Annotated in this window: 48 protein-coding genes, 1 tRNA gene and 1 pseudogene (2 of these 50 running past the window's edge); 30 read left to right on the forward strand and 20 right to left on the reverse strand. The window is 34.7% G+C overall.

Annotated features, from left to right (window positions below; all coding sequences use genetic code 11):
- The 7 genes from SCB73_RS19870 to SCB73_RS19900 form a co-directional block, all read left to right on the forward strand.
- Nucleotides 1-980, forward strand: partial view of a TolC family protein gene (locus tag SCB73_RS19870; protein WP_320567922.1) — the 3' portion only. 439 nt of this gene lie to the left of the window's left edge; only the last 980 of its 1,419 coding nucleotides appear in the window; the start codon falls outside the window, past its left edge; the stop codon is at nt 978-980.
- A gap of 384 nt (nt 981-1,364) precedes the next feature.
- Entirely contained in the window at nt 1,365-1,970 is a 606-nt protein-coding gene (locus SCB73_RS19875) for a Crp/Fnr family transcriptional regulator (RefSeq protein WP_320567923.1), read from the forward strand.
- Between the two features lie 71 nt (nt 1,971-2,041).
- Nucleotides 2,042-2,782 carry a GNAT family N-acetyltransferase gene (locus SCB73_RS19880; RefSeq protein ID WP_320567924.1) on the forward strand — a complete coding sequence of 247 codons (741 nt, stop codon included), beginning with the start codon at nt 2,042-2,044 and terminating at the stop codon, nt 2,780-2,782.
- Between the two features lie 281 nt (nt 2,783-3,063).
- Nucleotides 3,064-3,444, forward strand: coding sequence for a DoxX family protein (locus SCB73_RS19885; RefSeq protein WP_320567925.1), 381 nt, complete (start codon nt 3,064-3,066; stop codon nt 3,442-3,444).
- 300 nt (nt 3,445-3,744) lie between these two features.
- Nucleotides 3,745-4,119 carry a VOC family protein gene (locus SCB73_RS19890; RefSeq protein WP_320567926.1) on the forward strand — a complete coding sequence of 125 codons (375 nt, stop codon included), beginning with the start codon at nt 3,745-3,747 and terminating at the stop codon, nt 4,117-4,119.
- 21 nt (nt 4,120-4,140) lie between these two features.
- Entirely contained in the window at nt 4,141-4,650 is a 510-nt protein-coding gene (locus SCB73_RS19895) for a DinB family protein (protein WP_320567927.1), read from the forward strand.
- A 34-nt stretch (nt 4,651-4,684) separates the two neighbouring features.
- Complete coding sequence (locus tag SCB73_RS19900; RefSeq protein WP_320567928.1) at nt 4,685-5,152, forward strand: DUF1440 domain-containing protein; 468 nt, start codon at nt 4,685-4,687, stop codon at nt 5,150-5,152.
- 77 nt (nt 5,153-5,229) lie between these two features.
- Here the strand turns inward: SCB73_RS19900 and SCB73_RS19905 are convergent, their stop codons facing one another.
- The gene (locus SCB73_RS19905; RefSeq protein ID WP_320567929.1) at nt 5,230-5,397 is read right to left on the reverse strand and encodes a DUF1328 domain-containing protein; all 168 of its coding nucleotides are present in this window, start codon (nt 5,395-5,397) and stop codon (nt 5,230-5,232) included.
- 254 nt (nt 5,398-5,651) lie between these two features.
- On the opposite strand from SCB73_RS19905, the gene SCB73_RS19910 reads away from it, so the two are divergent.
- The 10 genes from SCB73_RS19910 (at nt 5,652) to SCB73_RS19955 (ending at nt 18,567) form a co-directional block, all read left to right on the forward strand.
- Entirely contained in the window at nt 5,652-6,731 is a 1,080-nt protein-coding gene (locus tag SCB73_RS19910) for a glycoside hydrolase family 130 protein (protein WP_320567930.1), read from the forward strand.
- Entirely contained in the window at nt 6,712-8,982 is a 2,271-nt protein-coding gene (locus SCB73_RS19915; protein WP_320567931.1) for a glycosyltransferase, read from the forward strand. Before SCB73_RS19910 ends, SCB73_RS19915 begins: the two co-directional genes overlap by 20 nt.
- A gap of 263 nt (nt 8,983-9,245) precedes the next feature.
- A complete protein-coding gene (locus tag SCB73_RS19920) occupies nt 9,246-10,004 on the forward strand; it encodes an MlaE family ABC transporter permease (protein ID WP_320567932.1) in 759 nt (252 codons plus the stop codon).
- A gap of 1 nt (nt 10,005) precedes the next feature.
- Nucleotides 10,006-10,785, forward strand: coding sequence for an ABC transporter ATP-binding protein (locus SCB73_RS19925; RefSeq protein WP_320567933.1), 780 nt, complete (start codon nt 10,006-10,008; stop codon nt 10,783-10,785).
- Between the two features lie 22 nt (nt 10,786-10,807).
- Nucleotides 10,808-11,632: an MlaD family protein gene (locus SCB73_RS19930; RefSeq protein WP_320567934.1), complete on the forward strand. Its 825-nt coding sequence runs from the start codon at nt 10,808-10,810 to the stop codon at nt 11,630-11,632.
- A gap of 12 nt (nt 11,633-11,644) precedes the next feature.
- Entirely contained in the window at nt 11,645-14,494 is a 2,850-nt protein-coding gene (locus SCB73_RS19935) for an AsmA-like C-terminal region-containing protein (RefSeq protein WP_320567935.1), read from the forward strand.
- Nucleotides 14,472-15,023: a low affinity iron permease family protein gene (locus SCB73_RS19940; RefSeq protein ID WP_320567936.1), complete on the forward strand. Its 552-nt coding sequence runs from the start codon at nt 14,472-14,474 to the stop codon at nt 15,021-15,023. The genes SCB73_RS19935 and SCB73_RS19940 overlap by 23 nt, the downstream gene beginning before the upstream one ends.
- On the forward strand, nt 15,020-16,219 hold the full coding sequence (locus SCB73_RS19945) for an NAD(P)/FAD-dependent oxidoreductase (protein ID WP_320567937.1): 1,200 nt from the start codon (nt 15,020-15,022) through the stop codon (nt 16,217-16,219). Before SCB73_RS19940 ends, SCB73_RS19945 begins: the two co-directional genes overlap by 4 nt.
- A gap of 160 nt (nt 16,220-16,379) precedes the next feature.
- Nucleotides 16,380-17,210: an ATP cone domain-containing protein gene (locus tag SCB73_RS19950; protein WP_320567938.1), complete on the forward strand. Its 831-nt coding sequence runs from the start codon at nt 16,380-16,382 to the stop codon at nt 17,208-17,210.
- A gap of 1 nt (nt 17,211) precedes the next feature.
- A complete protein-coding gene (locus SCB73_RS19955) occupies nt 17,212-18,567 on the forward strand; it encodes an MBL fold metallo-hydrolase (RefSeq protein ID WP_320567939.1) in 1,356 nt (451 codons plus the stop codon).
- Here SCB73_RS19955 and SCB73_RS19960 read toward each other — a convergent pair.
- Complete coding sequence (locus SCB73_RS19960) at nt 18,564-21,062, reverse strand: cation-translocating P-type ATPase (RefSeq protein ID WP_320567940.1); 2,499 nt, start codon at nt 21,060-21,062, stop codon at nt 18,564-18,566. The two genes, SCB73_RS19955 and SCB73_RS19960, sit on opposite strands and share 4 nt — an antisense overlap.
- A 479-nt stretch (nt 21,063-21,541) precedes the next feature.
- Here SCB73_RS19960 and SCB73_RS19965 point away from each other — a divergent pair, with 479 nt between their 5' ends.
- The gene (locus SCB73_RS19965) at nt 21,542-22,375 is read left to right on the forward strand and encodes a universal stress protein (RefSeq protein WP_320567941.1); all 834 of its coding nucleotides are present in this window, start codon (nt 21,542-21,544) and stop codon (nt 22,373-22,375) included.
- A 158-nt stretch (nt 22,376-22,533) separates the two neighbouring features.
- Here SCB73_RS19965 and SCB73_RS19970 read toward each other — a convergent pair whose 3' ends face one another.
- The gene (locus tag SCB73_RS19970; protein ID WP_320567942.1) at nt 22,534-23,559 is read right to left on the reverse strand and encodes a helix-turn-helix domain-containing protein; all 1,026 of its coding nucleotides are present in this window, start codon (nt 23,557-23,559) and stop codon (nt 22,534-22,536) included.
- Between the two features lie 195 nt (nt 23,560-23,754).
- Here SCB73_RS19970 and SCB73_RS19975 point away from each other — a divergent pair, with 195 nt between their 5' ends.
- The 3 genes from SCB73_RS19975 to SCB73_RS19985 all read left to right on the forward strand — a co-directional run bounded on the left by SCB73_RS19975 (nt 23,755) and on the right by SCB73_RS19985 (nt 26,250).
- Nucleotides 23,755-24,249: a DNA-deoxyinosine glycosylase gene (locus SCB73_RS19975; protein WP_320567943.1), complete on the forward strand. Its 495-nt coding sequence runs from the start codon at nt 23,755-23,757 to the stop codon at nt 24,247-24,249.
- Nucleotides 24,250-24,505: 256 nt separating this feature from the next.
- The gene (locus SCB73_RS19980; protein ID WP_320567944.1) at nt 24,506-24,940 is read left to right on the forward strand and encodes a DUF6526 family protein; all 435 of its coding nucleotides are present in this window, start codon (nt 24,506-24,508) and stop codon (nt 24,938-24,940) included.
- A gap of 398 nt (nt 24,941-25,338) precedes the next feature.
- Nucleotides 25,339-26,250, forward strand: coding sequence for a hypothetical protein (locus SCB73_RS19985; protein ID WP_320567945.1), 912 nt, complete (start codon nt 25,339-25,341; stop codon nt 26,248-26,250).
- A gap of 272 nt (nt 26,251-26,522) precedes the next feature.
- Here SCB73_RS19985 and SCB73_RS19990 read toward each other — a convergent pair whose 3' ends face one another.
- From SCB73_RS19990 to SCB73_RS20015, 6 genes are all read right to left on the reverse strand, one after another.
- Nucleotides 26,523-28,541, reverse strand: a complete 2,019-nt coding sequence (locus tag SCB73_RS19990) for a glycoside hydrolase family 97 protein (RefSeq protein WP_320567946.1) — start codon at nt 28,539-28,541, stop codon at nt 26,523-26,525.
- Nucleotides 28,542-28,567: 26 nt separating this feature from the next.
- A complete protein-coding gene (locus tag SCB73_RS19995) occupies nt 28,568-29,815 on the reverse strand; it encodes a glycoside hydrolase family 99 protein (RefSeq protein ID WP_320567947.1) in 1,248 nt (415 codons plus the stop codon).
- Between the two features lie 184 nt (nt 29,816-29,999).
- Entirely contained in the window at nt 30,000-31,502 is a 1,503-nt protein-coding gene (locus SCB73_RS20000) for a RagB/SusD family nutrient uptake outer membrane protein (RefSeq protein WP_320567948.1), read from the reverse strand.
- A 25-nt stretch (nt 31,503-31,527) separates the two neighbouring features.
- Nucleotides 31,528-34,545, reverse strand: coding sequence for a SusC/RagA family TonB-linked outer membrane protein (locus SCB73_RS20005; protein ID WP_320567949.1), 3,018 nt, complete (start codon nt 34,543-34,545; stop codon nt 31,528-31,530).
- A 120-nt stretch (nt 34,546-34,665) separates the two neighbouring features.
- Nucleotides 34,666-35,748, reverse strand: coding sequence for a hypothetical protein (locus SCB73_RS20010; RefSeq protein WP_320567950.1), 1,083 nt, complete (start codon nt 35,746-35,748; stop codon nt 34,666-34,668).
- A gap of 8 nt (nt 35,749-35,756) precedes the next feature.
- Nucleotides 35,757-36,278 carry a DUF5004 domain-containing protein gene (locus SCB73_RS20015; protein WP_320567951.1) on the reverse strand — a complete coding sequence of 174 codons (522 nt, stop codon included), beginning with the start codon at nt 36,276-36,278 and terminating at the stop codon, nt 35,757-35,759.
- 483 nt (nt 36,279-36,761) lie between these two features.
- On the opposite strand from SCB73_RS20015, the gene SCB73_RS20020 reads away from it, so the two are divergent.
- Nucleotides 36,762-38,360, forward strand: a complete 1,599-nt coding sequence (locus SCB73_RS20020; protein ID WP_320567952.1) for a DUF6377 domain-containing protein — start codon at nt 36,762-36,764, stop codon at nt 38,358-38,360.
- A 111-nt stretch (nt 38,361-38,471) separates the two neighbouring features.
- Here SCB73_RS20020 and SCB73_RS20025 read toward each other — a convergent pair whose 3' ends face one another.
- From SCB73_RS20025 to SCB73_RS20035, 3 genes are all read right to left on the reverse strand, one after another.
- The gene (locus SCB73_RS20025) at nt 38,472-39,695 is read right to left on the reverse strand and encodes a sterol desaturase family protein (RefSeq protein WP_320567953.1); all 1,224 of its coding nucleotides are present in this window, start codon (nt 39,693-39,695) and stop codon (nt 38,472-38,474) included.
- 141 nt (nt 39,696-39,836) lie between these two features.
- Nucleotides 39,837-41,123, reverse strand: a complete 1,287-nt coding sequence (locus tag SCB73_RS20030; protein WP_320567954.1) for a Glu/Leu/Phe/Val family dehydrogenase — start codon at nt 41,121-41,123, stop codon at nt 39,837-39,839.
- A 442-nt stretch (nt 41,124-41,565) separates the two neighbouring features.
- Nucleotides 41,566-42,282, reverse strand: coding sequence for a DMT family transporter (locus SCB73_RS20035; protein ID WP_320567955.1), 717 nt, complete (start codon nt 42,280-42,282; stop codon nt 41,566-41,568).
- Between the two features lie 3,245 nt (nt 42,283-45,527).
- Here SCB73_RS20035 and SCB73_RS20040 point away from each other — a divergent pair.
- The 3 genes from SCB73_RS20040 to SCB73_RS20050 all read left to right on the forward strand — a co-directional run bounded on the left by SCB73_RS20040 (nt 45,528) and on the right by SCB73_RS20050 (nt 48,360).
- Nucleotides 45,528-46,148: a hypothetical protein gene (locus SCB73_RS20040; RefSeq protein ID WP_320567956.1), complete on the forward strand. Its 621-nt coding sequence runs from the start codon at nt 45,528-45,530 to the stop codon at nt 46,146-46,148.
- Nucleotides 46,149-46,166: 18 nt separating this feature from the next.
- Nucleotides 46,167-46,298: a hypothetical protein gene (locus tag SCB73_RS20045; protein ID WP_320567957.1), complete on the forward strand. Its 132-nt coding sequence runs from the start codon at nt 46,167-46,169 to the stop codon at nt 46,296-46,298.
- A 304-nt stretch (nt 46,299-46,602) separates the two neighbouring features.
- The gene (locus SCB73_RS20050; protein ID WP_320567958.1) at nt 46,603-48,360 is read left to right on the forward strand and encodes a tetratricopeptide repeat protein; all 1,758 of its coding nucleotides are present in this window, start codon (nt 46,603-46,605) and stop codon (nt 48,358-48,360) included.
- 72 nt (nt 48,361-48,432) lie between these two features.
- Here the strand turns inward: SCB73_RS20050 and SCB73_RS20055 are convergent, their stop codons facing one another.
- The 6 genes from SCB73_RS20055 to SCB73_RS20080 form a co-directional block, all read right to left on the reverse strand.
- Nucleotides 48,433-49,896 (reverse strand): AAA family ATPase, encoded by a 1,464-nt coding sequence (locus tag SCB73_RS20055; protein WP_320567959.1) that lies wholly within the window; start codon nt 49,894-49,896, stop codon nt 48,433-48,435.
- 200 nt (nt 49,897-50,096) lie between these two features.
- Nucleotides 50,097-51,215 carry a vWA domain-containing protein gene (locus SCB73_RS20060; RefSeq protein ID WP_320567960.1) on the reverse strand — a complete coding sequence of 373 codons (1,119 nt, stop codon included), beginning with the start codon at nt 51,213-51,215 and terminating at the stop codon, nt 50,097-50,099.
- Between the two features lie 106 nt (nt 51,216-51,321).
- The gene (locus tag SCB73_RS20065; protein WP_320570106.1) at nt 51,322-51,702 is read right to left on the reverse strand and encodes a YchJ family protein; all 381 of its coding nucleotides are present in this window, start codon (nt 51,700-51,702) and stop codon (nt 51,322-51,324) included.
- Nucleotides 51,689-51,925 (reverse strand): hypothetical protein, encoded by a 237-nt coding sequence (locus SCB73_RS20070; RefSeq protein ID WP_132988954.1) that lies wholly within the window; start codon nt 51,923-51,925, stop codon nt 51,689-51,691. Before SCB73_RS20070 ends, SCB73_RS20065 begins: the two co-directional genes overlap by 14 nt.
- A 104-nt stretch (nt 51,926-52,029) precedes the next feature.
- Entirely contained in the window at nt 52,030-52,170 is a 141-nt protein-coding gene (locus tag SCB73_RS20075) for a hypothetical protein (protein WP_186296650.1), read from the reverse strand.
- The gene (locus SCB73_RS20080) at nt 52,157-52,711 is read right to left on the reverse strand and encodes a hypothetical protein (protein ID WP_320567961.1); all 555 of its coding nucleotides are present in this window, start codon (nt 52,709-52,711) and stop codon (nt 52,157-52,159) included. Before SCB73_RS20080 ends, SCB73_RS20075 begins: the two co-directional genes overlap by 14 nt.
- An 84-nt stretch (nt 52,712-52,795) precedes the next feature.
- Between SCB73_RS20080 and SCB73_RS20085 the strand changes: the two genes are divergently transcribed.
- The 5 genes and pseudogenes from SCB73_RS20085 to SCB73_RS20105 all read left to right on the forward strand — a co-directional run bounded on the left by SCB73_RS20085 (nt 52,796) and on the right by SCB73_RS20105 (nt 56,128).
- Nucleotides 52,796-53,041 (forward strand): hypothetical protein, encoded by a 246-nt coding sequence (locus SCB73_RS20085; protein ID WP_320567962.1) that lies wholly within the window; start codon nt 52,796-52,798, stop codon nt 53,039-53,041.
- Nucleotides 53,042-53,799: 758 nt separating this feature from the next.
- Complete coding sequence (locus tag SCB73_RS20090; protein ID WP_111366992.1) at nt 53,800-54,240, forward strand: KTSC domain-containing protein; 441 nt, start codon at nt 53,800-53,802, stop codon at nt 54,238-54,240.
- 261 nt (nt 54,241-54,501) lie between these two features.
- Nucleotides 54,502-55,263: a DUF4369 domain-containing protein gene (locus SCB73_RS20095; RefSeq protein ID WP_320567963.1), complete on the forward strand. Its 762-nt coding sequence runs from the start codon at nt 54,502-54,504 to the stop codon at nt 55,261-55,263.
- 18 nt (nt 55,264-55,281) lie between these two features.
- A pseudogene (locus SCB73_RS20100) lies at nt 55,282-55,668 on the forward strand (peroxiredoxin family protein); the annotation flags it as partial.
- A 379-nt stretch (nt 55,669-56,047) separates the two neighbouring features.
- Nucleotides 56,048-56,128: transfer RNA gene (locus SCB73_RS20105), tRNA-Tyr, on the forward strand.
- A 402-nt stretch (nt 56,129-56,530) separates the two neighbouring features.
- Here SCB73_RS20105 and SCB73_RS20110 read toward each other — a convergent pair.
- Nucleotides 56,531-57,196 carry an IS6 family transposase gene (locus tag SCB73_RS20110; protein ID WP_320567964.1) on the reverse strand — a complete coding sequence of 222 codons (666 nt, stop codon included), beginning with the start codon at nt 57,194-57,196 and terminating at the stop codon, nt 56,531-56,533.
- A 111-nt stretch (nt 57,197-57,307) separates the two neighbouring features.
- Nucleotides 57,308-57,671 carry the final stretch of an SDR family oxidoreductase gene (locus SCB73_RS20115; RefSeq protein WP_320567965.1) on the reverse strand. The gene runs 494 nt beyond the window's last position, so the window shows 364 of its 858 coding nt (coding positions 495-858); the start codon falls outside the window, past its right edge; its stop codon occupies nt 57,308-57,310.

Below are 57,671 nucleotides of genomic sequence, written 5' to 3' on the forward strand. Positions count from 1 at the left end.
ATATTTGGGGAAAAATCAAAAACCAGAAAAAAGGCGCTTTTGCTGCATATCTTCAATCTGAAGAAGTGAAAAAAGCATTGCAGACTAATATTGTTGCCAATGTTTCAAGAGGATATTACAATCTTTTGATGTTGGACGCTCAGCTTGATATTGCAAGACAAAATGTGAAATTGAATGACAGCACAACCAATATCATCAAATTAAAATATGATGCAGGTCAAACCACTTCATTAGCAATTCAACAATCGGAAGCACAGAAATTAAATTCGGAGCAACTAATTCCGTTATTGGAACAAAATATTGCCATTCAGGAAAATGCTTTGAGTGTTTTGACGGGTTCTTTTCCTTCTTCAAAACAAAGAACAGCTTTACTAAATTCAGTTGCAATTCAAAACAATAATGCTGTTGGAATTCCAGCTTCATTAGTAAGCAGAAGACCAGATGTAAAAAGTGCTGAATTGGCTTTAAAAATCGCCAATGCTAATGTTGGAATCACAAAAGCCGATTTATATCCGACATTGAGAATTACAGCTCAAGGCGGTGTAAATTCTTTTGAAACCAGCACTTGGTTCAATATTCCAGCTTCGCTTTTTGGAACTGTAGCAGGAGGTTTGACACAACCTTTATTGAACAATAAAAGACTAAAAACGCAATATAATATTGCTGTCGCAGAAAGAGAAAAAGCAGTTATCAATTTCAGACAATCGGTTTTGATTGCTGTGAGCGAAGTTGCTGATGCTTTAATTGTAACCGAGAAATTACAACAACAAGAAACTTTTCTTCAACAAAAAGTAAAAACGTTGCAACAAGCGATTAAAAATGCCAATTTGCTTTTCAAAAACGGTATGGCAGAATATCTTGAAGTTTTAACTGCACAAGCTAATCTATTACAAAGCGAATTAGAATTAGCAGACATAAAAAGACAACAATTAACAGCCAATACTGAATTGTATCGCGCACTCGGCGGAGGCTGGAAATAATACCTATACCCGTTAATTATTTATTTTTTGAGATGAAAACGCTGTGAGACTTTTTAGTTTCATGGCGTTTTTTTATTTAACCGCAAAGGGCGCAATCCCGATAACTATCGGGATACGCAAAAGACACAAAAGCTTTTTGGAATTTCTCGCAAAGTCGCGAAGTCGCAAAGTTATTAAGTATTTATTTCACGCAGATTCTGCAGATTTAAGCAGATTAATTTTTAAAGATATAAAAAAATTATCTGCTCAAATTCGCTTAAATCTTTTTTAAATCTGCGTGAAAAATAAATCTTCGCGTCTTTGCGACTTTGCGAGAGCTATTAATCTACCTTGCATCTAACAAAAAACTTATCTAATTTTAATCTTTCGCAAAAACAGAAATAAATGACATCTGACCAACAGAATTACCTCAACAATCTAAAATTATATTTCGAAAGTTACGCTCCGATCTCTGAAAGGTCATGGAAATTGATTGAAAACCTGACCTATTTCCAGACCATCAAAAAAGGAGAAATATTACTCGAAAATGGGGAAATCTGTAAAAATCTTTATTTTATTGCAAAAGGAATTCTACGAACTTTTATTACAGACGAACAAGGAAATTTCTATAACAAAAACCTTTTTTTCGAAAACAAACTTGCCTGTTCTAAAGTCTCATCAATACTGCAAACTCCTTCGAGCTTTACAATCGAAGCTTTAGAAGATTGCATTTTAATCACTCTCGATTACAAAAAATATACGCAGTTGATTAACGAAAATGATGATCTTAAAACTTTCTATATTGCCTATTTGGAAAAAAACTGGATTATTGAAAAAGAACAGCGAGAGATTGCTCTGGTTATGCAAAATGCAACTGAAAGATATTTGAGTTTCTTAGAGAAACATCCGACTGTTGCAGATCGAATTCCGTTATTGCATATTGCCTCGCATTTAGGCATTACGCCAACACAATTAAGCCGAATCAGAAAAAATCTTGAAAAAGTTTTGTAAATCAACATATGTAAAGGCTTTCCTCACATTGCCCATTTATCTTTGTTTTATAATTAAAATTTGACATTAAAATGAACAATATAAAACTCATAAAAGATAATATTGACAATCTTACCACGCTTTGGAAAACTGTTGCCACTCCTCTCCTTTCTTATCATAAAAACGATCCGTTTCAATTCAGTCAGATAAAAAACTCTGGCTGGCCAAACCGATTATGGTTTCGCGAAGATATCACTGAAGAAAATCTTCCGCAAATTTTTGAAATTATTAAAGACCATTCAGGTTTGGTGATTCCGTATTGGGATATTTTCGGAAGTAATTCAAATGAGATTTTTGAAAAAAACGGATTTGAAATTCGAAACCAACTTGTAGCGATGGCTTTAAAATTGGATGAAAAATTTCAACTTGAAAATAATCTTACTTTTAAAAGAGTTTTAAATGAAAAAGATTCGAAAACTTGGTCAGATATTTATCCGTTATCGTTTAATTATATAATCAGTAAAGAAACATTGGTACATAATTATGACAATGTAAAGTTTTATTTGGTTCATTTTGAAGAAAAACCAATCGGAACGCTTACTCTTTTTCAAACGGAAAATATCATGGGAATTCATGGTGTAGGCGTAATTCCCGAAATGCGCAAAAGAGGTTTTGCCGAAGAAATCATGAAATTTGCAATCAATGAAGCGATTGATGCTGATTGCGAATATGCACAGTTACAAGCGTCAGCTTTAGGAAAAAACATTTATAGCAGATTAGGTTTTAAGGATTTGTTTATCATTACGAATTACTTTTTAAGTTCCAATTTTTAGCATTTTATGTCAGGCTGAGCGAAGTCGAAGCCCCGCATTCAAAATCGACAATCTTTGTGGAATCTCTATGTGATCCTTCGACTTCGCTCAGGAAGACAAAACTAAACATGGTAATTCCAACACAACAATAAAAAAGCCTCGAAGCTTTGTCACTTTGTCACTTTGAGCCTTTGAATTGTCTCAAATGCCCCTAAAATAGTCGGAAATACGTATTTAAATAAAAAAGTAAGAATATTACATTTGTAATACATTAACTGATAACTATTTAAAAACAAAACCTCATGAAAAAAGCAAAAATTATTTTTTGGACAACGACAATTCTAATTTTCTTATTTGAAGGCGTTATGCCGGCATTGACATCTCAAACAGAAATGGCTAAAGAAGGAATCAGACATTTAGGTTATCCTGAATATTTTGGGAATGCCTTAGTCGTTTTCAAAGTATTGGGCGTATTAGCATTAGTAATTCCGCAAGTTCCTAAAAATGTAAAAGAATGGGCTTACGCCGGATTCGGATTTGATTTTATATTTGCTTCCATTAGTCATTTTGCAGTTGACGGAATGAATTTTCAAAGTTTTTTCCCGTTGATTATTCTACTGATTTTAGCAACTTCATATATCTATTATCACAAAATCGAACGCTATAAAAATATAGCCTTATAACTTTTTGAAGTGATGATCGAGGTTTTCAAAACAAATGTTCAAGAAGTCGAACAATCTAATTTGGTTGTTGGGAAACTTCTTGAACATTTCCCAAACAGCATTATCAATTTTGATCTCGAAGACTGCGATAAAATTCTCCGTATTCATGCCTCTTCAATTTGCAATACTAGCGTGATTGAACTTGTAAATTCATGTGGCTATCACTGCGAAGTGCTTTTATAAATTCACAATTTATTGATTTACAAATTATTAACAAATAAATTTGTAAATTTAAAATACTGAATTTTAAATCGCATAAAAATGAATATTCCAGCAGAACATCAAACGATAATGCCGTATCTGATTTTACAAGGCGCTTCAAAATTCAACGATTTTACAAAAAAAGTCTTTGGAGCAACTGAAACAAATACAAAATCACTACGCGGAGATGGAACCATTATGCATGCCGAAATTACTTTGAACGGAAGCACCATAATGATTACCGATGAAATAACAGATTGGGCTAAACAAACCGCAAACTTATTTGTTTATGTTCCAAATGCTGATGAAACCTATCAAAAAGCATTAGAAAATGGCGCCAGTTCTCTAATGGAATTAAGCGATCAAGATTATGGCCGAACTTGTGGCATAACTGATCCTTTTGGAAATGTATGGTGGATCACATCAGTAGATTGATCAACTTTTAAAATCAATACTATGAAAACCGAAGTACAAAAAAATATTGTTGAAACATTCAAAAAATTAAATGAAACCCTTGCTTCTTTTTCGGAAGAAGAATTAAATACAGTTCCATATAAAGACAGTTGGACAGCGGGACAAACTGCTCAACACATTATTTTGGCCTGTTCAGGCTATCCCGAATTATTTGCAGGAAAAACCGAAAAAACAATTCGAAAATATCAGGAATTTGTACCGCAACTGGAAAGCATTTTTTTAAATTTTACTACAAAAATGAATGCTCCAGATTTCCTAAAACCTGAAAATAAGGAGTATAACAAAAAATCGCTAACTTTAGCATTTCAGAATATCGAATCGGATTTACTTACGGCAACTGAAAATTATGACCTTACCGTAACCTGTGAGGATTTTCAAGTTCCAGGTTTTGATAAATTCACCATTTTTGAGTGGATCAATTTTGCTCTCGTTCATACGCAAAGGCATACACATCAATTAAACTCGATTTACAAAATGCTGACCAAAATATAATTTTAAGCTTCAAATCAACCAAAAACAGATCTATATGAAATCAAAAAGCGGAGCCATTTTTATTACAGGATTAATTGCCGGAACTCTTGACGTTGTTGCTGCAATTACCATTTATGCTGGAATTCTCGACAAAACCACAGGAGTTAAAATTTTACAATCTATTGCAAGTGGCATCTTTAAAAAAGAAGCTTACTCGGGAGGTTCGCAAATGGCATTATACGGACTATTATTGCATTATTTTATAGCTTTTACTTTTACTTGGTTTTATTTTATGATTTATCCTTATTTTTCATTTTTGAAAAAAAACACCCTAGTATCTGGAATTATTTACGGTGTTTTTGTTTGGATTATAATGAATCTTGTAGTTCTTCCGGTTGTATTTCCTGTTTTGCCAGAAAAACATTTAGATTTTCCGTTATTCTTGTCTATGATAATTTTGATTTGCTGTATCGGAACTCCGATAGCCTTTCTTCATAAAAAATATCTATCGTTGCGACAATAGCTTCATAACAAATATGAAATTAAAAAAGCGAAACCAAATCAATTTTGGTTTCGCTTTTTTTGTTTTGAAGAACACTCTTAACGAGTCACTTTTAACTTTCCAATTATTATTGTTATAAAAGTTAAAATCAAAAATACAACGAAAAAAGCCTGCCCAATAAAAGAGGGATCATTTCCAATTTCTCCAAAACCTAAAATTCCAGCTATAACTGCTAGAACAATAAAAGTAATAGTCCAATGTGTCATAATGCATTTTTTATTGTTAATATTTTAACGGATTTTTAATCTTGCTCAAATTTCGTTTTCTAGTCTAAAATTAATTATCTCTAAAAATTATTTTTATAATACAATAAGCTATAAATGAAGTTACTACACTAATTTTAGAATTCTTTTTTACTCTTACAAAATTCCCATGCCGATGCAATTGAGTTAATTTTTTGATCGATTGGATTAATCGTCGCTTTATTCCTAAAGTAATTTTAGATAAAATTTTTAGCATTATGGAAATAGCGTCAGCTCAGGGTATAACAGCCACAAAACATGGAATTATTTTAGAAAAGACAGAGCGCACCTTTGAAGAATTAGGTGTTTTAAACCCGGCAATTTATCAAGACGGAAATACCATTCACATGTTTTACAGAGCGGCAAAAAGAGGAAATTTTTCAACTATAGGATATTGCAGATTTGAAGGACCAGAAACATTAGTCGAACGACGTACTGAACCTATTTTTGTTCCAGAATATATTTATGAAATTCATGGTGTCGAAGATCCACGAATTACCAAAATTGATGACACATTTTATATGACGTATGTTACATACGACGGAATAAACGCTTGTGGTGCATTGGCAACATCAAAAGATTTAATTTCTTTTAAAAAGAAAGGAATCATTACTCCAAAATTTATTTTAAACGAATTTACAAACTTGATTAGAAAGCACTTACAAAATCCAAGCATTGCAAAAATATTGGCTTTCAACACCGAAAGAAATTATCCTTTGACGGAAACCATTAAGGAAAATTTATTCGTTTGGGATAAAAATGTGGTTCTTTTTCCTAAAAAAATTGACGGAAAATTCATAGCTTTACATAGATTATTTCCTTCAATTCAACTTTTTTCTTTTGAAAAGAAAAGCGAACTAACAATTGAATTCTGGAAAGACTACATCAAAAACTTACCAGACCATATTATTCTGGAACCCAAATTTGACCATGAAACCAGTCATATTGGTCCAGGTGCCCCGCAAATTGAAACCAAAGATGGATGGCTCTTGATTTACCATGCCGCCGAAAAACGTGAAAAAGGTTTAGTATATCATGCCTGTGTCGCTTTGTTGGATCTTGATAATCCTGCAAAAGTACTGGCTAGATTAGCAAAACCTATTATCACGCCATCAGAATATTATGAACGACACGGTTATGTAAATTATGTGGTTTTTCCAACCGGGACAGCCATTTTTGATAACCAGCTCTATATTTATTACGGTGCCGCCGATGACAAAATTGCGGTGGCCTCATTGAACTTGAACGACTTATTAACTGAATTAAAACAGAATCCCCATGAAGACGATATCAAATAAATCGAAAATAGTTTTTCTTTCCACGTTCCCTCCAACACAATGCGGAATAGCAACTTATACACAAGATACTATTAAAGGAATTACCAATGTTTTTGGCAAATCAATAACTTGTGAAATTTGCGAATTGGTCGACAAACCAAAAGAAAATCCTACCCAAGCTTATACTTTGAACACTAAAAACCGAGAAGAATATGCTCAAGTAGCGGAGGAAATCAACAAAGATCAAGATGTAAAATTGGTTCATATTCAACATGAATTTGGTTTATTTGGCGGTAATTATGGAGATCATCTTCTTGATTTCTTAAACGCAATTAAAAAACCTTTGACCTTTACTTTTCACAGTGTTATTCCAAACCCTAATAATGAATTAAAAACATTCGTAAAATTGCTTTTGAGCTACAGCAATTCGGTTTTTGTAATGACAAATAAGTCAAGAGAAATTTTGATGAACGACTATGATATTCCAGAAGCAATAATTACGACAATGCACCACGGAACGCATATTGTAGTTTATGAAACTCCTCATCAAGCAAAAGCAAAATTCAATATTCAGGATCGATTGGTATTATCTACTTTCGGACTGTTAGGAGAAGGAAAAAATATTGAAACTGGTTTGCATGCATTAGCAAAAATCATTGAAAAAGAACCAAATGTTCTTTATCTGATTATCGGAAGAACACATCCAAATTTAATCGTTGATGGTGTTGACGCTTATCGCGATAAACTAGAATCAATTGTCAAAGAATTGAAATTAGAAAACAATGTCCGATTTATAAATGAATATCTCGATACTAATGAACTTTTAGATTATTTAAAAGCAACTGATATTTATTTATTTACCTCAAAAGATCCTAATCAAGCCGTGAGTGGCACTTTTTCTTATGCAATGAGTTGCGCTTGCCCGCTGGTGGCATCAAAAATTCCGCATACGCTAGAAGTATTAACTCCTGAATTGGGAATTTTAGTCGATATTGGAGATGTAGATCAATTTGCAGAAGCAACTCTAAAATTAATTTCTAACGAAGATTTAAGACATGAAATGGGAATTCAGGCATTTTCAAAAACTCGAGCTTTTTCATGGGAAAATTGCGCTATTACACACATGAACACCTATAAAAAACTGTTTAAAAATGCTGCCGAAATTAAATTCAGCTATCCTGATATTCAATTGAAACACATTAAAAAATTGACCACAGATTTAGGCATTATCCAATTCAGCAAAATTTCAATTCCAGATCTAGAATCAGGTTATACTTTAGACGATAATGCGCGTGCTTTGATCACTTTTTGCATGCATTATCAATTAACACAAGACAAAGCAGATTTGCCATACATATTAATTTATCTGGATTTCATCGAAAGATGTCAAAAACCAAACGGCAGTTTCATCAATTATGTCGATCAAGAATATCGCGAACATATCGAACAAAATGCCGAAGTAAATCTAGAAGATTCAAATGCAAGAGCAATTTGGGCGTTAGGAATTGTGATTTCAAATGCCAATATTCTTCCTGAAAACATTTCTAAAAAAGCAGAAAAATGTTTGTTGAATTCCTTAAAATGGGCCGAAAACATTCAGTCACCTCGTTCAATAGGTTTTGCAACAAAAGGATTGTATCACTATCATAATGCTGTTCCTAATTTATATGTAGCGGCTATTATCAATAAATTGAACACAAAACTGCTTGCCAACTATGAAGATCACGCTTCAGAAAATTGGCAATGGTTTGAAAACTATTTGACCTACGCAAACGGAATTTTACCCGAATCAATGCTTTACGCTTATCTAATTACTAATAAACCCGTGTACAAAAAAGTTGCTATGGATTCATTAAATTTTTTGTTGTCAAAAATGTTTGTCAACAAAGAGTTTAAAGTAATTTCGAATCAAGGATGGCTTCAAAAAAATTCAGTTCCGAGACAATATGGAGAACAGCCTATTGATGTTTCTTATACTATTCAGACTTTGAATGCTTTTTACAATGCATTTCAAATTCCGGAATATAAACATAAAATGAAGTCCGCTTTTAATTGGTTTTTGGGAAAAAATCATTTGGGCCAAATCATGTATAATCCAATCAGCGGCGGTGGTTACGACGGACTAGAAAAAGAAAATGTAAATCTCAACCAAGGCGCCGAATCTACAATTTGCTTTTTAACAGCGCGTTTGTTAATGGAGAATTTTGTTCATTCAGAAACCAAAGTGATTCCGCTAATGAAAACCCGCCGTGGTATCGCAATAAATTCTTAAATTTACAGCACAGCTGACCAAAATTCAATTCAACCCTTGAAATCCCTTTCTCAATGAAAGGGATTTTTTGTTTTTAAGAAATTCCGAAACGTCACAACACTCGATTTATTGTATTTGAATGAGAATTATATAAGCTTCTAAAAAAGTTCTGTAAAAGATTTTAACAAGTATTAAGGTAATTTTAATCTATAATTTAAAAAACGAATATAAAACTGTTAAAAAACTGATTTGCAAGGAATTTTACAACTTTAAAAGATATTATTTTGATTCTCAGCTTAAAAAATACATTCTCACAAATTGGAAGCGCAACTCTATTTGCCTCACGATTTTTTAAGGAACTTTTAATTCCTCCATACGAGGCAAAAGAGTTTTTGAGACAATGTTATGTCATTGGTTATAAATCTTTTCCTTTAGTTGCTATAACCGGTTTTATTATGGGTTTGGTTTTAACCATTCAATCGCGACCAACTTTAGTAACTTTTGGTGCCGAGAGCTGGCTTCCGGGAATGGTTGCACTTTCGTTGATTCGAGAAATTGCGCCTGTCATTACAGCATTAATTTGCGCCGGAAAAATTTCATCTGGAATTGGTGCCGAATTGGGCTCAATGAAAGTTACAGAACAAATTGATGCCATGGAAGTTTCGGCCATTAATCCTTATAATTATTTAGTTGTAACACGAATTTTGGCCTGTACGTTAATGGTTCCCATATTGGTCTTTTTTGCCGATGCAATAGGAATTTTAGGAGGTTATGCAGGAATCAATATTCATGGTGACGTGACTTTTCGCCGCTATTTAACCCAGATTGTGCAATCCTTAGAATTTTTAGATGTGATACCAGCGACAATCAAAACTTTTTTCTTCGGTTTCTTCATCGGAATGATTGGCTGTTTTAAAGGTTTTAATGCCGCAAACGGAACTGAAAGTGTGGGACGCGCCGCAAACTCGGCCGTAGTTACAGCTTCATTAAGCATATTTATTATTGACATGGTCGCAGTACAGATAACCGATTTATTTTTTTAAGATGCTCAAGGAAAAGAAAAATATCGACTCAAAGACAAAAGACAAAAAACAAATTCCAATTATTGAAATCAAAAATTTGCACAAAACTTTTGGCGGTGAAAATGCCGTTTTAAAAGGTGTAAATCTCTCAGTCAATAAAGGCGAAGATTTAGTCATTTTAGGGCGTTCTGGTTCAGGGAAATCAGTTACCATAAAATGCATCGTTGGGTTGATCGAACCTGATCAGGGCGAAATAAAAGTTTTTGATGAAAATGTTTTGAATCTCAGCAAAACTGATCTCAACAAAATGAGAGTCAAAATTGGTTTTTTATTCCAAAGTGCCGCTTTATATGATTCAATGTCTGTGAGAGAAAATCTCGCTTTTACACTTAGAGCACACAAAAGAGATTTGAGCGCCGAGGAAGTCGAAGATGAAGTCATGGAAGCACTTGAAAATGTAGGCTTGAGTGATGCCATTGATAAAATGCCAGCAGAATTATCTGGAGGAATGCGAAAAAGAATTGGTTTAGCAAGAACGCTGATTTTAAAACCCGAAATCATTTTGTATGACGAACCCACAACAGGTTTGGATACAATCACTTCAAGAGAAATCAGCGAATTGATTTTGGATATAAAGCACAAACAAAAAACCTCATCAATAATCATTACGCACGATATGGCTTGCGCCAAAATGACTGCCGACCGAATTATGGTTTTGAAAGATGGTGTTATTCATGCCGAAGGAACCTATGAAGAATTAGAAAAAGATGAAGATGAATGGGTACGTTCATTTTTTGAATAAAGCAAAATAAATTGTAGAAATCATGGAAAAGGAATCTGGATATACTTGGAAATTAGGAATGTTTGTATCAGTTGGACTGTTGCTTTTCATTATGGCCATTTATTTTATTGGAAAACAAAAAAACTTATTTGGCCAGACTTTTCACCTTTCGTCAAAATTTAAAACCGTAAGTGGTTTAGAGGTCGGGAATAACGTTCGTTTTTCTGGAATCAACATTGGAACTGTCGAAGAAATCAGAATTATAAACGACTCTTCGGTAATTGTTTCAATGGTGATCAAAGACGAAATACGCAAGTTTATAAAAACCGATGCCCGTGCCAGCATTGGCTCAGACGGATTAATGGGCGACAAAGTACTGACAATTTCTCCAGGGCCAAAATCAACAAAAATCATTGAAGACAATGGCACAATTACATCTATTGACGGAATCGAAATGAACGACATCATGAAAAGCGTCAAAAAAAGTGTGGATAATGTAGGTGTGATTTCTGAGGAATTAGCCATTTTCAGCCACAGCATGAACAACGGAAATGGCGCTTTGGCAAGATTGGTAAGGGATGATAAAATGGCAAACAGTGTTACAAATACACTTTCAAACTTAGAAAGTGGTACAAAAGGTTTTAGCGAAAATATGGAAGCCGCAAAAAGCAATTTCCTTTTTAGAGGCTACTTCAAGAAAAAAGAGAAAGAAAAAGAAAAAAAGCAGGAAGAACAAAAAGAGAAAAAAGAAGAGGCTGCTAAAGAAAAAGAAGCCAAAGCTAAAGAAGAAAAAGAAAAGCAAGAAAAAGAAAAACAGGACAAACAAAAAGCGGAAGACGCTAAAAAAGAGCCTGAAAAAAACCAGTAAAAATTCTACGCCATGAAAACTTCGTATAAAAATATAAGCCTTAAAATTTTAAAATGGACCGGAATATCAATCGCAGGAATCTTATTATTACTTTTTCTGATTCCACTTTTATTCCCTGGGAAAGTTGCGTCTGAAGTTAAAAAAATTGCCAATGAACGTTTGGATACCAAATTGGATTTTTCGAAATCCAAACTTTCATTTTTTACCCATTTTCCTTCGCTGACGGTTTCGCTTGACGACTTATCAATGACGGGTTCAGCTCCTTTTCGAAACGATACTTTGCTAAAAGCAGATCAGGTTGCATTTGGGATAAATTTGAAAAGACTAATTTTTGACAACGAAGTTAAAATCAATAAATTATACGTTTCTGATGCTTTGATAAATGTGATGGTAAACGAAAAAGGACAAGCTAATTACAATATTTATGTTGCGCCAGAAGATCGAAATAAAGAAAAAAATGATCCAAACGCACCCGAAGAAGGAACGGCAATTCGGCTAGAACGAATTGATCTTGAAAATTGCCGTGTCAAATACAATGATCGCTCAGCAAAAGTTTTAGTTGATGCGAAAGGTTTCAATTATATTGGAAAAGGAAATTTGAGCGAAGAAATTTTTGATTTGAGTACCAATGCACAAATTGACAATCTTGATTTTTTCTACGATCGGACGGGATATTTAAGACGCAAAAATGTAAGCGCCGATTTAATAACCCGGATCAATACACACTCGCTGTCTTTTATTCTCCAAAAAAATGAGCTTCATATCAATAAACTGCCCTTAAAATTTACAGGGCTTTTTACGATTTTAAAAGATGGATACAAAATCAATATCAAAGCCGCTTCAGAAAATACAACTGTAAAAGATTTGCTTTCTGTAATGCCTCCAGAATATTTGACTTGGCTAGAAAAAACCGAAATTTCAGGCCGAAGTGATTTGCTTTTTACTTTTAAAGGAAATTATAATGTCGCCAAAAAACAAAAACCGAATCTAGCCTTCAATTTAAAAATCAATAATGGCGCGGTAAATTATAAAAATGCTCCCGTCCCGCTGACCGATTTTCAAATGGATTTAAATGCAATTCTGCCCGATTTGGATATGGAAAAATTGCTCGTAAATCTTCGCACTTTTAAATTCAAGGTTGGCGAAAAAGATTATTTCAACGCGTATTTGCACAGCAAAGGTTTTAATGAAATGACCATTGATGCCAGCGTAAAAGGCGCTCTGGATCTTGCCGTTGTCGATGCTGCTTTGGGATTGAATTCTCTAGAATTAAAAGGGATTTTAAAAACTAACATTCAGGCGAAAGGAATTTTCAGCACTTCAAAAAAACTGTTCCCAAAAACTATTGGCGGAATTGCATTGCATAACGGTTGGCTCAAAACCGACTCCTATCCTAACCCAATTACTAACATTACTTTTGTCGCCAACGTGCTCAATAAAGCCGGAACTTATAAAGATTTAATTGTGGCTGTTGCGCCCGCTTCATTTGTTTTCGAAGGAAATCCTATGTATATAAATGCAACACTTTCTGATTTTAGTGATTTGGCTTATAATGCAAAAATCAAAGGCGAACTTAATGTTGGTCGTATTTATCAGGTTTTCTCTCAAAAAGGAGTCGACATAACAGGTTACGCAAAAGCTGATCTTTCGCTTAAAGGAAAACAAAGTTATGCCACAACTGGACAATATGACAAACTGGATAACCGAGGAACCATTCTGCTGAAAAACATTAAAGCAACTTCAGAGCTTTTTCCAAAAGCATTCTTTATCAAACAAGGAAATTTCCGTTTTCAGAACGAAAAAATGTGGTTTGAAAAATTCAATGCTTCTTATGGAAAATCGGATTTTGACATTAACGGATATCTTTTAAATACCATTAATTATTTCCTGGAATCGCACGGAACTTTAAGCGGAAACTTCAACATGAAATCGAAACTGATTAATGTAGATGAATTTATGGCGCTCAAAAAAGGTGAAAATAAAGATCGAAATATTGCCGTTGAATATGCCAAAGAAGATCACCCAAAAATGAGCGGTGTTGTTATTGTTCCAAAAAACTTAAATGTGTCCTTAACCGCAAATGCAGATAAAGTTGAATACAACGGATTAATCTTAAACAAACTTTCAGGAAAAGTTGGAATTAAAAAAGAAGGTTTTTATTTGGAAAAAGCCACTTTCAATATTATTGATTGCATTCTTGGAATTGATGCAACATATAAAGATGAATCGCCGACTTCTGCTCATTTTGATGCTCATTTTACAGCCAAAGATTTTAGCGTTCAAAGAGCTTACAAAGAAATTCCGATGTTTCATGATATGGCAACAGTAGCCGAAAAAGCACAGGGAATTATTTCTGTTGATTATAAAGTCAAAGGTGATGTCGATGGAAACATGAGTCCGATTTATGAATCACTCGAAGGAGGTGGCACAATCGATTTGCGTGATGTTCAAGTCAAAGGCCTAAAACTATTTGACGGAATCAGCTCTAAAACGGGGCAAAAAGGCCTTGACAATCCCGATATGAAAGGAATCGAAATCAATTCTACAATTGACAATAATTTAATTCGCGTTGAGCCTTTTACCTTCTCGGTTGCCAGTTTCAGACCCACAATTAAAGGCACAACCAGCTTTGATGGATTATTGGATTTAAGAATGCGTCTCGGCCTTCCGCCTTTTGGAATCATTGGATTTCCGATTGTCATCACCGGAACTCACGAAGCTCCTAAAATAAAAATCTTCAGCAAAACAGGACAACAAATCGACGAAGCCATTTATGATGAAAAACACAACAAAGTAATTCGGGAAGAAAAAGTCAGCAAACCCAAAAAATCAAATTCAAATGAAAACAAAAACTCAAAATAAAAACAGCGCTTTCGAAAAATTTTCAAGCACTGTTTCTAAAGCGACCGGAAGTACCCCGGCATTTATTATTGCTTTCTTAATTGTTGCAGTCTGGGCGGTTTCTGGGCCGTTTTTCGATTATTCTGAAACTTGGCAGTTGGTTATCAATACAGGAACAACAATCATTACGTTTTTGATGGTTTTCTTGATTCAGAAAGCACAAAATAAAGATTCATTGGCAATTCAGCTAAAATTAAATGAATTAGTCGCGTCAAGCGAATTTTCTAGCAATAGCCTGGTTGATATTGAAAGTATGACCGAAGAAGAAATGGAAATCGTTCAAAAATATTATCGCAGACTGAGCGAACTTGCCAAAAAAGATGAAACCATTCGAACATCGCATTCTATTGCAGAAGCACATGAGCAGCATGCAAGAAAAGACAAAAGTAGAACACAAAACAGGACGAAGAATAGCATTGAGACTAGACCCAAAAATAAAGCAGTCAAAAAACCAAATTCAACCACTACCTCAAAAACCGCGAAAAAATGAAACTACGCTCAACCGAAACTTTCTGGCCATTAAAAAACGAACTAAAAGCAAGTTATCCGTCATTAGATCGTGATCTCGAAACACCAATTTTAATTATTGGCGGAGGCATTACAGGTGCATTGATTGCCTACAAATTAATTAATGACGGAAGGAAAGTTGTTCTAGTTGACCGGCGTGATATTTGCAACGGAAGCACCGCTGCAAGTACGGCTTTACTTCAATACGAAATTGATGTTTCTTTGCATGAACTTATGAAACTCCGCGGAGCAGATTGTGCGATAAACAGTTACAAAAACGGGAAAAAAGCCATTTTTGATCTTCGCACTATTATCGATACAATAGAAAGCGACTGCGGATTCGAATTCAAAAAAAGCATTTATTTCTGCACGTTGAAAAAGGATATTTCCTATTTAAAAAATGAATTCAAAGTCAGAAAACAACACGGATTTGATGTCAACTGGCTCGGAAAAGCTGAATTAGAAACGATGGGATTAAAAGCAATTGCAGGAATAGAATCTAAAACTGCTGCTGTTGTTGATCCCTATCGTTTGGCGCAAGATTTACTTATTTATTGCAAAAATAAAGGAATTGAGATTTTTGATCGTACCAACATTCAATCCATAAAAAATCAGGGAACTAAATTTATTGCCCAAACTGAAAGTGGCAATCTTATTACGGCGAATCATGTGATCCATTGTTCTGGCTATGAAAGCACAGAAACCTTAAAAGAAAAAGTAGTTGATTTAAAAAGCACTTATGTGATTGCTTCTGAAAGTCTGCCTGATTTGCCTGCAGTTTTCAAAAACTATATTTTATGGGACACTTCAAATCCGTACTTATATTTTAGAGGAACTTCAGACAACCGATTAATTGTTGGTGGTGGCGATGAAGAATTTATTGATGCTAAAAAACGTGATAAATTAATGCCCAAAAAAGAACAATATTTACTGCGTTCTTTCAAACGAAAATTTCCAAATATCAATTTCAAATTAGATTATTCTTGGGCGGGAACCTTTGGTGAAACCAAAGATGGCCTTCCCTATTTTGGAAAACCAGATCCAAAAAAAAATGAACATTACGTCTTAGGTTTTGGTGGCAACGGAATTACTTTCAGCATCATCGGGATGAATTCGATTTTGGATTCAATCAATAACAAAGCCAATATGGATTTAGAGTATTACCGTTTCGGACGATAAGCAAAAAAAACGCAATTATTCATATACTTAATCTAGAAAAATTTCGTAATCTAAAAACCTAAATTTCTCTTTTATGACTTTTGTCATACTCTGTTTCAATAATGTGATCTATTTTTGTTTTAAATAATTCGGGAAATGTTTCATTTAAATTCATACTATCATGAAAGTAATCAAGCATTCAGGTCGCATTGTGCCTTTTGATATTGAAAAACTAAAAAATTCACTTCAAAAATCAGGCGCTTCACCCAATCTTATTGAAAAATGCCTAAACCAAATACAAGACCAAATCTATGATGGGATTACAACCAAACAGATTTATAAATTGGCCTTTGCTATTTTAAAAAAAGCTGCGAGCGGAGATGCAGCGCGTTACAACCTCCGATCTGCTTTACAAATGTTGGGTCCAGACGGTTTTTTCTTTGAAAAATTTATTTCGCTTTTATATGCAGAGGAAGGTTATAAAACTAAAACAAATTTAATCCTACAAGGAAAATGTGTCTCACATGAAGTAGACATAGTGCTCAAAAAAGAGAACCGAATCTCGATGATTGAATGTAAATTTCACAATAGTCGAGAAAAGTCATCAGATGTAAAAGTTCCAATGTACATTCTTTCTCGTTTTAATGATCTTCAAACCAAACAGCACACTCTTTTTTCAAACAACGAAACCATAAATTCGTGTATTATTGTTACTAATAATCGTTTTACTAAAGATGCTGAAACTTTTGCCAATTGCAGTAAAATAGAGCTTTTAAGCTGGGATTATCCCAAAAACAACAACATCAAAAATAAAATTGATGAAGCGGCGCTCTACCCTATCACCTGCCTTACAACGTTATCAATGTTCGAAAAGGAGCAATTACTTATCCTAAATATAATACTTACAAAGGATCTAATTACTAACTCAGAAAGTCTTTATAAAATAGGTCTTAAGGAAAAACGAATTAAAAATGTACTAAAGGAAGCCTCTCAAATTTGTAAACTTATTTAAAATGAAAATAAAATTTATAGGTGGATCCGGAACCGTTACTGGCTCGAAAACACTAATAGAAAGCGGTGGTATAAGAATACTAATTGATTGCGGATTGTTTCAAGGTCTTAAAACATTGCGAGAACTCAATTGGCAACCTTTACCAATTTTACCATCCACTATCGATTATGTTCTACTAACTCATGGTCATCTAGATCATTGTGGTTGGTTGCCAAGGTTAGTTGCACAGGGTTTTAAGGGTAAAATATATTGTACCAATCCAACTAAATCAGTAACAGAGCTTGTACTTTTGGATAGTGCTAAAATTCAGGAAGAAGAAGCCTATTCTGCCAACAAGAAACACTATTCTAAACATGAAAAAGCGGAGCCGTTATATACCGTGGAGCAGGCGAAAGAAGTTTTTCCTTTGTTTAAGATTGTACAACAAAATGCTCCCATAATTCTAGATAATGATATCGAAGCTGTTTTTTCAACCTCGGGACATATTATAGGTGCCAGTAGCATTACATTAAACATCGAGGACAAAACTTTGGTATTCTCTGGAGACATAGGACGTGATAATGATGTATTGATGTTTCCTCCAACAAAACCAGTACTGGGCGATTATCTTTTTTTAGAAAGTACTTATGGAAATCGCCTGCATCCTGATCTCGATGTAAAAAAAGAGCTGGAAAACTATATTAATACAACCATACAGCAAAATGGAACTGTTATTATTCCAGGATTTGCTGTTGAAAGGGCACAATCCATAATGTATCTTTTATGGCAACTTAAAACCGAAAGAAGAATACCAAATGTGCCCTATATTCTCGACACACCAATGGGTGCTAATGTATTGAACGTTTTTCTAGAAAATAAACAATGGCACAAACTCTCGCTCACTGATTGTTATGAAATGTTCAAAATGTTCCGAATAATTTCTGAATTTGAAGATACTTTGGGCATTATAGAAGATCCGCAACCTAAAGTAATTATCGCTGCTAGCGGAATGGTTACAGGAGGAAGAGTGTTATCTTATTTTGAAAATTATATAGGGCTTACAACAACAACCGTCATAATTGTAGGATATCAGGCTGAGGGTACACGTGGAAGAAAACTTATAGAGGGAGCTCAAGAAATCAAAATATACGGAAACTATTATGATGTAAAAGCAAAAATTGTTCAAATAGAAGGACTCTCTGCCCATGGTGACCAGCAAGATTTGTTAAATTGGCTTTCTATTTTAAAAAATGCTCCAAAATGTATTTATTTAGTTCATGGTGAAAATCAGGCCGCCGACGAACTAAGATTTAAAATCCAGGAACGATATGGCTATACATGTAGAGTTTCACTGATGGGAACTGAAATAGAAATCTAAGATTTTTGTCTTCTAAAATATTTTACTACTTCAAACCACAACACTGAAACTGAACCTATCAAAATGCATAAAATAAAATGAAAAAGCGTGATGCGTTCAAAATTAAAAAGAGATCGCATAAAAGGGATTGTCAATAACATTGCCACCACAAGTACTGTAATACTAATTATAATTGGAATCAGATTATTTTTATATTGTAATGTTGTTGATAAGGAATAATAAAAAGATCGGTTTACGAGTGTCAAGACGACGTTAGCCGTAATCAAAGTGAGAAAAACCATCGTACGGGTTAAATCCTCATTCCATTGATTATGTACCGAATACTGATAAACAAACAGCAATCCCAATGTTATGGCAATTCCCTGAAAAATACTTATTGTAAGTTCTTTTACATTAAAAAATGTCGAAGTTAAGGTTCTTGGCCCTCTTTTCATTATATATGCTTCTGCAGGTTCGTTCTCATATATTATTGAGCAGGTTGGTCCCATAATAAGCTCTAGCAAAATAACATGAAGAGGACTGAATATATTAGGATAAATCCATCCTAAAACAAGTGGAAGAAAAACAATCAGGATTATTGGGATATGTATGGATATAATATACTGAACAGCCTTTTTAAAATTAGTATAAATTTTCCTGCCCATCGCTACAGCATCGACCATTTTTGAAAGATCATCTTCCGCCAAAATAAGCGATGCGGCATCTTTAGCAATTACCGTACCTTTTTTTCCCATAGCAATACCGATATGAGCTGCCTTGAGCGAAGGTCCATCATTTACACCATCTCCAGTCATGGCGACAATTTGTCCAGAAGCTTTCAAGGCATTTACTATCCTAAGTTTGGCATCAGGAAACATTCGGCTAAAAATATTAACATCCATGACCTTGTCCTGCAATTCTGAATCGCTCATCTGCATGAGTTCTTCTCCTGTGATAGCTTTATCAAAACCTTCAAAACCAATTTCTCTTGCTATTGCATTTGTAGTAATGGCATTGTCGCCGGTAATAATTTTAACGGCTATTCCCGCTTTGTAAAAAGACTGCAATACCTGCGTAATATTATCCTTAGGCGGATCATAAAATGCGACCAAACCTTTAAAAACAAAAGGAATTTCCTGCTGCATTTTAGGGTAATCGGTGCCTTCCCAATTTCCAAGTGCAACTCCTAATATCCTATAACCATTGCGTGCAAGCTTATTCATCCCTTCTATTGCTTTTTCTCTTTCTTCTCCTAAAAGATTACAAACTTCAAAAATAGCTTCGGGAGCTCCCTTTGCCGCAATAATCCGATTGCCAACCTTATCTTCAAAAACATGAGTCATCATAGGAGGCTTGCCAGATAAGGGATATTCATGAATCATTTTAAAAAAAGTCCTAAGATCTTGAGAAGATTTTTGTTTATAAATGCTATGAATAGCAATTTCCATTGGGTCAAAAGCTATTGGTTCGCTTGCCCACATTGCAGTGGTTATAAGTTCTTCCGATTCTTTTAATTCGGTAAACGTATTTACTCCAACTTCTAACCCAGAAGGCAAGTAAAGGCCTGCCAATTCCATTTTATTCTGCGTAATGGTTCCTGTCTTATCTGTGCAAATAACTGTAGCGCTTCCCAGCGTTTCAACGGTTTTCATTTGTTTCACTACGATACCCATGTTCATAAGCCTTCGCGCTCCTAGAGCCATAAATGTTGTAAAAGCAACAGGGATTTCTTCGGGTAAAATACTCATAGCCAACGTAAGGGATATCAAAAGGCTTTCTAAAAAAACACCTACTTTATAATAATTAAGTATCCAAATTAAAATGAATACCAATCCGCCTGCAAAAACCATTTTTTTTATAAAATCGGCTATTTGAATTTCCAATGGTGTTTTTTCTTCTGCAATAGACTCTAAACTGTGGCCAATTTTGCCTAATTGTGTTTGATTTCCAATTTTAGTTGCCTCAAAAATAGCCACTCCAGTAGCAACAGTCGTTCCTGAAAAAACGGTATTATCCTCGAGATTCTCGTTTTTAAAAACGGGCATAGACTCGCCGGTAAGTACAGATTCATTTATCGAAAAATCATTTGAGCGAACAAGAATGCCATCAGCCGGAACCAAAGCGCCTTCTTCAATAATAACCAAATCTCCCACAACAATATCCTGCGTTTTAATGCTTTTCTCTATTCCTTCACGAATAACTTTGCATAAAGGTTTAGTAAACTCCTGCAGTTTTAACAAAGCATTACGGCTTCTTTTTTCCTGATAAAGTGATATTGCAATAATCAATAAGATCGAGACTGCAAGAAATATGGCATCGCTATATTGTCTGTTAATAAAGTAAATTGCAGAAGCTACTAATAACAAAAGAACCATTGGTTCAGCAAAAATACTTTTGATGAAGGCTAATATCCTGTTCTCTGTTTTAAGACTATAAGTATTGATGCCAAATTTTTTCCTCGACAAAATTACTTCATCACTATTTAGACCTTTTAATTCTTTTCCATCTTTTTCCATAGAATCTTTTTTAAAATGAAATTGATACTAGAGTGAATTTTGTCAAAATGTTTTTCATTGTAAATCCATTAAACAAAAATAAGAATTTACTTATGTAAAGTTTTCAAAAACTATTCTTTTCTTCTCACTATTCAAAAATTTTTTATTGAAATCCTATTAGACATATTCAGTATTTAATCCACCCAAATTAGTTAAATCTATGACAAAACAATATGATATTCATCACATTATAAGAATTAAATTTAATACAAACCATGACTATTATCATTTTAATTCTCTTCTTAATAAGGTAATTTTAGTAAAATTTTAAAAAAAAGTAATTGGAAAAATTTGAGATGATTTTTTAACCACTCCGATTCTGAATAAATAGTATATCGCACCTAAAAACTGCTCCTCAATTTTATTCTGATATAAACTTCAAAACCAATACCAATAAAATTATTTGAAATCATGAAGCTGCAAACATAAATTTAAAAACCATGAAAAAGATACTTGTAACAACAGACTTATCAGACAACTCCAAAGTCGCTGTACGCTTTGCTATACAGCTTGCTACACAGGCAGAATATGAACTCACATTTTTAAATGTAAGCACAGCACTTGTTATTGATCCATATTCGGAGGCGAGTTTTACAGATGTTCCAGCATCTAATCATGCCAAGCAAGTACAGCAACTCATAAAATTTATAGAAACTTTGTATAGACAAACCAAAAAAAAGTCTCGCAATATTAATTTTATAGTAGAAAACAAAATAGATATAAATGAAGCTATATTAAGTTGTGCGAAAAGAATCAAGGCCGATTATATTTGTATGAGCACAAGAGGGGAAGGTTTAATGAATAAACTGTTAGGCAGTAGCACTTCAAAAGTTTTGCAAGATTCTCCTATTCCGGTTTTTGTTGTACCAAAATATTACAGAATGAAGTTTTTATCTTCTGTTTTATATCCTTCAGACTTAGAAAACATAAACACCGAGCTTCCCTTAATCAAAAAGTTCGCCAACGAATTTGGTGCTAACCTCAAAATATACCATTACGATTATTTTGCTCAGGAAAAGGAAATCATTGAAAAATGGAACAAAATAGCCAACAAATATAAATACGACAACATCGAATTCCATTTAAAGGAACTAAATCCTACAAAACCTTTATTGATTCACTTGCAAACAGCCATTTTAAAAATGAAGCCGTCTATAATAACAATGTTTGTCAAAAAAAAGAAAAATTGGTTTGAAAAACTGTTTCAGATTGCCACAACTTCAGAAAAAGGTTTTGACACTAAAACACCCATGCTTGTATTTAGAAAACTGTAATTGAATAAACACCTTATAACTATTTTGACTAAATCAATTATCTAAATCTCATATTTTGAGTTCGTGTAAAATTCCCAGCACAGAAACTTATTTTTTTAATATTACCACATTGTCGTTTAGTTTTTCTTCTTGCAGACTTTTGTCTATTTGTTTGCTTTTTACGCAGTAATAGACAATGCATTCAAATTAAACTTATACTCTTTCGGGCTACAATTAAATTTTTGTTTGAAGATTTTCGAGAAATAACTTCTACTGGTAAATCCTATGCAGTATACAATTTCAGAAATATTCAGGTCAGAGGTGCGCATTAAAATTTCGGCTTTTAAAACTCTCATGTGCGTGATGTAATCATTTACGGTTCTGTCGTGAATCATTTTAAATCCTTCTTGCAATTTGTTTGGGGACAAGCCTGATTTTTTGCTTAGCGATTTTATCGTAAATGGTTCTTCTGGACTTGATTTTATAAATTCCGAAAGGTCTTTGATTTCTTCCATTTCTTTTAAAGTCAGGCAATTTGAATCTTTTAAAAAAGCATTTAAGTCGTCGCTATGTTGCTGGATTTCCATCGCCAAAATAATCTTCAAAATCCCTTCTTTCAATAAATTCCTCACAATTCCGGTTTGAGTTACGGCGTTGAGCTGTTCAATTTTATTTGCAATTTTTAAATTGTAGGATCCCATATAAAAGAAATTCTGCATCGCATTACTTTCAAAAAATGTTTCTTTCACTTTCTGGTTCAAAGAAGGCATTAAATAAGCCTGTTGGGTTTGAGTTCCAACAATAATCAAAGTCAGTCTTGTGCTAATGTCCTTTTCAAAAAATAAAATATTATCCTTATTTTGGTCAGATGCCAAAATCGCCGTCTGGAAAGTCTTAAATTTTCGTTCTTCGCCATCAATCCCAAAGCTATGCCTCAAACTTCCTTTTGAACAATACGCAAAATAAACAGGCGTTGACATCACGTTCAAAAAATCCATTCGAACGGGAGTTGAAAACGTCATATCAAATTGGACATAAGAAATATTATCATTGAAAGAAGCTCCCGTAATTGTGCCGCGGGCAAAACTATTATTGATATCCAATTTATATTCATCAAAATCAAACGTTATTTTTCCGTCAAGATTAGCATTCAATTCCTCAAAAACGGTTTGAATTTGTTCTGTATGTATTGTAACTATTTTCATTTTGCTTATATTTAGATTTGGTATTTCATTTCAGATATTGATCCTAAAACCTATTCATTACTGTTTTAAAATCCATATTCCAAAGTTCGGTCAAGCCATCCCGAAAAATGTTATATAATTTTTCTGTTTTGTTTTATAATTACTTCGGAATGAAAATTTTAACTCAAACAAAAAATTTCTTAATTCAAAAAAAAAATGAAAAGCTTTTCATTCGCTCCAATTTCAACAACTGATTCTGAGATTTTGATTCTCGGCACTATGCCAGGCACAAAATCATTAGAACTCAATCAATATTATGGACACAATCAAAACAATTTCTGGAAATTTATGTTTGTAATTTTGGGGGAAGATTTTTCAAACGATTATGAAGTCCGAAAAGTATTATTGCAAAAAAATAAAATTGCACTTTGGGATGTGCTTCAATATTGCGATCGAGTAGGAAGTTTGGACAGCGCGATCAAAAACGAAATAGCAAATGATTTTGAAACCTTTTTAAAACAACATTCAAATATTAAAACCATTCTTTTTAACGGACAAAAAGCACATGCTTTTTTCAAAAAATACATTCAGTTAGAAAAAACATATCAGCTCGTCACACTTCCGTCCACAAGTCCTGCAAACGCAGGAAAAACATTCGATTCAAAATTATCCGAATGGAAAATTATTGCGGCATTAAAAGACAAGAGTTGAAATCATATAACAAATTAAATTTAAAATATAACAAAAAGATTCCCTCGCACAGTAACTTTACCATCAAGAAATTAAAGCCACAATAGAAAAGAAAATAAGTAAAAAATGAAGGCTTTTTTCAATAAATAAGAATTACAAAACTGCAAAGTTTAAGAGTATAAAGGAAACATTGGTTATGTTAGTTTATTTTGAGAAATAAAGCTATTCTAATTTTTAGAGTAGCTTTGTTTTTTTATAAATACTTAAAAGAATAATTATGAAAGTTCAAACTTATTACAATCATATCCGTTTTTACACCCCGCATCATTTTATATACTATCCTGTTCTACTAATTTTTCTAATCTGCAGCATTTATTTTGCCTGCACCACAAATGACGCCTTAATTTGGTCGTTTATCAGCGTTGGTTTTATATTTCTTTTTTGCTTGGCTTTCATGCTTCGCCAGCATTATGCGTTGCTATTGCAAAACCGAATCATTCGATTAGAAATACGTTATCGTTATTTTACCCTGACCGGAAAAAGATTAGAAGAATTTGAGTACAAACTTACAGATGATCAGATTTTTGCACTTCGATTTGCGCCAGACAATGAGTTTTTACCACTGCTCGAAGATGCTTTAAAAAACAATCTCACAGGCGACGCCATCAAAAAAGCAATTATTCATTGGAAAGGTGATTATAATAGAGTCTAGATTTAATTATTAATTATGAATTGTTAATTATGAATTTCTCTACATGTGTCACGTGAGCGTAGTCGAAGGCACACAATGCAATTCACAATTCATAATTAATAATTAATAATTAAGATCCGGGCGTGCCACCATCTCGATAAAAGGGCAACTCACTTTTGCGGTTATACGCCCTTTTATCGAGATGCTGTCGGGCTATCCATGCTACTTCGGTAGCTTATTCCTATCCCTCACGCAATGCGTTTTCAAAAGATATTTTTTGAGTTTTCGTGCTTCGACTCACTATCAAACTGATAATCAACAGAATTATCTAAACATTAAGCGACAAAAAATTAAATGAATGATTTTTTTTGTTAACTTTAAGTGTTAAAAATTTATCAAAAACTCTAAAATTAAATCTGATGAAAAAATTAATTTGTTTTGTGATAGTTTGCCTTTCTGCTTTTTCGGCCACAGCACAAACAACCGCCGAAATTCCTCTCGACACTTTACCCGCCGTACACAATAATGCCGATGAAGGTCAAAGTTATGACCCCGAAGATTTACCTTGGCATAATAGAAAATTCAAATTTACTGCTGGTGGTTTTTTCCCTGTAAACAATACTGTGGTTAAAGTTGAAGGCAATAACGGAAATATAGGAACCGAAATTGATCTTGAAAATGACTTAGGATTTTCTAAATCAACAGCATCTTTCTTAGGAACATTTGACTGGCGAATCTCTCGAAGATCACGATTAGGTTTTGAGTATTTTGTATTGGACAGGACTGCAACCAAAACACTGCAAAAAGACATTAACTTTGGAGACAATACTTATGAAGTAAACGGAAGAGTACAAGGAACCTTTAATGTACAAATCATGCGAATTGCCTATGGTTATGCTATTTTATCCAAACCTAAATACCAAGCCGGTTTATTAGTTGGAGCGCATGTCCTTTTTGCAGATTTGGGCTTAAGATTAGAAGGAGACACACAGAGTATCGAAAAACATGATAGCTTTGACTTTACTGCTCCGTTGCCTGATATTGGAATATGGGGAGAATTTGTTTTGGGAAGACGTTGGGGTTTATATGCTAACGTAAATTATCTTGCCGTAAAAATTAACGACACAGATGGCCGAATTATAAGCTACAATTTGTCGGTTTTATATAATGTTGCTAATAACTTTAGTCTTACTGCAGGTTATACCGGTTTAAACTTTAGAGTAGATACGGTTCAAGAACGTTTAAACGGTTTTCTAAAATGGGGCTATAACGGACCAACGATTACAGCTGTTTACACTTTTGGAAAACATGTTTCGAATCTTAAAAAATAAAGCTACTAAGTTTTTTTTACCGCAAAGCACACAAAGGATTACGCAAAGTTCGCAAAGTTTTTTACACAAAGCTTTGCGAACTTTGCGTTTATATTAAGTTAAGCATAAAACAAAACCTTGCGTTCTTTGCGGTTAAATTGTCAACATTAAACTTGAAACCTGAAACCTGAAACTTGAAACAAAAAAACAAAAACAAGCCCGAAATCTTTAAAAAGAAATCGGGCTCATCTGCTCAAACTTAACTTAACTAAAATAAACGAAAACTAATTCAATTAATTTAACAGAGTGAATTTTATAGCTGTCCCTCCACCAGCTGCCAATTTTATATTTATTGCACTTTTACTATTTACTTTTTGTTTTGAAATCGTTACTGGATATGGATTTGTTTTGTAATCTGCTCCAGGTCCGTCAGCATAAACTGTAGCTTCGTATTCTTTTCCAGCATCTAAAAATGACAAATCAACTTTTAGATCTCTTGCATCTTTATTTGTAATAGATCCTAAATACCAATTTTTTTCATCCCAATCCTTGCGGACAATAGTGGTATATTCGCCAATTTTAGAATCTAAAACTTTAGTGTATGACCACGTACACGGAACATCTTTTATGAATTGAAACTCTGGTTTTCCAACATAATTTTCAGGCAAATCTGAAGCCATTTGCAACGGACTAAAAATAATCACATACAAAGCCAATTGATTTGCCAAAGTGGTCTGAACTCGCGCGCCAGAAGGCGTTTTGTAATCAAAATTAAAATTCCCCGGAGTATAGTCAAAAGGTCCAGAAAGCATTCTTGTAAACGGCAAAGTCGTTAAATGCTGTGGCGTATTTCCTCCGTCAACAGACCACGCATTGTATTCCTGCCCTCTTCCGCCTTCTTGCGACATAAAGTTTGGATAGGTGCGCTGAATTCCAGTTCCTTTCATTGGCTCATGATTATCAATCATAATGTGGTATTTAGCTGCCGTTTCGATTACTTTTCTGTAATGACGCGCTCCGTATTGGCTGTCGTGCCATTCTTTTTTATCCAAATACTTGTTTACGTAACCCGTTTTAACAGAGTTCACACCCATTTTTTGGTACAATTTAAAAGCATCTTCGAGCTGGCTTTCATAATGTTTAGAAGCACCTGCTGTTTCATGATGGCCAATCAAACGCACGTTTTTAATGGCAGCATATTTTGTGATTTCTTCTAAATTAAAATCAGGATATGCCTTCACAAAACTAAACGCTGATCCATCAGCAGTCCAGTCGCCATCCCAGCCTTCGTTCCAGCCTTCTACCAGAACGCCATCAAAATTGTTTTTCGCAGCAAAATCAATGTATTCTTTAGTGTTTTTTGTTGTTGCACCATGTTTTAGCCCTTGTCCCCAAGTGAATTTTTCCAAATGCATTCCCCACCAAATTCCAATATATTTTGATGGCGTAATCCAAGAAAGATCTTCAATTTTTGAAGGCTCATTTAAATTCAGCATAATGGTTGAAGTTGCAACTTCACCAGGCGTTTTACCAACAACAACGGTTCTCCAAGGAGTTACAAAAGGAGCTTCCGCATACACTTTTACGCCATCGGCCCAAGGCACTAAATCACTTTTGTATTGTTTGTCACTTGTTTTTAAAAGCGTCATTGAGGCAAAATCTGTCAAATTTGCTTCGTGAATTGCCACATACAATTTCTCTTTGGTTTCAAAAGTAGCCGGAGTGTTGATAGTATCGGTTTGACTAATTGGTGTTTTACGGTATTCACTTTCATAGTAACTATTTTCGCGGTGCACCGGAATCCACCAAACATCATTATTTGATTTAAAAGTGAATTGCGTAATTTCATTCGAAATCTTCACTTTGCCTAAATGAGGCTGTTTTGGGAACGAATAACGAAATCCGACACCATCATCAAAAACTCTAAAAATAATATCCACCAAACGCTCCTCGCCTTTTGCTTCCTTCAAATGAACAATCAATTCATTGTGATGATCACGCACTTTTTTGAATTCGCCCCAAGGCTGTTCCCAAGTTTCATCAGCGGTTTTTTCTTCGGTGGAAACCACTTCAAAACCATCTGTCATTTTTGGGATTCCTTGAAATTCAAAACCTAACAACGAAGGCTCAATCACTGATTTTCCTCCAGAAGTAAAACTATATTGAGGCTGGCCAGAAGCTGTTAATTCAAAAACTAATTCGGTATTTTTTCCAGGAGAACTGATTTTATAAGTCGTTTTTTTAGTACCGCAGGCAAAGAGCAACATTGAGGCCAGCGCCATCAGGCAGTATCTATATTTTATGTTTTTCATTATTTAATTGTATTAATTACAGCTCCTTATTTAATTTCACTTAGTAACTGTTTTGCTTTTGCAGGTTGCATGGAAACAAAATAATTAAAAGCCTGATCCAGTTTTTTCTGCGCATCAGCATTTCCTTTCTTTTCAATTCTCAGATTATAAAGCTTGCTGATATCTGCAAAATAGGATTCGGTGTTTTTTACGCCAGCGAAAGTTTTTACTTTCTCGATGTAATTGTATCCAAATTCTACTGTTGGCTCAAACATGGTTCCTTCACCAAAGTCATTCCAAGTAATCAATTGCAAGTAGCTTAGGTTTGCATTTTTGGCCAAATTAAGTGTTTCGTCAAGTGTTGCTCCATTATTGTGTTCAATGGTCCAGCCAATTGCTGCTCCACCACCGCCTTCGGCATAAAAATCTTTAAAACCAGGATAAGCACTTCCCATTGCTACTGAAAGTTTTGGTTTTGTATTGGTATAAAAATTAGTCAAATGTGTGCTGTTTTTATAAACCCATGCATATTCTCCAGAAGCATTATCTCCAGCTTCTACAGATTGATCCCAAAGTGTCAGGAAAGTAGGTTTTGTTGTCAGTGAGCTAAAAACATTTGTCCATTCTGCAGGCGTTTGCAGTACAATTGGTCCAAAATTCATCAATAAAGGTTTCCCATTTATTTTGATGTAGTTGGCATTGCTAAAGCAATTCGTTTGCAAATAACTTAAATCGGTTTTTGCTGCGCTGGTTACTGAAATTGCTTTTCCTGCATTTACAACATTTGTCGTCACTCGGTCTTCATAAACAATCGCATATTCAAGGCCAACTTTGCTCAACATGGCAATCAATTGTTCGGTATTTTCTTTAACCATTCGGTAATCGTTTACGTCATACGTTCCGTACCAATCGATCAAAACACCATCAATTCCTGAATATTTCATCAATAATAAATGATTTTCAATCACATTTTTGTCGCCCGAATGATATGGCCCGATTAGCGGATAATAATAAGATGCAATTTCTCTGCGGTTGTTTGCTCCTATATTATTTGGATTTTTGTTTGCCATTGTCCAGTGATATCCCCATTTTTTATCGGCACTGCTTTCATTGGTTTCAAACCAAGGCATATAATGAACGTAAATTTTGGTGCTGTTTGTTTTTTCAATCGCAACAGGAGCGAGTGTTTCTGGCTCTGTTGGTTTTTCTGAACCTTTGTCATCACTGCTGCTGCACCCGGCGGCGATCAAAATATTCACGATCCCAAAAAACAATAAGGTGATAGATCTTTTCATATTAATGTAATATTTGTTACGTTTTTTTTGCCACAGATTAAAGGATTAAAAAGGATTTCTTTTTTCTTTAATTGTAATCTGTGAAAATCTCATAATCCGTTGCTAAAAAAGCCAACAGGTCATGATTTTAAAAATATGTCAGCCTTCCACGACTAACCAACATGGAAGACTGACATTCAACAACCTAATAACCAGGATTTTGTACCAGGTTTTTATTTGTAGTCAAAACGGTACTTGGAATTGGGAAAATTGCTCTGTATTTTTCAGTTGTACCTTTTTCCCACCAAGGCAAGAAGAATGTTCCAAAACGAATGTTATCAGTTCTTCTTCTTCCTTCAAAAGTAAATTCCTTAAGCAATTCTTGATCAATAAAATGAAGATCGATTGTTGCAGGCATTTCTTCGCCAGCACGTGCGGTAACTTGCTGTAAAAATGGTTTTGCCAAATCAGGAGATCCTAAACGAACATAACATTCAGCTTGCATCATCAAGATTTCGGCATAACGAATAACCACTAAATCGTGATCACGCTCCCACTGTTCACCTTCTTTCATTTCGTATTTGCCCAAACGAACTCCTTGATTGTCTTTTGCATCCGAAACACTATTTACTTCTTCAGTATAAGTCAATTTTTCACCATTGTCCATAATGATAACTTGTCCTGTAGCTAAGTTGATCTGATCGCCGGCAACCATACATTTTTTTCTTTTGTCGGTATCAGCAAAAGCAGAATAAACTCCGGGCTGTGCACACATTCCGTTTGCGCTCCAAGGATAATCTCCTGTTGCAGAAACTGTCAATTTATGCAAATAGTGGCAAGACATTGAGTTCATATAATTCCCAACAGTTCCTGCTTTTGAATCATAAGGAATTGCGAAAATGATTTCTGGCGACTTTTGATTTTCTGTAGCGAAATTGGCAAAGAAATCTGGTGTCAATGAATAACCGGAAACTTTTTGGCACATATTGATGCAATCTTGCCAACGTGCTTTTCCGATAAAAGCTTCAGAGTTAAGATATAATCTTGCTAATAAGGAATAGGCCACATTTTTTGTCATTTTAGAATACACAATGTTTGAATTCAAATGTGGAATTGCATCTGTCAATTCTTTTTCAACGAAATCATAAACCTGCTTTCTTGTTGAATTTGAAGGCAATGAAGTATCTTCAAAATTGGTTACAATCGGCACATTTCCAAAAGCATCTAAAAGATTATAGTAATAGTAAGCTCTTAATGCTTTTAATTCGGCATAAATTGGAGCTTTTGAAGTATCACTCAAAGACGATTTGTCGATTTGATAAATAATAGAGTTGATTTTAGCAATTCCAGTATAATTATAACGCCAAGCCGAAAGAATCATACGGTTATCTGCTTTCCAAGTATGTTTTTGCGCATCTTGATATTGCCCTCCATCGTACCAGTTTGTTCCTCTGGTAGGAATTGTAGCTTCATCAGAAACGGTTTCATTTAAAAAGAATACATATTCGCAAGTTGGGTAATTGTTTGATATTCCATCAGCGAATCCTCGTAGAGAAGAATAAGCCCCTCCTACCAGTGCATCAACTTCTTTGGAAGTATTTCCAAAATTTCCATCTTCTACTTTATCATACAAATCTTCACTTAAATCTGTACATGATATCGTAAAAAGCATGCTTATTAATATTGCTGCTGTTATTTTGATTTTCATTTGTTCTATTTTTGAGTTAATTCGCTTAGTTGTTAAACGTAAAATTTAATCCAACAGAAATTGTTGTTGGTCTAGGATAGTTGTTGTATCTGTCAATTCCCGGAGCTGCTAAACCTGTTTGATCCATAACACCGTTTCCATTAATTCCGTTTTGCGCATTTAAGCCAATTTCTGGATCAACACCTTTGTAGCCAGTTATTACAAAAAGATTTTCTCCCATTAGATACATTCTAAGTTTCGAACTTTTTAAACCGATTGGCAAAGTGTAACCAAAAGAAAGCGTTTGAAGTCTAAAGAAAGATGCATCTTCAATCCAGTAATCAGAATACTTCGGAGCAGATGTAATGCCACTTCCTAAGAAAGAATCTGGTACATTATAAGATGGCAACCTGTTTGGATCGTTAAGCATCATGTTTGTAGCGTTCAAAGCTTTTTGTCCAAACATTCCATAACCTGAAAATCCAAGGTCAAAATTTCCGTAAGTAAAATTCATCCCAATTCCCAAAGTCAAATCGGGCTGAATATTTCCTAAATCTGTTTTGTCTGCATCAACTAAAGCGCTTTCTGGCACTACAGTTCCTGCTGCATTATAATATTGGATTTTTCCATTTTCGTCAAGTCCTGCATTTCTAAAACCCCAGAAAGTTCCAACTGGGTAACCTTCAGCAATAATTTGTGAATATTGTCCAGACATACCTGCTAAACCGTGCAATGAACCGCTGTAAATCACATCAGTTTTATAGGTTGGATTAGAAAGTTTTTCGATTTTTTGAACGTTGTGCCCAAGTGTCAAATTAGCATCCCAAGAAAATTTTGATGATTTCATGATGTTTGCATTCAAAGTAAGCTCAACTCCTTTGTTTGACATTTCACCAACGTTTGCCAACATTGTTCCAACTAAATATGGTGGTTGAGGCACTTCATAAGTGTACAATAAATCTTTTGTTTGTTTAGAATACCACTCAAATGAACCTGAGATTCTGTTGAAAAGCGTAAAATCAAAACCTACGTTTAATTGCTCAGTAGATTCCCATTTCAAATCCGGATTTGGATTTTGTTGTGGCGAATAAGCCAAACTCCAAGTTCCTGTAACCGGATCGTAGTAACTGTCGTTTCCAACTCCTAAAATAGAAAGCGATTTGTATTCACCAATTCCGTCCTGATTCCCCGTTACACCATAACCTACTCTCAATTTCAAATTGTCAAGCCAGCCTTTTGTAGAACTCATGAAATCCTCGTTTGAAATTTTCCAAGCCACAGAAGCCGATGGGAAAGTTCCCCATTTATTGTTTTCTCCAAAACGGCTTGAACCGTCTCTTCTTACCGTTGCTGTCAACAAATATTTTCCGTCATAAGAATAATTTGCACGAGCATAAAACGAAACCAAGTTTGATTTTCCTTTATACGAATAAACATCTCCCAAACGATATTTGTAACCTGCACCTAAGTTATTATAGCTAAAAGCATCTGTTACGAAACCGCTTCTTTGTGCTCCGAAACCTTCGTAAATATTTTCTAAATAAGAATATCCGCCAAGTGCGCTAATAGTATGTTTGTCGATTACTTTATTATAATTCACATAAAGTTCGCCTTGCGCATTTGTATATTCTGCGTATGTTCTTTGTGCGTAACCACCTTCTGTAGTTCCTTCTAAAACTGCATAACTTGGTTTGTAAGTACCCCCTTTAACTGCATTGTGTTCCAAAGAAATATTGGCTACAGCCAAGAAATCATTCAAAAATTTAACCTCTGTTTTAAAATAACCCAAAAGTCTGTGTCTTTCATTATCAACCGTTCTATTAGTTAAAATTTCAACTGGATTGTAATAAAGATTACCTGCTACAGATGAAAATTCGCCTGTTGGTGTATAAACCGGAATTGTTGGATTTAAGTTATAGGCATTTTCAAAGATTCTGTAATCAATTGGATGCCATTTGTCAATATTTGCAAACAATCCCATATCAAATTTTACATCTTTGTTGTCACCAAGATATTGATATGCCGTAACGTTTCCGCTAAGTCTTTCTAAACCAGAATTTTTAATAACTCCTTCATTATTTAAATATGAAAGTGACGTTCTAAAGCCACTATCTGCTTTACCAGAATTGATTGTTAAAGTATGTGACTGAGAAATCGCTGTTTGCTCAATTGCTTTTTGCCAGTTTGTATTTGCACCGTAATCAACTGCATCATTATTTCCTGTAGTACGAACATAATTTCTCCATTGATTTGCTGACAAAAGATCTAAATTGTCATTTACATAACCAATGCTTGATAAACCGCTATACGTAACCGAAACACCTTTTGTTCCCGATTTTGTAGTAATAATGATAACTCCATTTGCTCCTCTTGAACCATAAATTGCCGTTGCCGAAGCATCTTTTAAAACGTCAACGCTTTTAATATCTGAAGGCTGAACAATGTTGATATCAACACCCGCGATTCCGTCAACAACAATTAAAGGATTGTTGCTAGCCGTTAAAGAAGTTCCTCCACGCAAACGCAATGTAGAACCCGCAGCAGGATCACCCGAAGGACGAATAATGCTTAATCCCGCAACTTTTCCTTGCAAAACCTGCTCTGTTGAAGAAATAGTTCCTTTTAGTAAATCATCAGCTTTTACAGTCGAAATCGCGCCTGTCAAATCTGATTTCTTTTGTGTTCCGTAACCAACAGCTACAACTTGAACTTCGGCCAATTGATAACCGTCGTTTTGCAAGCGAACATCAAGATTTTTTGTTGCCGATGTGATTTGGATTTTCTGATTTGTTGATCCAATAAAAGAAACTTCGATCGAACCTCCTACGGCTACCGTCAAAGTAAATTTCCCGTCAAAATCTGTTGTAGTGGCGTTTTTAGTTCCCACCTCTATTACCGAAGCTCCTGGCAATACAGTGCCTGTATTGTCATACACAGTTCCTGAAATCTGCTTTTTTTCCTGAGCAAACATTCCTGCCGAAAGAAAAAGCATGAAAATCATGAATACTGCAGTTTTAGTAGTCCACATTTGATGCAGGACTATTTTTTTATTTTTACTATTCATATGTCGTTATTTATAGTTTTTTATCGGTCATATGTAATTCGCATATCCATAATTGATTTAATGACCAATTTTTAGGTTATGCTCATTTCATTAGAATTGATGTTTTAATTTGATACTGAATTATTTGTCTAAAGTTTTAAGAGGTATTTTAGCATCAGAGATTGTTTTGTCTTTATTATCTTTTACCAAAACATGAATCTCGTTCAAACCTGTAATACCGTTAAGCTCTGAAACTAAATTGACAAATCCTTTTATCTCAGCCGTATTTCCAGCAAACTCACCAGAAATCACTTTGCTTCCCGCTGTAATGGTGTAGATTAATTTGTTTACACCCGGCTCATTATTTTTTCTAGACATTCCAAGAAAATCCTTTTGGCTGATTGCCGATGGAAAGTAGCTAAAACTTGGCGGTGGTGGCGGAATAAATTCGCCTGCATAAATAATTTGGTCACCAGAATTAGTAGTCCAATCTTTTGCAACCATCAAGAAAGTAATGTTTTCCATTACAAAACCAGCTGGTGGATTATAGTATTCTTGCGGAATCAAATCCATTCTATAGAAGCCATTACCTAAATCTTTCAATTTTGTTTTTTCAGATACTTCTGGAATCCAAGCTTGATATTCTTGCAAAACGGCCCAATTGTTCAAACCGCTATGAAAGTGGACACTCGGAACACCTGCAAAGCCATCTTTTAAATTAGAATTGAATAAAATACTAACTGGCTTATCAATCAAAGGTTTAGACGGATAAGATCTGATTAGCTCATTTGCAGTATAAAATGATGAAAAATCAGTGTACGGCATATTGGCAACATCAGTTTGTTTAGATCCGTTTTTGTTTTTCAAACGAAACCAAAATCCAGCACTTGCCGCAATTTCCTCAGGAGTTTTAGAGAAATATAATGTTGGTGTCAAAGTAAAACTCCACACTTTATTTCCTTCATATTTAAGTTTTGCAAAATCTGATGAGTTTTCCCAATGACCAGCATCTGGTTCAGATGGCGACCAAATCCAGATATAAACATCCTCAGTCTCCGCAAAAGTGGTTCCTGAAAGATCAAAGTACCACGTTACTTTTTCATCATATTTGTACACTACAGGAAATGATGACATAGTGCCTACAGCTCCAGCGGCTTCTTGCGCCTGCGTAAAATTAGGAGCCATCAATAGGGCAAGTAAAATTGTATATATAAATTTTTTCATATTGCTTTTTATTTAATAGCATTTAATTTAAACACATAAGACACAAACGGAGAACCTCCTGATGAACGAATCAATTGAAATTCCATTTCCTCGTTGTTTCCTGGTACTGACGATAATTTTAGTTCGTCTGTTTTTTGCGTTTTTTGCGCATCACTAAACAAATAGATTTTTGTTACGCCAAGATTTGTAGGCTGGAAATCTGAGCTTAAAGCCCAATATCCTTTTGGCGCAAATAATGGAGGCACATTTCCTGTTACCTCGTAACTTGTTGGCTGGTTCTTTTCATCTACGTTGAATTTAATTTTAAAATCTTCGTAGTTAAAATACGTGCTCAAGTTTTCTTCGCTTGGATCGATCTTGTTTGCTTTCGCAACTTCATCAACCATTTTCAAGTTTGTCAATCCCCAATTTCCATTTACTTTTTCATAAAGGGTAATCGGATCAACGTAGCTTCCGTCGTCTGTATTATCACAGCCAGTGGCCATTAAACCCAAAACAACAGCTAACCAATAAATACTTTTACATCTCATAAATTTGTGGTTTGTTTGTTAGTTTTTCTGTCTCATTAAAGACATGACGAAACTAGATGTTAAATAAATCTAAAAAAAAATGTCTGAGAAAAATCAAGATGTAATTGAAAGATTTTTAAGTACAAACCACTAATAATCAATATTTTAACTATTTTTAAAAATTCAAAAAATCAAGATGTTGTTTAGACTAAAATGAGCCTCTAAATGATGGCAAATATGACAATATGAAAATTAAACAGGATATTTTTTTCACTATGCATATATATAATTGGTTTTTATTGTATAATTGCAAATAATTTGACAGCTTTTAACATTTATATCTTATTTTTGGATGCTCAACCTAAATTTATAGCTTTGTTTTAACGAAGTTTTCAAGATCTAAAAAGTTGTTTCATAAGCCCGCTCAAGCTTATCCCGAATTAAAAAACGAATTAACTCGAACAAACTAAAAAAAGTTTTTTTACCCTAAACCAACAAAAAACCATGCAAAGAATCTTAATTCTATGTTTTCTTATTGCAGGTTTTTCTCTCGCTGCGAAAGAGACAAACCCTGTTTTAGAAGAATTAGATAAAACGCTTCTCAAAAAAGACGTTTATTTAAAGCAGAAATATCGAAAGATTGAAGCTTTAAAACGAAACGTTTCAAAATATACGGTGAGCCAAAACAGCGAAGGCCTTTATAACACTTATATGTCATTATTTGATGAATATAAATCGTTTAAATATGACTCTGCTTATTATTATTTGGAAGAAGCAAAAATCAAGGCCATTGTTTTAAAAGACCCAAAATTTTTGGCGAAAAGCCGAATCAAAGAAGGTTTTGTGCTTCTTTCCTCTGGATTATTTAAAGAAGCCATTGACACTTTAAATGTCATTGATGATCAAAAATTGGATATAAAAAACAAATTTGAATATTATAACATCAAAGCCCGCGCATACTACGATTTAGCCGATTATAATAAAGATCAGCGATTTAACATTCATTATGTGCAACAAGGGAATCATTTTTTGAAAAAAGCTTTAGAATTAATTGGAACCAACAGCAATGAATATTGGGCCGCCGAAAGCTTGAAAAGATTAAAACAACAAGATTGGCGTGGCGCCGAATTTGCGTTCAGCTATTGGATTAACAATTACAATCTTCCGCCAGATTATTACGGAATTGCAACTTCAAGTCTTGGCTATATTTATTCCGAAAGAGGTTATACGAAAAAAGCAATTGAATATCTCGCTTTGGCCGCAATTGCCGACGTAAAAAATGCAACAAAAGAAACTGTCGCGCTCCGAAATCTAGCCAATGAACTCTTTAAAATGGGCTATTTGGACAAAGCCAATGAATATATCAATATTGCAATGGACGATGCGACTTTCTACAATGCAAGGCATCGAAAAATCGAAATTTCGTCGATTTTGCCGATTATTGAAAAAGCGCAACTGAATAATGTAAAGGAGAAAAATGACAAACTAGAAAGAATCATTATTCTGCTGACCATATTGACTTTTATAATTGTATTGTTCTCCATTATTATTTTCAAACAATTAAAAGAAAGAAATAAAGCCCGTAAAATAATGGCTTCGTCGTATGCGCAACTTCAGGAAATGAACATTAGCTTAAGCGAGGCAAATGCTATTAAAGAGGAATATATTACGTATTTTATTAAAGCAACTTCTGCTTTCATCAACAAAATTGATCATATTCAAAAAAGTACGCTTCATAAAATCATTACCAAAAAAACGGATGAAGTTATTGCGAGTTTAAAACGCTATAATGTGAAAGAAGAACGCGAAAACTTGTTTCATCAATTTGACGAGATTTTCTTGAAACTGTTCCCGACTTTCGTGACCGATTTTAATAATTTGTTTCCAAATGATCATAAATGCATTGTCAAAAAAGGCGAACTTTTAAATACCGAATTAAGGATTTTTGCCCTCTACCGATTGGGAATTCAGGACAGCAATCAAATGGCAGAATTCCTGGAACTTTCTGTAGCTACCATTTACACCTACAAAACCAGAATTAAAAGCAAATCAGATTTTAAAGATACTTTTGAAGAGAAGATCATGGCGATTAAGACTATTTAAGGTTCTGAGATGCTAAGGTTCTAATTTTTTTGCCACTAATTACACGAATTTTCACAAATTTTTATTTCTAAGTAATTCGTGAAAATTCGTGTAATTAGTGGCAAACTTTTTTTATTCAACAGTTTCTAACTGCAAAATCATATTTTGATAATATTTGCTGAGCGAAAACAACTGCTCCACAAAAATTATAACCGCGAGCGGAATAAAGAAAAATATCGTCAAATTTTCTTCATACAAAAAGAAAGTTGTAATCATGAGAATTCGGGCATATTCGAGATAATAAATCCATTTGCGCTGTTCTAGCAAAGCACCACAATTTATCAATGTGATTATGATAACCAACAAAACAAAAACTTTATCGAGCGTATGCAACAAATCAAAATAATAGGTAAAAGCAGTCAAAATCAAAGTACAGATCCCGAGTTGTATATAAAGATAATTTCGAAAACGAAGCCTTTGATTCGGATTGCTTTTATCCTGAAGAAAACGCTTTTCTAATATTGGGCGAATGTCTTGGTCCATATTTGCCGGACTTCCAAAAACGGCTTTCCACCGCGCTTTAAATCCTTTTGAGCGTTTCCATAATTCATAAATCTCAAAATAATAATGAAAATGCTGCCATAGAAAACTATAGCTTTTTAATGGATGTGTCAAACCATATTTCGGCTTTTCTTCTTCTTCTTGAAAAGTCCCAAAAAGACGATCCCAAAACGTGAACATATCACCATAATTTTTGTCCAAATATTTTTCATCAGAAGCATGATGCACGCCGTGAACAGAAGGCGTTACAAAAACATATTCCAGCCATTTTATTCTGCCAATTACTTGTGTATGCGTAAAAAACGAATACGCTCCGTGAACAATCAGCATCGTGATTACCATTGCTGGATGAAAGCCTATAAAAGGAAGTACACACCAAAAACCAGTTCTAATTATCGCTTGAAAAGTGGTAATTCTGGCTGCTGCCGTAAAATTAAATTCCTCACTATGATGGTGCACAATATGTGCCGCCCAAAAAAAGTTGACTTCGTGCCCTAATCGATGGTACCAATACCAGACAAAATCTGTAGCGAGAATGAGTCCCAGCCAAACCAAAAAATTGCTTGGAATATCAAAAAGCTTGTAATTATTATAAATGAAATAATAGAGCTGATAAAAACTTGCTGCAATAAATAAATTAATTAAACGCTCTGCAATACCAATACTGATATTAGAAACCGAACTTTCATAATTGAAAATTTCCGGCTTTTTTTTATGTTGTGCGAGTTTATATTCTAAAAACAAAAACAGAAAAAAAGCTGGCATTGCAAAAGCAAGAAAATTAATGTGTTCCATTGTTTGAAATTTCTTTTTATTCTTAAAAAACTAAAATACAATTCGTTATAAAACTAAAGATAAAGACGTTTTCATGTATTGATTCATTTTTAAAATGATATCAACTAATTGAAAACGACCTTTATCTTTACAACCAAACCTTTAATTTTGTTTAAATTTTGGAGCTTCTAGCGCTACTTCTTTTACAGACTGTGTGTCAGCAACTTTTTGCAAAGCGAGAATGTAAGCGGCAATTCTTGGCGTAACATTATGTTTCAACGCTGTTCTGAAAACGGTTTCAAAACCTTTTTCCAAAATATCTTCCAAACGTGTATTGATTTGATGAATTCTCCAAGATTCTAAAAGCGAATTCTGAAGCCATTCAAAATACGAAACCGTCACACCTCCAGCATTTGCTAAAATATCTGGAACAACCAAAACATTGTTTTCGTGCAGAATTTTATCCGCATCAGATGAAACTGGACCATTTGCACCTTCCACAATAATTTTCGCACGAATAGCAGCAGCATTATTTTGAGTAATTACATCTTCTTTTGCAGCCGGAATCAAAACATCAACATCCAACAATAATAATTCCTCATGCTTAATTGCAACCGAATTTGGATATCCTTTTATGCTTTTGTTGTTCAAATTATAGTACAAAATAAGCTCCGGAATATTGATTCCGTCCGGATTATAAAAAGCTTCATTTACGTCACTAACAGCCACAATTTTCAATCCTTTTTCAAATAAAAATAAAGCCGAATGCAATCCAACATTTCCAAAACCTTGAATGGCAACTGTAGATCTAGCAGGTCTTAATCTTAACTTTTGAAGCGCCAATAAAGTGATAATACTAACGCCTCTTCCCGTTGCTTCTACTCTGCCCAAAGATCCTCCAGAATGCAAATGTTTGCCAGTAACTACAGCATGAATTGTTTTGCCATGAACGATTGAAAATTCATCCATCAACCAGCCCATTTCATCTGGCCCAGTTCCCATATCCGGCGCCGGAACATCTTTCTCTGGTCCAAAAATATCGGACAATGCTTTAGTATAAGCTCTTGTAATTCTTTCCAATTCGGTTTTAGAAAGCGTTTTTGGGTCGCAAATAATACCGCCTTTTGCTCCTCCGAAAGGAATTCCCGTTACGGCCGATTTCCAAGTCATCCACGCCGCCAAAGCTTTCACTTCGTCAAGATTTACGGCGGTATCATATCGAATTCCTCCTTTTGAAGGACCAAGTGCCGTATTGTGAATTACGCGGTATCCTTCAAAATTCTGTTCTTTTCCATTATCTAATGTAATCGAAAAATTCACCACAATTTGTTTTTCAGGACGCTGCAGTTTCAGCCTTATTGATTCTTCTAAATTTAGAATATCGGCTGCTATATTAAAACGATCAATCATCGATTGAAACGGATTCTGTTTTATAATTTCTGAACTCATCTTTTTAAGTTTTAAAATGTTAGTTTTTGATTTGGGACATCAAATTAAATTCTCGTGAAATAAAATCGGCAATAACTGCAGGTACAACACGGAATTTTCATCAAGCAACAAGGCATCATAATATTAGTGTTTCGATTTGATCTCATATTTATGGTTATTAATAGTTCTAAAAAAAGCCTTTCATTGGTGCATGAAAGGCTAAAAAAAAAAATAACTAACAAGTACTTTCTCTATTAACGCCATTTCATCGCGTGGTTTGACATGCAGCACATCGTCAAGCTGCATATAAACGGGATGATATTTAGACTATAGTTTTTCATTGTTGAAGCAAATTTATAAATATATTTTATAAATTCTATCGAATTAGTAGAGTTAATTTTAAAAACTTTTGAAATTATTTTAAAAACACTTGTAAATTAGGGATTTACAGATTAAAAAAATATCAGCTTAATTGCGAGAAAACAATAAAAACAATCGCAATTAAAGCCAAAGCAATGCCTATAAAGTTGATTTTTGATAATTTTTCCTTGAAAAAAAGTAGGCCAACAAGACTTCCTAAAACAATTACGCCCATATTCATTCCGGCAAAAACCGTAGATGGATTTTCAGCGAATGCTTTATGCGCTTTCAAATAAAATAATATATTTCCGAAGTTAAAAATTCCGACCAAGGCGCCAAAAAGAATGTTTTTTGACTGAAATTTTTCCTTTCTCAGAACCACATTATAAAGTACAATCAGCAAAGAAACAGCTAAAGAAATATCAAAAACTACAAACAAAGAAGTTGTGTAAGGCAAAACGGTATAAAGCGCAATTTGCTTAAAAAGGATATCAATAATTCCAAATCCGAAAAAAACGACCAACGGATAAATCCATTTGTTTCCATCGTTTGCCGTTTGTTTTTTTAAGATAAACAAAAGTGCCAAAAAGCCAATTATCAATCCAATAACTTTATATAAATTAAAATCTTCTTTAAAAATAAGCCAAGCGGCAATTATTGGAATAAATAGTGATAAACGTTGCGCTGCATCTGTTTTAACGATTCCCATATATTTTATAGAAGAAAACAAAAACAGAAAAACAATTGGCAATAAAATCCCAACCACAACATAAATGTTCCAAAGAACCCGGCCCCCACAATAACCACCGTACAACTTCATCCAACACCACACTACACCCTACCACACTTCACAACTTATAACCACCAATCCTTACCAACAAATCCAATCCAATCCAACATAAACTTTATCAAAATCCTCACTACTTACCCATCCCCATCAACACCCCTCCAACCCCACTCTAAAACAAAAATCCATCACCCCAACTCCAAAACACTCCACAACATCACAACAAACATCAAAAAACCAAACTACACCCCATCATCACAAACTAACTCCCACCACCCCACAACCAAACCAACAATCCCACCCAAATCCAACACCAAACCCCCCCCCCCCCACCCACCCAACAACCCCCCCCACACCAACCAAATCCACCAACTCCACCCCAATACCCACCCCCACAACACAAACACCCCCATCCCCCCACCAACTCAAAAACCAACCTACATCCCTACCACTCCCCCCCCCCACCCCCACACCTCACTCCAAAATCCCAACCACAAACAATACCAACCACCCCCCCACCCAACCACACCAACCCACCACCCCACAACCAACACCACCAACCCCCACACCACCCAACCACACCACCCAACCAAACACCCCCACACCCCACCCACAACCCACACAACCCCCACCAACCACACAACCCCAAACACCAACACCCACCCCCACAACACACCCACAAACCCACCCCCACCACCACAACCCACACCCACCCCACCACCACCCCACCACACCACAACCCACACACCCCCACCCACACCCCACCCACCCCACACCCCCACCAACACCCACCCCAACCACAAACACCACCCACCACACCCACACCCAAACCCCACCACAACCCACCCAACCACCCCCACCCACCCCACACCACAACCCCCCACCACAACCCCCCACAACCCACAACCCACCACAACCCCCCAACACCCCACCCCACACCACCCCCCACCCCACCCAACCACCCCCCACACAACCCCCCACCACCCCACACCACCACCCCACAACACCACAACCAACACCCCACACCCCCACACCAACACCACAACCCCACCCCACCACCCCCAACACCACCCACCCCACACCAACAACCCACCCCAACCACACCCACCACCAAACAACCCCACCCCACACCAACCCCCAAACCACCACACAACCCCCCCCACCAAACCCACAACCACCCCACCAACACCCACCCACCAACCACAACACCACAAACCACACCACCCCCCACAACCACCCCAACACCCCCACCCCCACAACCACAAACCACCCACCAACACACCACACAACAACCCCCACCCACACCCAACACCCCCAAACACCACACAACCCCCACCCACAACCCACACCCAACCCCCAACCACACCACCCAACAACCCCCACCACCAACCCACAACACCCAAACACCCACCCAACAACCCACCACACCACACACCCCCCCACCACAAACCACACAACCACACCCCAACCCCACAAACCCACCCACCACCCCCCCACAAAAACCCAACCACAACCACCCCCAAACAACCACCACCTCCACCACCCACAAACCCACCCCACCCCCCACAAACAACACCACCACCAACCCCCCCAAACAAACACCAAACACCAACACACCCACCAAACCACCCCCAACCACCACTCACCACACAACCAACACAACCACCCAAACACCAACAACCACCCCAAAACAACCACCCACCAACCCCCACAACCAACACCCCAACACCAACAACACCACCAACCACACCCAACCAACCACCCCCCAAACCCCACCCCCCAACCAACACCAACAACAACCCACAACCCACCAAACAACACCACAAAAAACCCACACACAACACACCCCCACCAAACCCCCCCACACAACACCCACCAACACCCCACCCCAACACAACCAACCCACCCCACAACCCACCAAAACCACACAAACCCACCAACCCCCACACCACCCACCAACACACCACACCCCCACAACCAAACACCCACCATCAACCTCAAACACCAACCACCAACCCCCACAAACTACACACCCCACCCACCACCCTCCCCCACACCCCAACCACACCACCACCACAAAAATCCACCAACACACATCAACCCACACACCCAAAAACTCAACACAACCACCTCAACCCACTACACACCACTCAAAACCCCCCACAAACCAACAATCCCCCCAACCAACCCTAACACCCCACAAAACTCTAACACCAACACCAACCCAAACACAACCCCAAACACACCCCACAACCACACAACACCCAAACCACCCACCAAAACAAAACTAAACCCCCCCCACAACACCACAAAATAAATAACCAACCCACAACACCCAAACACACCACCACACCACCCAATCAACCACCCACAATCCATCAACCAAACACCAACCCAACCCACACCCCACACTCCTAAATATTACCACTCACAACCCACAACCCCCCTGTATATATATATATAACCAAAATACCTCCCCTTATTCAATCTATCATTCTCCTACAATATCTCTGCATCTAATAACCACACTCACACTCTATCAATAGACTCACACCCCAACTAAAACAAATCTACACACCACACACTTCCACACAACCCAACTCACTCACACACAAACCGACTAATTCTTCATCATTACAACAAAACAATAACCACCCCAAAACTACAACATCCTTCACCCCATATCTCTCTCATCAAAAAATCCCAATAGATATAACCTCACACTTCACTACCTACCCCCATAGATAGAGATAGATATAGATACCATCCCTCCCTAATATAATAAATTAAAATATACCTCACACACGCGCACCAATACACAACTATACTCTCTCTCACTCTCACTCTCTACTAGCGAGAGCTCTATATCGTATATGTAGGATATCACCCCCAACCATCTAAACAAATTTAACTCTTACTCTCACAACCCTCCCAACCAATAATATACAAAACTGGATTACGTAAGGATATGAATATATCATTAAGTACCAATTATGCACAATCCACAATAGGAAAATATACTTCTTCAGCAGAGGTAAATTTTAATGTCAAATTTAACAGCACAGTATGTGAATTATTCTTTTCGAGCGAAAAAAATGTTAAAGCAGTTCATGGGTTCAATGTCACAGATTAAAATAATTAAAAATTTCCAACCCAAGCAGCCACTATGCGTCAAAGATGCGAGATATGCGCTATAGCTTCTTATCTATTAAGCTTCATGGTCATTTATTAAAATGAATTGCCTTAAAGAAATAACAAAAACATACATATGTACTTTAATGCCAATTGTTAAAACGGATGGCAGCGTCTTAACATACCAAGACACAGTTGCAGTAATTTATTATAAAAATTACACATTATATGAATTCGAAGAAGTTAAAAACTTTTTTACTGATACTATACTTGAAAAAAAAACCATTGAAAATCGCTATTTATTACAATACAAAAAAGAAATATACGGATATTATTATGATTCAATAGACGCTCAAGAAGGCAAAAGAATTAGAGTAGATTCATTATTACGCAAAAGAGCAGGTTATGGGCAAAGTCTCTACTTACCTGCAAAGATGGTATTAATCAATTCTCAAAAAAATAAAGGGGAATATGAATTAATAGAAAAATACAAGTGCAAAGTGAAAAAAGATTTTACATATCCTGATACATTAATTGTTTACTATACAAATAAACTAAAGCATGTGGATTTTACATTATCTAATATATTGGACTCTGTCAAAAAAATTAAGGTGCAAAAAACGAGGGTTCTTTTTAATCCGCAATTCATTGGTGATTATCCAAAAAAATATCCAGCTTATGAATTCAATCGTGAACTAAAAGAAGATACGATTGCTAATCTTGAAAAATACAAACGATTTATAGATGAAAAAAGAAAAAATAGATAAGCTTAAAAATAAAAGAAAATGGAAAAATATTTCGATAATTTAGAGATTGGATTACTTATTTGGCAAATTATTTTTATTGTGTTTCAGATAGCAACCCTATATTTATTATTTCTAGCTATAAAATTTTTAAAAAGAAAATTAAAAGAATAATTTATAGATAAAAAAAACAAAAAAGAGATAAGCCTAAAATGTCTAATTCTTAAAAAGCAAAATTATGGAAAACTCATTCGACCTATTCTATTTTGTTACATTGATTTGGCAATTTATAGTAATAGGATATCACATGTTTGTTTTATACGTTTTGTATTTATTGTTCAAATTCTTAAAAAAGAATTCATAACAAGAAATAAAAAATTATGGTACTAAATAAATAATCAAAGAAGTTGCTCAAATCCAGCAATTTCTTTGATTTTTTTGTTCCAAACTTACTCAGCATCCTAAATGATCGATCTTGATGATAAAAAAACTATTTCCTATAAACCTCCATAACTTACTTTTTTATTTTTTGCTTTTTCTTCCTTTATTGCATTTCTGGGGTGCAGGCAGAATGTACATAAAACCAATTTTTCTCATTACGGTTAGCCTTACTGCTATTCTTTTTTTTAATAAAGCGAAATTGTTATTTCCAAATATTTGGACAAGTTTAGTAATTCAGTTGCTTATTTTATTCGCTTTTTCAAAGTTTTATTTTAATTGGGAAATTCAAATAATTCCTTATGTATACCTTTTGGCATTATTCCTATTTTATAAAATAGCAGTATTTTTTTTATCTTCCAACAAAAGTTCACATAAAACTATTTCGATAATTAGGATCTATATACTATTAATTTCAATAGAAATAGGACTTTTTATGTTTTCAGAAAAAATTACTTTTTTAAAGTTTTATCCAAATGAAAGCATTTTTTCTATTCTACTAGCAACGCATTTACTTTTTATTTTTCCACACTTAAAAAGATATAGCGAGCGTTTTGCAAAAACTAAAAAACTTCAAAATACATTAATAATTTGTTATTTTCTTTTATGCTATACTCTCCTATTTTACACAAAAGGAAGAGCCGGTATATTAGGTTTTACCATCGCCAATATTGCTTTAAACTATGGCTACTTGAAATCAAAAATTGGTTACTGGAAAGGAATAATTATTGTCTTATGTTTATTACTGGTATTGTTCAATTATAAAAGCAATTCCTCGAGCGGTCGTATATTAATCTACAAAGTTATTGCAACTCAATTAGAACCAAATGAAATTATTACAGGAATAGGCTATAGTAAATTTAAAGTGAAATATAATCTACTACAGGCAAAATATTTTTCAGACAAATCAATTGATAGTAGTGAGGCTTTATTGGCAAGTAATACAACATATATGTTTAACGACTCGTTGCAGCTTATAATTGAAATTGGGTTAATAGGTCTCATTATTCTATGCTTTCTAATTATTAAACTTATAATTCTATTAAAACGAAATTATAATTCCCTTGAAGAAAGACCAATTTTAAACGGTGCTTATTTAAGTGTTGTTTGTATTGTCATTAGTTCCTTATTTTCTTATCCTTTTCAAATCACGGGCATTTTACTCCATTTTTTGTTTTGCATTGCTATCATTGTTCATTCAAACCCTTTAGAAAAAACGTTTAAACGTACTATTTTAGCACAAAAATCTAACTTAATTATTGCAGGAACTGCATTACTATCAAGTACTTTTTCCCTTTTATTTTTTGGATTAGAATCGTTTAAATTCTATATAAAATTAAATGAAGCAATCAAATATTCAAATTTGGGATTTAGGAAAAAAGCAATTCAAACCTATCACAAAATATCGAATAACTCCATTGAAGATAGCGATGTTCTATACAACTACGCAGATGAATTATCCAAAGTCAATAAAATAGATTCTGCATTGATTGTTCTACATCAATCATCATATTATCTAAATAATGACAAAAGCGCTTTATTGATGGGAAATCTACTTGAAGCAAAAAGAATGTTTTCAGAAGCTGAGAAAAATTATAAAGAAGCCATTTTTATGAACCCTAAATTATTTATCAATAGAGCTTCATTATTTAAGTTTTACTATGAAACCAAACAATATAAAAAAGCACAATATTGGGGAAACTCTATATTAAATATGCCAATAAAAGTTCATTCACAGGCTATTATTGATGTTAAAAATGAAACTAAAAAACTAATGTTAGAAATTAAAACCAAATAACCAATTACAACAAAACCCAACAGTCTTTTTAAAACTGTCGGATTTAATAACAATGAGAAATCAATTCAAAATTTACAATTTACTAATATAACTTCCGTACATATCTTTAAACTGATGTCCAGTTGCAAAACGGTCTTTGCTCAGTTTTTTATATTCTACTAAAGCCCATAAAACGAACTCTTTTACAAAATATTGATCTTTTTTATCCAACTGGGGCTGATATTTCTTTATTAAAACATCTAATGGAGTTACTTCATCTAAAATTTGTTGATATTCCTTGTCTGAAGCATCATCCAATAATTCAAAACCGCTTTCGGCAAAAAACCATTCAATCAAATCAGAATAAGGCGTTTTTTCTCCAGGTTTTTCTAATTTTTCTATTTTTGGAAAATAGGTCGGAAATAAAGTTCGGATTGCAGAACCAATTAAATATTGTGCCACAACTGCCGCTCCCTCCTGCTCGCCTTCATAAACCAATTCTACTTTTCCTGTAATAGCCGGAATAATTCCCATAAAATCAGACAATCGCAAAACCGTTTTATCTGATCCTGATTTTAAAGCGCGGCGTTCTGCTGTACTAATTAAATTTTCAAAAGCAGTAATACTCATTCTGGCACTCACACCGCTTTTATTGTCAATATATTCACTTTCACGAGCTTCAAAACTAATTTGTTCCAAAATATCTCTGGCTAAACTTGGTACATAAACCACTTCATTTTGGCTTTCGTCCAATTTTGCTTCTTGTTCTGTAATTGTTCTGGCAATTTCAACAGTTTCTGGATAATGCGTCAAAATTTGCGAACCAATTCTATCTTTCAAAGGCGTTACAATACTCCCTCTATTTGTATAATCTTCTGGATTTGCAGTAAAAACAAACTGCATATCAAGTGGCATTCTTAATTTGAATCCGCGAATTTGAATATCGCCTTCTTGCAGAATATTAAACAATGCAACTTGAATTCTGGCTTGCAAATCGGGTAATTCGTTGATTACAAAAATAGAACGATTTGCTCTCGGAATCATTCCAAAATGAATAACGCGATCATCAGCATAAGATAATTTTAAATTTGCCGCTTTTATTGGGTCAACATCTCCAATTAAATCCGCAACGGTAACATCTGGTGTTGCTAATTTTTCGAAGAAACGCTCATTTCTGTGCAACCAAGAAATTGGAGTTTCATCTCCTTTTTCCTCAATTAAATCTTTTGCAAAACGCGAGATTGGATTTAGCGGATCGTCATTGATTTCTGAACCCGCTACAAACGGAATATATTCATCGAGCAATTCGACCATTTTACGCGCCAAACGTGTTTTTGCTTGTCCGCGAAGCCCTAGTAAATTGATGTTATGACGAGAAAGAATAGCACGTTCTAATTCGGGAATTACAGTATTCTCAAAACCGTGAACGCCTTCAAAAACAGGTTTTCCCGATTTGATTTTTTCACGCAGATTATTTCGCAATTCGTCCTTAATGCTTATACTTTTATATCCAGCGGATTTTAATTCGCCTAATGTTTTTATGTTTTTTATTTCCATATTGATGATTTAAAAATTGAAAGATTAAATAATTTAAAAATTCAATTTGTTTTTATTTTATTTTTTTTAACGGAATTTATTACGGAATTCCTTTGCGGAGACGCACTGCTGTGCGCCTCTACGATATGCGTTATGTATATAATTTAAAATTTGCAGAAAGCCTTTTTCACTTTGAATCTTTGCAACTTTGAACCTAAAAACTAGCGTACGCGTTTTTTCCTATTCGTTTCATAATCTTCAAAAATCATTTCGCCGAGGCCTTTTATTCCTGTATAAAATGCTTTTCCTTGATTAGCTTCTGTAAAATGGTTGACAAAACGCTGTAAATAAGGATCATTTGCAATCATAAAAGTCGTAATCGGAATATGCAGTTTTCTGGCTTGTTGCGCCTGAGTATAACATTTGTCAACTATATATTCATCGAGCCCGTTGCTGTTCATATAATAGGAACCATCGCGCTCGCGAACGCAACTCGGCTTTCCGTCGGTAATCATGAAAATTTGCTTATTGGTATTCCGCTTTCTTCGCAAAATATCCATTGCCAATTGAAGTCCAGCAACCGTATTGGTGTGATAAGGTCCAACTTGAAGATAAGGCAAATCTTTAATAGGAATTGTCCAGGCATCATTTCCAAAAACCAGAATATCTAGTGTATCTTTTGGATAGCGAGTTGTAATTAATTCGGCCAACGCCATTGCTACTTTTTTGGCGGGAGTAATTCGGTCTTCGCCGTATAAAATCATGCTGTGGCTGATATCAATCATCAAAACGGTACTCATTTGAGCTTTGTATTGGGTTTCTTCTACTACCAAATCATTTTCGGTCAGCATAAAACTTTCTACGCCGTTATTGATTTGAGCGTTACGAAGGCTTTCTGTTAAGGAAATTCGCTCTAATCCATCGCCAAAATTAAACTCACGGAATTCGCCCGTATGTTCATCGCCATTTCCGGCATGTTTTGTCTTGTGATTTCCGTTTCCGGAACGTTTTAAATTTCCAAAAATCTGGTCTAAAGCCTGCTGGCGAATAGCACGTTCTGTTTTTGCTGTGATGCCAAAACCGTTCGAGCCGTCCTCTTTTACCTCGTCTTTTATGTAACCTTTCTTTTTTAAATCTTCGATAAAATCATCGATCGTGTAGTTTTCGTCGGTCAGTTTATATTCTTTGTCCAACTCACGAAGCCAGTTTATTGCTTCATCAAAATCCCCCGAAGTATGGGTGATCAGCTCTTTAAAAATGCCAAATAGTTTCTCAAACGGAGACTGAAATGGGGCTTCGTACGACTTAAAATAAAAACCTTTTTTAAATTCGTTTTTCATAATTTTAAAATTACGGTTTTTTAGAATTACGAAAAACGAATCGTTTATTAATTTTTAGTTAAAATATCCAACCAAAATCAGCGACTAACAGTGTTAGATATACTAATTATTCAAACTTTCCGTCAACATAATACCATGCATCATTTTCAAATTTAAAAGTCGAAAATTCATAGTGCGTCTGTGGTTTTTGATTGGCATCTAAAAAATAAGCTTTGAATTCGACTGTGTTTTCAGTAAAACTCAAAATTTCTAATTTTTGCCATTTATTTGCTGTCGCCCATCTCAGGATTTCAGCTTTTGAATAAAATTTTCTTTCAGAAATATAAGTGGTTCCCAAAAGATAATCAGCGTTGTGTGTTGCATATGCCGAATATCGAGAGCGCATCAAAGCTAAAGCTGATGGCGCTTTTTGATTTTGCTGAAGATATAATCCGCAACAATTTTCAAAAAGCAATCCAGTGTCGCAAAAACATTTACGACTCGTCATCGACTGCTTCTTCGCCATTAATTTTTACATGAAGCTGATTGAGCAAAACTTGATATCTGCTAATTTCTCTCACTTCTTCATCTTCTTCAGCAAAATCAATCATTTCGTCTAATGTTTCGCTAACTTCAAGCAGTTTGTTATTTGCTTCTCTGTCGTTTTTTGCAGCAATCAAATCAATGATTTCTTGAACGTTTGCTTTTAAGGTTTCAAATTTACTATTCATCTATTTTATTTTTTCGCCACAAATTGCACAAATTTTCGCAAATTTTTAATCTCCATTGTAAATTAGAATTCGTGCTAATTCTTGAAATTCGTGGCAACTTATATTTACTCTTTACTTTCGTTGAACTTTTTCATTATTTCTTTGAGCTTTTCTTTGCGTGAAATCTCGGCCTGTTTTGCTTTGGCTTGGGCTTTGTGCAATTTATCGTTGTGCTTTTTGATATTTCGTTCGTTATTGCGTCCCATAAATTTCTCTTTTAATTTCTTCTAAACTTTTCTCTGTAAAAATCAATTCGGTTATGATTTGCTTTCTTAAATCATCAATATCCTCGTAATCAAAATGTTTTGCCCAAGATGTCAGTTGCTGCAGATTACGAACTTGTTTCAATCTTTTTGTAGTTTCAAAACTTGTTCTTAAAATCGCTTTTCCATCATATTCGGGATTATTTTTATGCTGATAATTAGCAAGATTTTTATCAAAATCAGCACTAATATAATAGAGTTTTTCTTCGGCATTATCAGGATAAAACTCGCTCCATTTTGCAAAACCAATTTTCGTTTTCGATTCGGTTTCAGGATCAAGTGCAATCAAGCGCCATTTGCTGTTTGCTAATCTTCCCCAATGGTTCGAAACACGGTACATTCCTTCTTCAGTATAATAGTAAGCACTTCCAGCTTTGCTTTCAAATTGTTTTTTCAAACCTTCAATTTTATCCGGAAGCACTTCATGAAAAGCACAAAATGTATTTTTAAATGAATTTGGATGTGGCTTAAAATTTTTCTGCATGTGCAAATATACTCAGATTACAGCGAACTCCCTAAAACAAACCTAAATTGCTTACCTTTGCTTTTTAATTTTAAATAAAAGATCATGTCTAAAGATTCAGAACAAAAAATGCCGCAAAAAGGAGTTTTTACCGGTATAATAGAAAAAGATGAAAACAATAATTATTTCTGCGGAGAATATCTTTTAGACTATAAAATGGTTCAGAGTAATTTTAAAGTTGGTGACTGGGTTACGATTAAATCGGTAATTGAAAATCCAAGCGACATTAGCTTCAAACAATATCCAAAAAAATCTAGAAATTTCGATAAGGCGAATCATAAGCCGGAGTAAGTCTTGTTGGAATGAGTGTTTTTTAACGTTTTAATAAAACCTGAAGCCTGAATAAAGTTTTTGTTTCAGGTTTCAGGTTTTGTTGGAACGTGTAATTTTTAACGCAATGAACGCGAAGGTTATTTAATTGGACGCAATACATTGAGAATAATAAGTTCGCAAAGCTTTATCTACAAAAAGCTTTGCGAACTTTATGTTTTATAAACATTTTGCTTAAAAAATCTTTGTGCTCTTTGCGTAAACCTTTACGAGCTTTGTGTTAGAAAAAAAACTTTGTACTCTTTGCGTAAACCTTCACGTACTTTGCGTTAAAAAACATCAGTTAACGATTTAATAAAACTTGAAGCGTGAATAAAGTTTTTATTTCAGGTTTCAGGTTTTGTTGGAACGTGTAATTTTTAACGCAAAGAACGCTAAGGTTATTTAATTAGACGCAATACATTGAGAATAATAAGTTCGCAAAGCTTTATCTACAAAAAGCTTTGCGAACTTTATGTTTTATAAACATTTTGCTTAAAAAATCTTTTGTGCTCTTTGCGTAAACCTTTGCGAGCTTTGTGTTAGAAAAAAAAAACTTTGTGCTCTTTGCGTATACCTTTGTGAACTTTACGGTTAAATAAACTTACAGTTAAGTTTTTTCAATATTTTTTCCATCAAAAGTAAAAAGTTAAAAAAAAGTGTACCTTTGCAAAAAATTTGTCGATTTGAACTAATTAATATCGATTTCAAACTAATAGACAAGTAGTTACCTTTTATTTATGAAAAAAATAGTTGAATACCGCAAGTTACTAAACGTAGAAAAAACTGCAGAGCTAAAAGATTTAAAAACAATTTATCGTAATGCGATGAAAGAATCTCATCCAGATAAATTTGTTGGAAACGAGGCAGGTTTAAAAGAGGCAGAAGAAAAAAGTAAAACAATCATTGAAGCTTACCACTTTTTAGTAAGTATTCACCCTGATACAATCAAACTTAATTTACCTGAGTACACAGAAACAATTTCAACTTGCTCTATCACAGATTTTAAATTTGTTGAAGGACGTTTGATTATTGATTTTTCTAACGGAAGTGTTTACGAATACATCAGCGTACCAAAAGCAACTTACGTGAAAATGGTAAATGCAGATTCTCCTGCAAGATTTGCAAAAAGACATATCTTGAACGCTTTTACTTGGAGAAAGAAAACAAACCAAGAATAGTTTTTACACCAAAAATATACCTAGAAGCACTCCTATAACAGAGTGCTTTTTTTATGCCCAAAAAATGCTAAATTGTTTATTTTCATTCAAAATAACGAAACAATTAATAGTTCTCGATTACATAAAATCACCAAAATACTTGATTTTAAACACTTTATCACTTAAAAAACTATAACAAAATTTTAGGTTACAAAATTCTTGATGTTCTATATTTTTAAATACTTTTGTTGCACAAATCAATTAACTAATTAATTTTTATAAATGAAAAAAATATTTTTTTTACTTACAGCTTCTGTAGCAATTATTTCATGCAGCAAAGTTAAAGACGGAGAGTATCTAATTACAGGAACTGCAACTGGAATTGCAAATGGAAAAACAATCATTCTTCAAGGTCAAGATCCAGTAACACATATGACAGTTGCCCTTGATACAGTAAAAGTTGAAAACGGAAAATTTGAAATAAAAGGAAAAGTAACTGAACCAGCTTTTCATACTTTGATTCTTCAAGACGCTAATGCTCCAATTCCATTTATCTTAGAAACAGGAGAAATTGCAATTGCAATTGATAAAGATAGCATCCACAAATCTAAAATTACTGGAACTTACAACAACGAAGAGTTTGTGAAATTTCAAGACGAACTTAACAAAACTTCTAAAAGGTTAATGGATTTCCAAAAAAACAATACTGCTAAAATGCAACAAGCTCAACAAGCTCAAGATACAGCAACTATCAACGGTTTGATGAAGCAATATATGGAAATTCAAACAGAGGTTCAAGCAGATACTAAAAAGAAATACATTACTTATGCTGAATCTCACCCAAAATCATTCATTTCTGCTTTAATCGTAAAAGGAATGTCTGAAGATCCAACTGCTGACGCTAAAAAAGTGGAAAGCATTTACAACTCTCTAGATGAGTCAGTAAAAAACACTACTCCTGGAAAAGAAGCTAAAACAAAAATTGGTCAAGCAAAATTGCCAACTGTAGGTGCATCAGCAGCTCCAGTAGGTAGCGCTAAATGAAGAGCAGATTTTTCAGCTCCTAATCCAGAAGGGAAAATGGTTTCGCTTAAAGAAAGTTTAGGCAAAGTAACCATCGTTGATTTCTGGGCTTCATGGTGTGGACCATGCCGCAAAGAAAACCCGAATGTAGTAGCAATTTACAAAGAATTACATTCAAAAGGATTAAATATAATTGGTGTTTCTTTAGACAAAGAAAAAAGCAAGTGGACTGAAGCTATCGCAAAAGATGGTTTAACTTGGACACATGTTTCAAATCTAAAATTTTGGGATGAACCAATAGCAAAACAATATCAAGTTGAATCAATTCCAGCAACATTTATTCTTGATGCATCAGGAAAAGTAGTAGCTCAGGATTTAAGAGGTCCAGAATTGAGAGCAAAAATTTTAGAGCTTTTGGCTAAATAATTTCAATAATAATAGAATAAAAAATCTCCCTAGTGGAGATTTTTTTTTGTTCAGTACCGAAATTTGAAAGCAAATCAATTTTGCGTCAAAAAAGTGGATGTTATTATTTCATTTTTTTATCAATAAAAGCAATAGTTGCCCACTTTCACAAATGGCAAAGTAGTACTAAAACCGACAAACCAAACGAAAGAATAATCTTGTTTTTTAAAATAAATAAAAAAAATACAACAGAAGTATATTTTTATTTTATTCAATTCCAACCGATTAAAAAACAACTTTAAAATAACTTAAAATTAAGTGCTTTTTTTATTTGGAAATGTAGAAAACGTTCCTATCTTTGCAACCGCTTATAACAACAAAGCGCAACAATGCTGAGATCGGGGAGATACTCAAGCGGCCAACGAGGGCAGACTGTAAATCTGCTGTGTAAACTTCGCAGGTTCGAATCCTGCTCTCCCCACGGAAAGGCCAAAAAGGCGGAAAACTTAAAGTTTTCAATCTTTTCAAAAAGCCACAAAAATATCTGAAGACCTGCAAATTCAACGATTTGCAGGTTTTTTTTATTTTAGGCCTGTTTTCAATATTTATAAATCCTCACAAAATTAAAGGTGCAGAATAGGTGCACTTTCCGGCGCGCTGAAAAGTGCACCAGAAACAGTAAAAATCCCTTATATCATAGGGGTTAACGAGATTAACGACTTGATTTGGCAGTAATATTATTCTACATTTATTAATTTAAAAAGTAGGATTATGTTGGAAAGCAGTTTTGGTTTGGGATTCTTTTTAAAAAGACCCAAAATAGAAAGTAAAAGTTCTGTCGCATATGCAAGAATCAAATATAAGAATTGAAGTAATTTAAAAGTTAGCCCGCCAATTTACAGAATGATTTAAACATAGTTGTACCATGTCCAATCATCTGATTCTTTCTCAGCATATGCACAACTTCAATTCCGCTCAATGTTCGTCTTGCCGATTCAAAGCTTTTAAAGCCTAACCCATTTTGTATCCTCCATTTTATAAATCGATGGTCCTGTTCTACAATATTGTTGAGATATTTACACTGCCGAATTTTAACCTTTGAGAATGAACGCTTGTTATAGACTTTGATAGCGGCAGTATTAAATCCACTTTTATCAATATTTATTACTCTTGGCTTGTAGTTATTACTAATTGCTTTAATTAGTAATGACTGAGCACTCATTCTCTGTCTTTTTCTGGTCAAAAGAAAGTCTACTGTATTGCCTAATTTATCTACCGCTTGATATAAATAACACCAAATACCTTTTACTTTGATATAGGTTTCATCCAATCTCCAACTCGCCCCTACTCTGACTTTTCTCTTCTTCATCTCTGACTCAAGCAAAGGTGCAAACTTATAAAACCAGCGCTCAATAGTAGCATGATCAACAGAAACTCCTCGCATTTTCATGATCTCTTCAACATCCCGATAGCTTAATGTAAACCTAAGCTTAAAATATACTGCCTGCAGTATAATAGACTTCGGATAGCAATGACCTTTAGTATTCATGAGTTTAAGAGTTTAAGAATTTAAAAAGGCAAAGATAAAACTTAGCTTTAGATGCGACAGAACCGTTTTCATGACTATTTCTATGTTTTTATTATTTAATGTTTTAACAAATTAATTCGTATAAGCTGCTACCCATTTTGCCTTAATAGTAGCACGAGCTTCTATAAATTCTTTATCAGTTCCTTGAGCAATGGCATCAAGCGGGAAACGAAGGGGTCTCTCCCCTTTTTTCATATTTACCAATTTTAGAATACCATCAGCAATAGTTTGCGGGTTCATATCAAACTGAGCCATTTTTCCAAATAAGGCAGTTCCTAATGCGTTGAATTTTTCTGTTGCAACATCGCCGTATTCTTCAATAATTGCCGTTTTATCGGCGTGAATACCAGCTTTAGAACCGTTATTCATTTCTGTTGGATAAACTCCTGGCTGAATACTAACGTTTTCGATTCCGTAATCTGCAAGTTCATCTTGC

This window comes from Flavobacterium sp. KACC 22761, from assembly GCF_034058155.1.
In the GTDB taxonomy this organism is placed as follows: Bacteria; Bacteroidota; Bacteroidia; order Flavobacteriales; family Flavobacteriaceae; genus Flavobacterium.

What these genes read in the sequence shown, in the direction of transcription:
- SCB73_RS19875 (WP_320567923.1), top strand. Translation starts at nt 1,365, where the DNA reads ATGACATCTGACCAACAGAATTACCTCAACAATCTAAAATTATATTTC.
- SCB73_RS19880 (WP_320567924.1), top strand. Translation starts at nt 2,042, where the DNA reads ATGAACAATATAAAACTCATAAAAGATAATATTGACAATCTTACCACG.
- SCB73_RS19885 (WP_320567925.1), top strand. Translation starts at nt 3,064, where the DNA reads ATGAAAAAAGCAAAAATTATTTTTTGGACAACGACAATTCTAATTTTC.
- SCB73_RS19890 (WP_320567926.1), top strand. Translation starts at nt 3,745, where the DNA reads ATGAATATTCCAGCAGAACATCAAACGATAATGCCGTATCTGATTTTA.
- SCB73_RS19895 (WP_320567927.1), top strand. Translation starts at nt 4,141, where the DNA reads ATGAAAACCGAAGTACAAAAAAATATTGTTGAAACATTCAAAAAATTA.
- SCB73_RS19900 (WP_320567928.1), top strand. Translation starts at nt 4,685, where the DNA reads ATGAAATCAAAAAGCGGAGCCATTTTTATTACAGGATTAATTGCCGGA.
- SCB73_RS19905 (WP_320567929.1), bottom strand. Translation starts at nt 5,397, where the DNA reads ATGACACATTGGACTATTACTTTTATTGTTCTAGCAGTTATAGCTGGA.
- SCB73_RS19910 (WP_320567930.1), top strand. Translation starts at nt 5,652, where the DNA reads ATGGAAATAGCGTCAGCTCAGGGTATAACAGCCACAAAACATGGAATT.
- SCB73_RS19915 (WP_320567931.1), top strand. Translation starts at nt 6,712, where the DNA reads ATGAAGACGATATCAAATAAATCGAAAATAGTTTTTCTTTCCACGTTC.
- SCB73_RS19925 (WP_320567933.1), top strand. Translation starts at nt 10,006, where the DNA reads ATGCTCAAGGAAAAGAAAAATATCGACTCAAAGACAAAAGACAAAAAA.
- SCB73_RS19930 (WP_320567934.1), top strand. Translation starts at nt 10,808, where the DNA reads ATGGAAAAGGAATCTGGATATACTTGGAAATTAGGAATGTTTGTATCA.
- SCB73_RS19935 (WP_320567935.1), top strand. Translation starts at nt 11,645, where the DNA reads ATGAAAACTTCGTATAAAAATATAAGCCTTAAAATTTTAAAATGGACC.
- SCB73_RS19940 (WP_320567936.1), top strand. Translation starts at nt 14,472, where the DNA reads ATGAAAACAAAAACTCAAAATAAAAACAGCGCTTTCGAAAAATTTTCA.
- SCB73_RS19945 (WP_320567937.1), top strand. Translation starts at nt 15,020, where the DNA reads ATGAAACTACGCTCAACCGAAACTTTCTGGCCATTAAAAAACGAACTA.
- SCB73_RS19950 (WP_320567938.1), top strand. Translation starts at nt 16,380, where the DNA reads ATGAAAGTAATCAAGCATTCAGGTCGCATTGTGCCTTTTGATATTGAA.
- SCB73_RS19955 (WP_320567939.1), top strand. Translation starts at nt 17,212, where the DNA reads ATGAAAATAAAATTTATAGGTGGATCCGGAACCGTTACTGGCTCGAAA.
- SCB73_RS19960 (WP_320567940.1), bottom strand. Translation starts at nt 21,062, where the DNA reads ATGGAAAAAGATGGAAAAGAATTAAAAGGTCTAAATAGTGATGAAGTA.
- SCB73_RS19965 (WP_320567941.1), top strand. Translation starts at nt 21,542, where the DNA reads ATGAAAAAGATACTTGTAACAACAGACTTATCAGACAACTCCAAAGTC.
- SCB73_RS19970 (WP_320567942.1), bottom strand. Translation starts at nt 23,559, where the DNA reads ATGAAAATAGTTACAATACATACAGAACAAATTCAAACCGTTTTTGAG.
- SCB73_RS19975 (WP_320567943.1), top strand. Translation starts at nt 23,755, where the DNA reads ATGAAAAGCTTTTCATTCGCTCCAATTTCAACAACTGATTCTGAGATT.
- SCB73_RS19980 (WP_320567944.1), top strand. Translation starts at nt 24,506, where the DNA reads ATGAAAGTTCAAACTTATTACAATCATATCCGTTTTTACACCCCGCAT.
- SCB73_RS19985 (WP_320567945.1), top strand. Translation starts at nt 25,339, where the DNA reads ATGAAAAAATTAATTTGTTTTGTGATAGTTTGCCTTTCTGCTTTTTCG.
- SCB73_RS19990 (WP_320567946.1), bottom strand. Translation starts at nt 28,541, where the DNA reads ATGAAAAACATAAAATATAGATACTGCCTGATGGCGCTGGCCTCAATG.
- SCB73_RS19995 (WP_320567947.1), bottom strand. Translation starts at nt 29,815, where the DNA reads ATGAAAAGATCTATCACCTTATTGTTTTTTGGGATCGTGAATATTTTG.
- SCB73_RS20000 (WP_320567948.1), bottom strand. Translation starts at nt 31,502, where the DNA reads ATGAAAATCAAAATAACAGCAGCAATATTAATAAGCATGCTTTTTACG.
- SCB73_RS20005 (WP_320567949.1), bottom strand. Translation starts at nt 34,545, where the DNA reads ATGAATAGTAAAAATAAAAAAATAGTCCTGCATCAAATGTGGACTACT.
- SCB73_RS20010 (WP_320567950.1), bottom strand. Translation starts at nt 35,748, where the DNA reads ATGAAAAAATTTATATATACAATTTTACTTGCCCTATTGATGGCTCCT.
- SCB73_RS20015 (WP_320567951.1), bottom strand. Translation starts at nt 36,278, where the DNA reads ATGAGATGTAAAAGTATTTATTGGTTAGCTGTTGTTTTGGGTTTAATG.
- SCB73_RS20020 (WP_320567952.1), top strand. Translation starts at nt 36,762, where the DNA reads ATGCAAAGAATCTTAATTCTATGTTTTCTTATTGCAGGTTTTTCTCTC.
- SCB73_RS20025 (WP_320567953.1), bottom strand. Translation starts at nt 39,695, where the DNA reads ATGGAACACATTAATTTTCTTGCTTTTGCAATGCCAGCTTTTTTTCTG.
- SCB73_RS20030 (WP_320567954.1), bottom strand. Translation starts at nt 41,123, where the DNA reads ATGAGTTCAGAAATTATAAAACAGAATCCGTTTCAATCGATGATTGAT.
- SCB73_RS20035 (WP_320567955.1), bottom strand. Translation starts at nt 42,282, where the DNA reads ATGAAGTTGTACGGTGGTTATTGTGGGGGCCGGGTTCTTTGGAACATT.
- SCB73_RS20040 (WP_320567956.1), top strand. Translation starts at nt 45,528, where the DNA reads ATGCCAATTGTTAAAACGGATGGCAGCGTCTTAACATACCAAGACACA.
- SCB73_RS20045 (WP_320567957.1), top strand. Translation starts at nt 46,167, where the DNA reads ATGGAAAAATATTTCGATAATTTAGAGATTGGATTACTTATTTGGCAA.
- SCB73_RS20050 (WP_320567958.1), top strand. Translation starts at nt 46,603, where the DNA reads ATGATAAAAAAACTATTTCCTATAAACCTCCATAACTTACTTTTTTAT.
- SCB73_RS20055 (WP_320567959.1), bottom strand. Translation starts at nt 49,896, where the DNA reads ATGGAAATAAAAAACATAAAAACATTAGGCGAATTAAAATCCGCTGGA.
- SCB73_RS20060 (WP_320567960.1), bottom strand. Translation starts at nt 51,215, where the DNA reads ATGAAAAACGAATTTAAAAAAGGTTTTTATTTTAAGTCGTACGAAGCC.
- SCB73_RS20065 (WP_320570106.1), bottom strand. Translation starts at nt 51,702, where the DNA reads ATGACGAGTCGTAAATGTTTTTGCGACACTGGATTGCTTTTTGAAAAT.
- SCB73_RS20070 (WP_132988954.1), bottom strand. Translation starts at nt 51,925, where the DNA reads ATGAATAGTAAATTTGAAACCTTAAAAGCAAACGTTCAAGAAATCATT.
- SCB73_RS20075 (WP_186296650.1), bottom strand. Translation starts at nt 52,170, where the DNA reads ATGGGACGCAATAACGAACGAAATATCAAAAAGCACAACGATAAATTG.
- SCB73_RS20080 (WP_320567961.1), bottom strand. Translation starts at nt 52,711, where the DNA reads ATGCAGAAAAATTTTAAGCCACATCCAAATTCATTTAAAAATACATTT.
- SCB73_RS20085 (WP_320567962.1), top strand. Translation starts at nt 52,796, where the DNA reads ATGTCTAAAGATTCAGAACAAAAAATGCCGCAAAAAGGAGTTTTTACC.
- SCB73_RS20090 (WP_111366992.1), top strand. Translation starts at nt 53,800, where the DNA reads ATGAAAAAAATAGTTGAATACCGCAAGTTACTAAACGTAGAAAAAACT.
- SCB73_RS20095 (WP_320567963.1), top strand. Translation starts at nt 54,502, where the DNA reads ATGAAAAAAATATTTTTTTTACTTACAGCTTCTGTAGCAATTATTTCA.
- SCB73_RS20110 (WP_320567964.1), bottom strand. Translation starts at nt 57,196, where the DNA reads ATGAATACTAAAGGTCATTGCTATCCGAAGTCTATTATACTGCAGGCA.